Source organism: Microbispora corallina (assembly GCF_016863035.1).
GTDB lineage: Bacteria > Actinomycetota > Actinomycetes > Streptosporangiales > Streptosporangiaceae > Microbispora > Microbispora corallina.
This window is the reverse complement of sequence record NZ_BOOC01000026.1, coordinates 1-56079: the sequence shown is the minus strand read 5'-3', so window position 1 is coordinate 56079 and position 56079 is coordinate 1. Positions and strand designations below refer to the sequence as shown.

The 56079-nt window shown below is 74.1% G+C and carries 51 protein-coding genes and 1 pseudogene (1 of these 52 only partly in view); 35 read left to right on the top strand and 17 right to left on the bottom strand.

From position 1 onward, the window contains the following. A protein-coding gene (locus Mco01_RS24130; protein ID WP_204059181.1) for an MFS transporter crosses the window boundary here: on the top strand, positions 1 to 619 show its 3' portion. It extends 599 nt beyond the left edge of the window; 619 of the gene's 1218 nt are visible here — the last part of the coding sequence; its start codon lies beyond the left edge, outside the window; its stop codon occupies positions 617 to 619. Between the two features lie 4 nt (positions 620 to 623). Here Mco01_RS24130 and Mco01_RS24125 read toward each other — a convergent pair whose 3' ends face one another. From Mco01_RS24125 to Mco01_RS24115, 3 genes are all read right to left on the bottom strand, one after another. Then, positions 624 to 1391 (bottom strand): TSUP family transporter, encoded by a 768-nt coding sequence (locus Mco01_RS24125; protein WP_204059180.1) that lies wholly within the window; start codon positions 1389 to 1391, stop codon positions 624 to 626. Positions 1392 to 1484: 93 nt separating this feature from the next. Then, the gene (locus tag Mco01_RS24120; RefSeq protein ID WP_204059179.1) at positions 1485 to 2360 is read right to left on the bottom strand and encodes a DUF2268 domain-containing putative Zn-dependent protease; all 876 of its coding nucleotides are present in this window, start codon (positions 2358 to 2360) and stop codon (positions 1485 to 1487) included. Positions 2361 to 2394: 34 nt separating this feature from the next. After that, positions 2395 to 2916 carry a MarR family winged helix-turn-helix transcriptional regulator gene (locus Mco01_RS24115; protein ID WP_204059178.1) on the bottom strand — a complete coding sequence of 174 codons (522 nt, stop codon included), beginning with the start codon at positions 2914 to 2916 and terminating at the stop codon, positions 2395 to 2397. 215 nt (positions 2917 to 3131) lie between these two features. Here Mco01_RS24115 and Mco01_RS24110 point away from each other — a divergent pair, with 215 nt between their 5' ends. Next, a complete protein-coding gene (locus Mco01_RS24110) occupies positions 3132 to 4307 on the top strand; it encodes an FUSC family protein (protein WP_239103880.1) in 1176 nt (391 codons plus the stop codon). Then, the gene (locus Mco01_RS24105) at positions 4291 to 5592 is read left to right on the top strand and encodes an alpha-amylase family protein (protein ID WP_204059176.1); all 1302 of its coding nucleotides are present in this window, start codon (positions 4291 to 4293) and stop codon (positions 5590 to 5592) included. Before Mco01_RS24110 ends, Mco01_RS24105 begins: the two co-directional genes overlap by 17 nt. An 8-nt stretch (positions 5593 to 5600) precedes the next feature. Here the strand turns inward: Mco01_RS24105 and Mco01_RS24100 are convergent, their stop codons facing one another. After that, positions 5601 to 6356, bottom strand: a complete 756-nt coding sequence (locus tag Mco01_RS24100; RefSeq protein ID WP_204059175.1) for a hypothetical protein — start codon at positions 6354 to 6356, stop codon at positions 5601 to 5603. 106 nt (positions 6357 to 6462) lie between these two features. Between Mco01_RS24100 and Mco01_RS24095 the strand changes: the two genes are divergently transcribed. The 10 genes from Mco01_RS24095 (at position 6463) to Mco01_RS24050 (ending at position 17009) form a co-directional block, all read left to right on the top strand. After that, entirely contained in the window at positions 6463 to 7515 is a 1053-nt protein-coding gene (locus Mco01_RS24095; RefSeq protein WP_204059174.1) for an AAA family ATPase, read from the top strand. A 54-nt stretch (positions 7516 to 7569) separates the two neighbouring features. Beyond that, entirely contained in the window at positions 7570 to 8496 is a 927-nt protein-coding gene (locus Mco01_RS24090; protein WP_204059173.1) for a DUF58 domain-containing protein, read from the top strand. Continuing rightward, positions 8493 to 9440: a VWA domain-containing protein gene (locus Mco01_RS24085; RefSeq protein WP_036318909.1), complete on the top strand. Its 948-nt coding sequence runs from the start codon at positions 8493 to 8495 to the stop codon at positions 9438 to 9440. Before Mco01_RS24090 ends, Mco01_RS24085 begins: the two co-directional genes overlap by 4 nt. Before the next feature lie 50 nt (positions 9441 to 9490). After that, positions 9491 to 10132 (top strand): class I SAM-dependent methyltransferase, encoded by a 642-nt coding sequence (locus tag Mco01_RS24080; protein ID WP_204059172.1) that lies wholly within the window; start codon positions 9491 to 9493, stop codon positions 10130 to 10132. Positions 10133 to 10139: 7 nt separating this feature from the next. Further along, positions 10140 to 10703, top strand: coding sequence for a TrmH family RNA methyltransferase (locus Mco01_RS24075; RefSeq protein ID WP_204059171.1), 564 nt, complete (start codon positions 10140 to 10142; stop codon positions 10701 to 10703). A 140-nt stretch (positions 10704 to 10843) separates the two neighbouring features. Further along, positions 10844 to 13255 carry a DUF6185 family protein gene (locus tag Mco01_RS24070; protein ID WP_204059170.1) on the top strand — a complete coding sequence of 804 codons (2412 nt, stop codon included), beginning with the start codon at positions 10844 to 10846 and terminating at the stop codon, positions 13253 to 13255. Positions 13256 to 13343: 88 nt separating this feature from the next. Continuing rightward, a complete protein-coding gene (locus Mco01_RS24065) occupies positions 13344 to 14141 on the top strand; it encodes a glycerophosphodiester phosphodiesterase family protein (RefSeq protein WP_204059169.1) in 798 nt (265 codons plus the stop codon). A gap of 13 nt (positions 14142 to 14154) precedes the next feature. Beyond that, positions 14155 to 15504, top strand: coding sequence for an MFS transporter (locus Mco01_RS24060; RefSeq protein ID WP_204059168.1), 1350 nt, complete (start codon positions 14155 to 14157; stop codon positions 15502 to 15504). 124 nt (positions 15505 to 15628) lie between these two features. Next, positions 15629 to 15973 (top strand): RNA polymerase-binding protein RbpA, encoded by a 345-nt coding sequence (locus Mco01_RS24055; protein ID WP_036318896.1) that lies wholly within the window; start codon positions 15629 to 15631, stop codon positions 15971 to 15973. Positions 15974 to 16145: 172 nt separating this feature from the next. Next, on the top strand, positions 16146 to 17009 hold the full coding sequence (locus Mco01_RS24050; RefSeq protein ID WP_204059167.1) for an EamA family transporter: 864 nt from the start codon (positions 16146 to 16148) through the stop codon (positions 17007 to 17009). A gap of 28 nt (positions 17010 to 17037) precedes the next feature. Here Mco01_RS24050 and Mco01_RS24045 read toward each other — a convergent pair whose 3' ends face one another. Next, positions 17038 to 17901 carry a universal stress protein gene (locus Mco01_RS24045; protein WP_204059166.1) on the bottom strand — a complete coding sequence of 288 codons (864 nt, stop codon included), beginning with the start codon at positions 17899 to 17901 and terminating at the stop codon, positions 17038 to 17040. Between the two features lie 149 nt (positions 17902 to 18050). Between Mco01_RS24045 and Mco01_RS24040 the strand changes: the two genes are divergently transcribed. Beyond that, positions 18051 to 18542 carry a DUF1203 domain-containing protein gene (locus Mco01_RS24040; RefSeq protein ID WP_204059165.1) on the top strand — a complete coding sequence of 164 codons (492 nt, stop codon included), beginning with the start codon at positions 18051 to 18053 and terminating at the stop codon, positions 18540 to 18542. Between the two features lie 105 nt (positions 18543 to 18647). Here Mco01_RS24040 and Mco01_RS24035 read toward each other — a convergent pair whose 3' ends face one another. After that, entirely contained in the window at positions 18648 to 19700 is a 1053-nt protein-coding gene (locus tag Mco01_RS24035) for a sensor histidine kinase (RefSeq protein ID WP_204059164.1), read from the bottom strand. 246 nt (positions 19701 to 19946) lie between these two features. On the opposite strand from Mco01_RS24035, the gene Mco01_RS24030 reads away from it, so the two are divergent. Genes Mco01_RS24030 through add form a run of 9 tightly spaced genes read left to right on the top strand, consistent with a single transcriptional unit; the run spans position 19947 to position 29203 of the window. After that, positions 19947 to 20537, top strand: a complete 591-nt coding sequence (locus Mco01_RS24030) for a helix-turn-helix domain-containing protein (RefSeq protein WP_204059163.1) — start codon at positions 19947 to 19949, stop codon at positions 20535 to 20537. Between the two features lie 40 nt (positions 20538 to 20577). Then, positions 20578 to 21858 (top strand): MFS transporter, encoded by a 1281-nt coding sequence (locus Mco01_RS24025; RefSeq protein WP_204059162.1) that lies wholly within the window; start codon positions 20578 to 20580, stop codon positions 21856 to 21858. 19 nt (positions 21859 to 21877) lie between these two features. Further along, complete coding sequence (locus Mco01_RS24020) at positions 21878 to 23224, top strand: FAD-dependent oxidoreductase (protein ID WP_204059161.1); 1347 nt, start codon at positions 21878 to 21880, stop codon at positions 23222 to 23224. Beyond that, a complete protein-coding gene (locus tag Mco01_RS24015; RefSeq protein ID WP_204059160.1) occupies positions 23221 to 24399 on the top strand; it encodes a CaiB/BaiF CoA transferase family protein in 1179 nt (392 codons plus the stop codon). The genes Mco01_RS24020 and Mco01_RS24015 overlap by 4 nt, the downstream gene beginning before the upstream one ends. Further along, positions 24396 to 25175: an enoyl-CoA hydratase-related protein gene (locus tag Mco01_RS24010; protein ID WP_204059159.1), complete on the top strand. Its 780-nt coding sequence runs from the start codon at positions 24396 to 24398 to the stop codon at positions 25173 to 25175. The genes Mco01_RS24015 and Mco01_RS24010 overlap by 4 nt, the downstream gene beginning before the upstream one ends. Beyond that, positions 25175 to 26047 (top strand): dihydrodipicolinate synthase family protein, encoded by an 873-nt coding sequence (locus tag Mco01_RS24005; RefSeq protein WP_204059158.1) that lies wholly within the window; start codon positions 25175 to 25177, stop codon positions 26045 to 26047. Before Mco01_RS24010 ends, Mco01_RS24005 begins: the two co-directional genes overlap by 1 nt. Further along, positions 26047 to 26808 carry an SDR family oxidoreductase gene (locus Mco01_RS24000; protein WP_204059157.1) on the top strand — a complete coding sequence of 254 codons (762 nt, stop codon included), beginning with the start codon at positions 26047 to 26049 and terminating at the stop codon, positions 26806 to 26808. Before Mco01_RS24005 ends, Mco01_RS24000 begins: the two co-directional genes overlap by 1 nt. A 14-nt stretch (positions 26809 to 26822) precedes the next feature. Continuing rightward, positions 26823 to 28220, top strand: coding sequence for an aldehyde dehydrogenase family protein (locus Mco01_RS23995; protein ID WP_204059156.1), 1398 nt, complete (start codon positions 26823 to 26825; stop codon positions 28218 to 28220). Then, positions 28217 to 29203, top strand: a complete 987-nt coding sequence (gene add, locus Mco01_RS23990) for an adenosine deaminase (protein WP_204059155.1) — start codon at positions 28217 to 28219, stop codon at positions 29201 to 29203. Before Mco01_RS23995 ends, add begins: the two co-directional genes overlap by 4 nt. A gap of 108 nt (positions 29204 to 29311) precedes the next feature. Here add and Mco01_RS23985 read toward each other — a convergent pair whose 3' ends face one another. Both Mco01_RS23985 and Mco01_RS23980 read right to left on the bottom strand, forming a co-directional pair. Further along, positions 29312 to 30067: a type 1 glutamine amidotransferase gene (locus Mco01_RS23985; RefSeq protein ID WP_204059154.1), complete on the bottom strand. Its 756-nt coding sequence runs from the start codon at positions 30065 to 30067 to the stop codon at positions 29312 to 29314. 50 nt (positions 30068 to 30117) lie between these two features. Next, a complete protein-coding gene (locus Mco01_RS23980) occupies positions 30118 to 31098 on the bottom strand; it encodes an NADPH:quinone reductase (RefSeq protein ID WP_204059153.1) in 981 nt (326 codons plus the stop codon). An 82-nt stretch (positions 31099 to 31180) separates the two neighbouring features. Between Mco01_RS23980 and Mco01_RS23975 the strand changes: the two genes are divergently transcribed. The 3 genes from Mco01_RS23975 to Mco01_RS23965 all read left to right on the top strand — a co-directional run bounded on the left by Mco01_RS23975 (position 31181) and on the right by Mco01_RS23965 (position 34490). Further along, positions 31181 to 32080: a DNA-3-methyladenine glycosylase family protein gene (locus Mco01_RS23975; RefSeq protein WP_204059152.1), complete on the top strand. Its 900-nt coding sequence runs from the start codon at positions 31181 to 31183 to the stop codon at positions 32078 to 32080. Positions 32081 to 32183: 103 nt separating this feature from the next. After that, complete coding sequence (locus Mco01_RS23970) at positions 32184 to 32810, top strand: TetR/AcrR family transcriptional regulator (RefSeq protein WP_239103875.1); 627 nt, start codon at positions 32184 to 32186, stop codon at positions 32808 to 32810. 135 nt (positions 32811 to 32945) lie between these two features. Then, positions 32946 to 34490, top strand: a complete 1545-nt coding sequence (locus tag Mco01_RS23965; RefSeq protein ID WP_204059151.1) for an FAD-dependent monooxygenase — start codon at positions 32946 to 32948, stop codon at positions 34488 to 34490. A 35-nt stretch (positions 34491 to 34525) separates the two neighbouring features. Here Mco01_RS23965 and Mco01_RS23960 read toward each other — a convergent pair whose 3' ends face one another. The 3 genes from Mco01_RS23960 to Mco01_RS23950 all read right to left on the bottom strand — a co-directional run bounded on the left by Mco01_RS23960 (position 34526) and on the right by Mco01_RS23950 (position 37787). Then, the gene (locus Mco01_RS23960) at positions 34526 to 36310 is read right to left on the bottom strand and encodes a sensor histidine kinase (protein WP_204059150.1); all 1785 of its coding nucleotides are present in this window, start codon (positions 36308 to 36310) and stop codon (positions 34526 to 34528) included. Positions 36311 to 36402: 92 nt separating this feature from the next. Continuing rightward, entirely contained in the window at positions 36403 to 36978 is a 576-nt protein-coding gene (locus Mco01_RS23955; RefSeq protein WP_239103874.1) for a DoxX family protein, read from the bottom strand. 215 nt (positions 36979 to 37193) lie between these two features. Beyond that, positions 37194 to 37787 carry an Rv1733c family protein gene (locus Mco01_RS23950; RefSeq protein WP_204059149.1) on the bottom strand — a complete coding sequence of 198 codons (594 nt, stop codon included), beginning with the start codon at positions 37785 to 37787 and terminating at the stop codon, positions 37194 to 37196. A 286-nt stretch (positions 37788 to 38073) separates the two neighbouring features. Between Mco01_RS23950 and Mco01_RS23945 the strand changes: the two genes are divergently transcribed. Both Mco01_RS23945 and Mco01_RS39865 read left to right on the top strand, forming a co-directional pair. Beyond that, complete coding sequence (locus tag Mco01_RS23945) at positions 38074 to 40677, top strand: bifunctional acetate--CoA ligase family protein/GNAT family N-acetyltransferase (protein WP_204059148.1); 2604 nt, start codon at positions 38074 to 38076, stop codon at positions 40675 to 40677. A gap of 106 nt (positions 40678 to 40783) precedes the next feature. Next, positions 40784 to 40906, top strand: a complete 123-nt coding sequence (locus Mco01_RS39865) for a hypothetical protein (RefSeq protein ID WP_275410557.1) — start codon at positions 40784 to 40786, stop codon at positions 40904 to 40906. Between the two features lie 21 nt (positions 40907 to 40927). Here the strand turns inward: Mco01_RS39865 and Mco01_RS23940 are convergent, their stop codons facing one another. Both Mco01_RS23940 and Mco01_RS23935 read right to left on the bottom strand, forming a co-directional pair. Then, a complete protein-coding gene (locus tag Mco01_RS23940) occupies positions 40928 to 41923 on the bottom strand; it encodes an Acg family FMN-binding oxidoreductase (protein ID WP_204059147.1) in 996 nt (331 codons plus the stop codon). Positions 41924 to 42023: 100 nt separating this feature from the next. Then, on the bottom strand, positions 42024 to 42683 hold the full coding sequence (locus tag Mco01_RS23935) for a CBS domain-containing protein (RefSeq protein WP_204059146.1): 660 nt from the start codon (positions 42681 to 42683) through the stop codon (positions 42024 to 42026). Positions 42684 to 42852: 169 nt separating this feature from the next. On the opposite strand from Mco01_RS23935, the gene Mco01_RS23930 reads away from it, so the two are divergent. Next, complete coding sequence (locus Mco01_RS23930; RefSeq protein ID WP_204059145.1) at positions 42853 to 43551, top strand: CBS domain-containing protein; 699 nt, start codon at positions 42853 to 42855, stop codon at positions 43549 to 43551. Between the two features lie 151 nt (positions 43552 to 43702). On the opposite strand, the gene Mco01_RS23925 is transcribed toward Mco01_RS23930, so the two are convergent. The 4 genes from Mco01_RS23925 to Mco01_RS23910 all read right to left on the bottom strand — a co-directional run bounded on the left by Mco01_RS23925 (position 43703) and on the right by Mco01_RS23910 (position 49698). Beyond that, positions 43703 to 44287 (bottom strand): FxsA family protein, encoded by a 585-nt coding sequence (locus Mco01_RS23925; RefSeq protein ID WP_239103873.1) that lies wholly within the window; start codon positions 44285 to 44287, stop codon positions 43703 to 43705. Positions 44288 to 44369: 82 nt separating this feature from the next. Continuing rightward, positions 44370 to 45113: a polyprenol monophosphomannose synthase gene (locus Mco01_RS23920; RefSeq protein ID WP_204059144.1), complete on the bottom strand. Its 744-nt coding sequence runs from the start codon at positions 45111 to 45113 to the stop codon at positions 44370 to 44372. After that, positions 45113 to 46669, bottom strand: a complete 1557-nt coding sequence (lnt, locus tag Mco01_RS23915) for an apolipoprotein N-acyltransferase (protein WP_239103872.1) — start codon at positions 46667 to 46669, stop codon at positions 45113 to 45115. The genes Mco01_RS23920 and lnt overlap by 1 nt, the downstream gene beginning before the upstream one ends. Before the next feature lie 758 nt (positions 46670 to 47427). After that, positions 47428 to 49698, bottom strand: a complete 2271-nt coding sequence (locus tag Mco01_RS23910) for a HelD family protein (protein WP_204059143.1) — start codon at positions 49696 to 49698, stop codon at positions 47428 to 47430. A gap of 293 nt (positions 49699 to 49991) precedes the next feature. On the opposite strand from Mco01_RS23910, the gene Mco01_RS23905 reads away from it, so the two are divergent. The 6 genes and pseudogenes from Mco01_RS23905 to Mco01_RS23880 form a co-directional block, all read left to right on the top strand. Beyond that, positions 49992 to 51269 (top strand): ROK family transcriptional regulator, encoded by a 1278-nt coding sequence (locus Mco01_RS23905; protein ID WP_204059142.1) that lies wholly within the window; start codon positions 49992 to 49994, stop codon positions 51267 to 51269. Positions 51270 to 51298: 29 nt separating this feature from the next. Beyond that, positions 51299 to 52624 (top strand): extracellular solute-binding protein, encoded by a 1326-nt coding sequence (locus tag Mco01_RS23900; protein WP_204059141.1) that lies wholly within the window; start codon positions 51299 to 51301, stop codon positions 52622 to 52624. 3 nt (positions 52625 to 52627) lie between these two features. Continuing rightward, the gene (locus Mco01_RS23895; protein WP_051457574.1) at positions 52628 to 53596 is read left to right on the top strand and encodes a carbohydrate ABC transporter permease; all 969 of its coding nucleotides are present in this window, start codon (positions 52628 to 52630) and stop codon (positions 53594 to 53596) included. Further along, positions 53593 to 54474, top strand: coding sequence for a carbohydrate ABC transporter permease (locus tag Mco01_RS23890; RefSeq protein ID WP_204059140.1), 882 nt, complete (start codon positions 53593 to 53595; stop codon positions 54472 to 54474). The genes Mco01_RS23895 and Mco01_RS23890 overlap by 4 nt, the downstream gene beginning before the upstream one ends. Before the next feature lie 94 nt (positions 54475 to 54568). Further along, entirely contained in the window at positions 54569 to 55831 is a 1263-nt protein-coding gene (locus Mco01_RS23885) for a 6-phospho-beta-glucosidase (RefSeq protein WP_204059139.1), read from the top strand. Beyond that, positions 55828 to 56079 (top strand): annotated as a pseudogene (locus Mco01_RS23880) (hypothetical protein); the annotation flags it as partial. The gene Mco01_RS23885 and the pseudogene Mco01_RS23880, both read left to right, overlap by 4 nt.

The following is a 56079-nucleotide window of genomic DNA, read 5'->3' as shown; positions in this document are numbered from 1 at the left end:
GGACGGCGAGCGGCCGGGACGGCGCAGGCTCGGCGGCGGCGTGCTGTTCCTCGGGGTCCTCGCGTTCTGCTGCCTGGTGGGCGAGGGCGCCTCGGCCGACTGGAGCTCCGTCTACCTGCGGGAGGACCTGGGCTCCTCCCCCGCCTTCGCCGCGGCCGCCTACGCCGCGTTCTCCATCATGATGACCGCGGGACGCTTCGCCGGCGACCGGCTCGCGGCCCGGCTGGGCCGGGTGGCGCTGGTCCGCTGGTGCGGCGGGCTGGCCGGCGCCGGGCTCGCGGTGTCGCTGCTGGCCGGCCACCCGGTGGCGGGTGTGGTGGGGTTCGGCCTGTTCGGGGCCGGGCTGTCATGCATCATCCCGCAGGTCTTCTCCGCCGCCGGGCACCGCGACCAGGCCCAGTCGGGGCGGGCGCTGGCCGCCGTGGCGAGCCTCGGGTACACCGGGCTCCTCGCCGGGCCCGTCATCATCGGCGGCCTCGCCGAGCTGGTGACGCTCCCCCGCGCGTTGTTCGTGCCCGCCGTGCTCGCGCTGTTCGTGGCCCTGGCCGCGCCGGCGCTCCGCTCGCCCTCCCCCGACCCCGCCGCCCAGGAGGCGCCGGTCTCCGAAGGCGCGGCGTAGAGCGTCACCCCGCGAAGAACTGGTCGTAGGCGAGCTTGACGACCAGGGCGACCACCACGCACAGCAGGACGACCCGGACGAAGCCCGCGCCTCGCCGGATCGCCATCCGGGCCCCGATCTGGGCTCCGGCGATGTTGCACACCGCCATGCCCAGCCCGAGCGCCCACATCACATGGCCCTGGAGGGCGAAGACGATCAGCGCGCCGAGGTTGGTGCCGGTGTTGATGACCTTGGCGGTCGCCGACGCGTGGACGAAGTCCATCCCGAGGATCGAGGTGAACGCGATCAGCAGGAACGTCCCGGTCCCGGGGCCGAGGATCCCGTCGTAGAAGGCGATGCCGACACCCGCGACCCCGACCGCCGACAGCACCCGCGCCCCGGTCCGCAGGTGGGGCCGGGGGATCCGGCCGAAGGCCGGCCGCAGCGTCACGAACGCCGCCACCCCCAGCAGCACGACCATGACCAGCGGCTTCAGCACCGCCGCGTCCAGCAGGGCCGCCGACGCCGCTCCCACGCCGGCGAAGACCACGGCCAGCGCGCCCGCCGGCACCGCCACCGCCCGGTCGAACTTCGTCCTCCTGGCGTACGTCACCGCGGCGGAGGCCGTCCCGAAGATGGCCGCGGACTTGTTGGTCGCCAGGGCCTGGACCGGGCTCAGCCCGGCCAGGATCAGCGCAGGCAACTGGAGCAGACCTCCGCCGCCGACGACCGCGTCCACCCAGCCGGCGGCCAGGGCCGCGAGAAGCAGGAGCGTGATCTGACCGGCCTGCATGCGGCACGACCCCCCGATTGCTGACAATTGTGCTGAAAACGCGCACCGAGCCTACCGGGGCCTCATGGCTCCCGACCTGGCGGCCACCACGGCTCACAGCCCGGCGTTGGCCAGGATCTCCTCCCGCGACAGCGCGATGCTCCGGGCCGCGGTCAGGCCGGAGGCGGCGAGGTGCGCGTCGACGATCCGCAGCCCGACCGGGTACCCCGCGTTGTCGGGCAGGCCGACCGGCGTCTGCCCCATCAGCTCGGCCGTGCCGTCCCCGAGCACGTACGCCGTGAAGTTGTGCATCCCGGTCACGCCGAGCGCCTTCACGATCGTGGCGTAGGCCGCCTCCAGCGCCTCGCCCTGGACGGCCGTCACCCAGTGGCCCAGCGCCTCCGGGCCGTACATCTCCCGGACGAAGGCGTCGGCGAGCCCCTCGGAGACGACGTGCTCGCCGAGCGTGACCGTGGCCGGGTCCCAGACGACGTTGTGGTAGCGGATGTTGTGGTTGAGCTCGTGGACGGCGCAGTGGCCCAGGCGGCCCAGGTTCTCCTCCGTGGGCCAGATGAGCAGGTAGAGGACGCCGGGGACGCCGCCCATGCCGAAGTAGCCCCGGTTCCGCCGCACCAGGTGGTCGTTGTCGGGGTCGCCGAGCATGATGTACACGTTCAACGTGCCGGCCGCCCTGATGCCGGGGACCGCCTCCCGCTGGTACGCCCAGGCCTCGGCGAGGCGTCCGGCGACCTGCTCCCACAGGCCCGCCTCCCGCATCCGGCGCAGCGCCGCGGCGTAGCGGTCGTCGTCCCGGTCGACGCGCATCCCGCCGCCCCGGTGGTGCAGGTCGACGAGGTCGGCCCCCTCCGTCCACCGCCCCGGCCCCCACATCGGGCCGAGAAGCTCCTTCAGCGCGCCGGGCCGCCGTTCGAGCGGCTCCGCGAGCAGGCGATCGAGGGCCGCGGCGGTGTCGTGCACGATGATGTCCATGGCGGCGACCCTAAAAGCTCACGCAGGGTGAGGCTCAACCGGTTTTCCCCGGTACGGCCCGGGCGCTCGCTCGCTCGTCGTCGTGGTCGTCGCGCGGACGGCCGGAAGCCTCCCCGGCGGGACGGGCCTCGTCGAGGACGCGGTCGAGCAGGTCGGCGGCGATGCGCAGCATGCGGCACTCGGCCGGGGTGAGCGTGCGGGCCATCTCCCGGGCCAGCCAGTCGTCCACCTCACGGACGTGATCGCCGAGGGCCCGGGCGCCGGTCTCGGTGATGCCGATGTGGTGGCGCCGCCGGTCGTCCCGAGGGCGCGACCGGACGATGAGCCCCCCGCTCTCCAGCGCCGCCAGCGCCCGGGTCAGCGACTGCGGCTGCAGCCGCTCCGCCTCGGCGAGGTCCCCCGCCGTCATCGGCCCTCGGCGGTACAGGTGCCCGAGCAGCGAGATCCCGAGGCCGCTCACGGCGTGAACGGGCCGCTCCGCCCGCAGCCGCCTGGCCAGGCGGGTGGACGCCCTGCGCAGTCCCGCCGCCGTCGCGTTCAGCTCGTCGTCCGTCATGTTCCTACGCTATCGCTTACCGTTATTCGAGGGCGAGCGCGTGCTTCCCGACCTTCCTCGTGTTGATATCGTACGCAATGCTTAGCGTTGAGCGGTGGAGGGAGGTGGACGGGATGCGGAGGCGGAACACCCGCGGAACGACGGCGGCACGCGGGCGGGCCGTCCGGGTGGCCGTCAGGCGCGCGCTCACGCGATCCCGTCCCTCTGTGATCCGGATGATCGCCGCCGGGGCGGGCATGGGCGGTCCCGTGCTGTGCGGGATCCTGACCGGCCACCTGGAGGCGGGGACGCTGGCCGCCGTCGGCGCGATGGCCGTCTCCGCGCCCCCGATCGCGAACGCGTCCCCGATCGCGAACGCGTCCCGAGCCGGGGCGGCCGAACGGGACGCGAGACCGGCTGGGGAGGCGACCGACGTCGCCGCTTCGAGGGAGGACGCGGGGGCCGGGCGCGCGGCCCTGCGGGCGGGGACCGTGGCGGTCGCGGGGCTCCTCGGGACCGCCGTCGCCGGGCGGGGATGGGTCACCGCCGGAGCCGTCGTCGTCGCGGCCCTCGTGGCGTCCGTCCTCGGACGGTTCAGCAGGGCCGCCACGAAGACGGCCATCCGGTTCGTCACGTACATGGTGATCTCCACCGGCATGGAGGCGGTCGCCCACCCGCTCGGCGTGGCGGTGCTCCTCGCCGCGGGAGCCGCCTGGGCACTGACGGTCACGGCCGCCGCGGGCCGGATCTGGCACGCCCGGAGGCCGCGTACACCCCACGCCCGGCCAACCCGGCGGCCCTTCGGCGCCCGGGTCCGGCGCTGGTGGAGGTCGCTGCGCCGCCCGGAGTCGTGGCGGTACCCGGTGCGGATCACCGCGGCCCTGGCCGCGGCCGAGGCCGTCGCCGTCCTGTGGGACCGGCCCAGGGCGTCCTGGGTGGCGGTCACGGTCGTCATCGTCGTGCGGCCGCGGAGCGGCGCCGTGCGCCGGGCGGCCGAACGGGCGGCCGGGACGGCGGCGGGGGCGCTGGCCACCGCGTTCCTGCTGCTGCGGGCCCTGCCGCCCTGGTCGTTCATCGCCGCGGTGTCGGCGCTGGCCGCGGCGCGGCCGCTGCTGCGGGACCGGCGGCCCGCGCTGTACGCGGCCGTGATGACCCCGCTGGTCGTGCTCATGCTCGAGGCCGGGCGCGCGGCGCCGCCGTCCACCCTCGCCGTACGGCTGGGCGCGACGGTGGCGGGTGGCGTGATCGCGGTCGGCGCGGGGGCGCTGCCGTGGCCACCCCGGCGGGCAGAGGACACGGCGTCTCCGGCACGGCGGACAGCCCCGCGAGCGCCGGGGACCACGCCGTCCACGCAGGGCACGGCGCCGGGACAACGGTCGACGAGGGGAGCGCGCGATGGGGACGTGGCATGACCACGCGATCTGGTGGCAGGTGTACCCGCTGGGCTTCACCGGAGCGCCGGCCGTCGCGCCTCCCCCGGGCGAGCCGGTCCGGCACCGGCTGCGCCACCTGGACGCCTGGCTGGACTACGCGGTCGGCCTCGGCTGCTCGGGCCTGCTCCTCGGCCCGATCTTCGCCTCGGAGACCCACGGGTACGACACGGTCGACCACTTCCGGATCGACCCCCGGCTCGGCGACGACGGCGACTTCGACCACCTCGTGGCGCAGGCCCGGCGCCGGGGCCTGCGGCTGCTGCTCGACGGGGTGTTCAACCACGTGGGCCGCGGCTTCCCGGCCTTCGCCCGGGCCGCCGCCGACGGGCCCGGCTCGCCCGCGGCCCGCTGGTTCCGGCCCGGGACGGGGACCGGGGGCTTCGCCACGTTCGAGGGGCACGACCACCTGGTCGCGCTCGATCACGGCGAACCGGCCGTCCTCGATCACGTCGTCTCCGTGATGGACCACTGGCTGGGCAGGGGCGCGTCCGGCTGGCGGCTCGACGCGGCGTACGCGGTGCCGCTCCCCTTCTGGCGCGAGGCGCTGACCCGCGTGCGGCGGGCGCACCCGGACGCCTGGTTCACCGGCGAGGTGATCCACGGCGACTACACGGCCTACGTCACGGAGGGCGGGCTCGACTCCGTCACCCAGTACGAGCTGTGGAAGGCGATCTGGAGCTCCCTCAACGACGGCAACTTCTTCGAGCTGGCCTGGGCGCTCGACCGGCACAACGGATTCCTGGAGACGTTCGCCCCGATGACCTTCACGGGCAACCACGACGTGACCCGCCTGGCGAGCCGGCTCGGCGACCCCCGCCACCTGGGCCACGCCCTCGCCGTACTGATGACGGTGGGCGGCGTCCCGAGCGTGTACTACGGCGACGAGCAGGCGTTCCGGGGGGTGAAGGAGGAACGGGCGGGCGGCGACGACGCGATCCGGCCGGCGTTCCCCGCCGCCCCCGGGGACCTCGCGCCGCACGGGTGGCCGGCCTACCGCCTCCACCAGCGCCTCATCGGGCTGCGGCGCCGGAACCCGTGGCTGGTCCGGGCCTGTACGGAGGCCGTCCACGTCGCCGGCCGGGCCCTCGCCCTCCGGTCGGCCGGCGACGGCGCGGCCGAGGTCCTCACGCTGCTCAACGTCCACGACACGCCCTACCGGTTCCCCGTCGGCGTCTCCCACCTGACGGTCGCCGAAGGACCGGCCTCGGCCGACCCGGCCCTGGTCCCGCCGCACTCCTGGACCGTGCTCGTCCGCAAACGCTGACCGGAGGGTCAGATGGGCTCGCCCGAGTCCTCCTGGTCCTCGGGGGCGGGGGTCTGGCTGCCGGTGCCGCCCTGAGACGGCGTCGGGGACGGCTGCTGGGGCTCGGGCGTCGTGGGCACGGGCGGCGGCGTGGGCACGAAGTTCGTCGCGGGCAGCGGCCGCGGCGGCGACTGGTCCTCGTCCCCCCGGAACAGCATCAGCCACAGCATCACCAGCAGCACCGCCACCAGCGTGGCCAGCAGGGTCGAGGCGAGCACGACCGAGCGCCGGGTCGCGACCGGCGGCGGGGCGGGGGCGGGCGGCGCCGGCAGCGCCGGGTTGCGGTCGCCCAGCCAGTGGGGCACGAAGTCGGGGCCGTGGCGCTGCCCGATCAGCGTGCCCGAGACCATCACCGGGTCGAGGAACCGCTCGGCCCCCGGCCCGCCCGGCACGTACGGCACCGCCACCCAGGGGGCTTCCCCGTCCTGCATGGCGAGGACCGGCGGGCGCTCCACCGGCGCGCGGCCGCGGACCCGGTCGACGATCGACGCCCCCCAGGCCCACACGCCCGAGCGGCTCTGCTGGGCCTCCCTGATCGCGGTGACGAAGCGGTCGCGGGCAGCCGCGTCGAGCGCGGCCCCGCTGGTCAGGACCGCCACCGACACCACCCGGCCGTCGGGACCCTGCCCCAGGTAGACGAGCCCGGCCGGGGCCGTGAGCAGGCGCGCCTGCAGCACGAACGGCCCCAGGTGGGGCGGGTCGCCGTACTGCAGCGGAGTGGCCATCACCCCACATGAAAACACACGACGGCGCGCGGGGTGTGGCACGCGGCCGGGCGGGCAAATGGTTGAGAAATGGATTCTCCAGCCGAGTCACGATTGAATAACGCTCATGACCGTTGCCGATGAACGCAGTGACCCGGAGCCCGGCAAGGGCGTGGCGACGAACGAGAAGACCGGCGAGGACGGCCTGGAGCTCGAGACGCTCCAGGAGGCGCTGGGCGAGGTCCGGCGTGTGATCGTCGGCCAGGACCACATGGTGGAGCGGCTGCTGGTGGCGCTGCTGGCGCGCGGGCACTGCCTCCTCGAAGGGGTTCCCGGCGTGGCCAAGACGCTCGCCGCCTCGACCCTCGCCACGGTCGTGGGCGGCACGTTCGCCCGCGTCCAGTTCACCCCCGACCTGGTGCCCAGCGACATCGTCGGCACCCGGGTCTACCACCCGAGCAGCGAACAGTTCGACATCGAGCTGGGGCCGGTGTTCGTCAACTTCCTGCTCGCCGACGAGATCAACCGGGCCCCGGCCAAGGTGCAGTCGGCGCTGCTCGAGGTGATGGCCGAGCGGCAGGTCACGCTCGCGGGCCGCACCCACCCGCTGCCGCGGCCGTTCATCGTGCTGGCCACACAGAACCCGATCGAGTCCGAGGGGGTCTACCCGCTGCCCGAGGTGCAGCGCGACCGCTTCCTGTTCAAGGTGCGGGTGGAGCACCCCACGGCCCACGAGGAGCTGGAGATCCTCCACCGCATGAGCGTCCGGCCGCCGGTGCCCAAGCCCGTGCTCGACCCGGCGCGGCTGCTGCGACTGCAGGACATGGCCGAGGAGGTGTCGGTCCACCAGCTCGTCGCCGACTACGTCGTACGGCTGGTCATGGCCACCCGCAACCCCCGCGAGTACGGCCTGCGGGACCTGGAGGAGACCATCGAGATCGGCGTGAGCCCGCGCGCCACCCTTGGCCTGATCTCGGCCGGGCGGGCCCTCGCCCTGCTGCGGGGGCGCGACTACCTGCTGCCCGAGGACGTCCGCGACGTCGCGACGGACGTGATGTCGCACCGCCTGATGCTGACCTTCGACGCGCTCGCCGACGACGTGGACGCCGGCGAGGTCGTGCGCCAGATCCTCCAGGCCGTGCCGCCGCCGCTGGTCGTGTGGAACCAGGGCCAGCGGTGACGGCGCGACGGTCCGGGACGGCGGACCGGGACGGGGAGACGAGGTGAGGGACCGGTGAGCGGCGCGACCCCCGAGCAGGCGCTGCGGCGCCTGGAGCTGACCGTGGTCCGGCGGCTCGACGGGCTGCTCCAGGGCCGCCACCAGGGCCTGATCCCCGGCCCGGGCAGCGAGCTGGGCGACACCCGCCTGTACGTCCCCGGGGAGGACGACGTCCGGCGGATGGACTGGGCGGTGACGGCCCGTACGACCGTCCCCCACGTGCGGGACCTCATCGCCGACAGGGAGCTGGAGACGTGGGCGCTGGCCGACCTGACGGCCAGCATGGACTTCGGCACCGCCGACATGGCCAAGCGCGACCTGGTGATCTCGGCGGTCGGCGCGATCGGCTTCCTGACCAGCCGCGTCGGCGACCGGTTCGGGGCGTACATCCTGCACGGCGACGACGTGCACCGCTACCCCGCGCGGCCGGGCCGGCCCGCGCTGTTCGCGCTGCTCCAGTCGCTGCTCGGCGCCCCTCCGGCTCCGCAGGGCTCGGCCGAGCTCGGCCCGGCCCTGGAGATGATGAGCTCCGCCCACCGCAAGCGCGGGCTGCGGGTCGTCGTGTCCGACTTCCTCGACGACCCCGGCACCTGGGAGCGCCCCCTGCGCCGCATGGCCTCCCGGCACCAGGTGCTCGCGATCGAGGTGATCGACCCCCGCGAGCTCGAACTCCCCGACGTCGGCCTCGTCACGCTCGCCGACCCCGAGAGCGGCCGCTCCCGCGACGTCTACCTGTCCCCCCGGCTCCGCACCCGGTACGCCGAGGCCGCCGCCGCCCAGCGGGAGGCCAACCAGCTCGCCCTGCGCCGCGCCGGCGCGGCCCACCTGGTCCTGCGCACCGACCGGGACTGGGTCGTCGACATCGCCCAGTTCGTCCTCCGGCAGCGGCGCGCCTCCCACCTCATGCGCCGCATGGCCGCCACCAGAGGGGCGGGATCGTGACCTTTCTGTCTCCCGGCTGGCTGTGGCTGTTCGTCCTCGTCGCCGCCCTGACCGCGGCGTACGTGGCGATGCAGTTCACCCGGCGCCGCTACACCGTCCGCTTCACCAACCTGGCGCTGCTGTCGCTGGTCGCGCCCGAGCGGCCGGCGTGGCGGCGGCACGTCCCGGCCGTGCTGTTCCTGCTGATGATGTCCCTGCTGGTCCTCGGCGCGGCCCGGCCTGCGGACGCGGTCCGGGTGCCCCGGGATCGCGCCACCATCATGATCGCCGTGGACGTCTCGCTGTCGATGGAGTCGGGCGACGTCACGCCGACCCGGCTGATCGCGGCCAAGCAGGCGGCCCAGCAGTTCGTCAACGACCTGCCCGAGCGGTTCAACGTCGGCGTGGTGGCCTTCGCCCGGTCGGCGGCCGTGGTCATCTCCCCCACGACCGACCACGCGGCCGTCGTCACCTCGATCTCCAACCTGACCACCCGGCCCGGCACGGCCATCGGGGAGGCGGTGTTCAACTCGCTCGACTCGATCAGGTCGTTCGACCAGCGGGCCGTCACCGACCCGCCGCCCTCCGCGATCGTGCTGCTGTCCGACGGCGACAACACCTCGGGCCGCTCGGTGAACGAGGCCATCGAGGCGTCCGTCGGCGCCAAGGTGCCCGTCTCCACCATCGCGTACGGCACCCCGGACGGCACCGTGACCATCGACAACCGCTCGGTCCAGGTGCCGGTCAACAAGGCGACGCTGAAGTCGCTGTCCGACGGGACCGGCGGCCGGGCGTACACGGCGGAGTCGGGCAGCGAGCTGCGCGACGTCTACGCGCAGATCGGCACCTCGCTCGGCTACAAGGTCGTGCACGAGGAGATCACCCAGCGGTTCATCATCGCGGCGGTCGTGGCGGGCCTGCTGCTGGCGGGGGCCGCCATGCTGCTCGGCTCTCGTATCCCCTGACGCCCGCCGCCCGGCGATCACAGGGCCACGTCGTTGGTACGTTTGGGCACGTGGCCCATTACTTCGAGGAGCGTCCCCAGGCGGCCAGCCGGCCGGGTGTGGTCAGCCTGGTCCTCCCGGATCTGCACCTGCGGCTGGAGACCGACCGGGGCGTGTTCTCCCCCGAGCGGGTCGACCCGGGCACGCGGGTGCTGCTGGAGACGGTCCCGGCGCCCCCGGCGGAGGGCGACCTGCTCGACCTGGGCTGCGGCTACGGGCCGATCGCGCTGACCATGGCGACGAGGGCGCCCGGCGCGACCGTCTGGGCCGTCGACGTCAACCGCCGTTCGCTGGAGCTGTGCGGGCGGAACGCCGCGAGCGCCGGCCTTGACAAAGTAAGGCCGGTTCACGTGGACGAGGTGCCCGACGGGGTGCGGTTCCGCGCCATCTGGTCGAACCCGGCCATCCGGATCGGCAAGACGGCCCTGCACGAGATGCTGAGCCTCTGGCTGGGCAGGCTCGCCCCCGGCGGCTCCGCCTACCTGGTGGTGCAGAAGCACCTCGGCTCCGACTCGCTCCAGCGCTGGCTCGGCGACCAGGGCCACCCCACCTCCCGGGTCGCCTCACGCGCCGCCTACCGGGTCCTGCGCGTCGACGCCCCGCCCGGGGACGGCATCCACGACGGCATTCCCGAGCGCGACGGAGAACGGTGAGCGAGCGATGACCACCCCGAACCCCCGCAGGCAGCTGCGGCCGACCGACGTCAAGCGGCTCAACCGCACCTGGCGCCGCGCCACCGAGGGCCGCCTCGGGCTGATCCTGGAGTCGGTGACGGGCCCGTTCAACATCGGGTCGATCTTCCGCACGGCGGCCGCGTTCGGCGCCGACACGATCTGGCTGGCCGGCAACGCCACCCCGCCGACCAACCCCAAGGCGCAGAAGATCGCGCTCGGCACCGACCGGCTGGTCGAGTGGCACGAGCCGGTCCCGGTCGCCGAGGCGGTGCGGGCAGCGCGGGAGGACGGCTTCCGGGTGGTGGCGGTCGAGCTCACCGGCGACGCCGCGCCGCTGCACGAGGCGAAGCTGGACGGCGACGTGTGCCTGCTGCTGGGGAGCGAGGACCACGGCTGCTCCCCCGCCTCGCTGGAGGCGGCCGACGCGGTCGCGTACATCCCGCAGGTCGGCCGGGTCGGGTCGGTGAACGTGGCGGTCGCCGCCGCGATCGCGATGGCCGAGGCGCGGCGCCGGGAGTGGACGTCCCTGCCGGAGCCGCGGGAGGGGTGACGCCCGCGCCACCGGACGGCTCTCCTGACTCGTTGTAACCAAAAGCCACTTTCGCCCGACTCATCCTTGGGGACCGTTCGACTCCGGGGAGGTCGGTTGTGCGGCGGCTTGCGGCTGTTGCGGGGACTGTTGCGGGAATCGTGCTCGTCGTCCTGGCGTTCCGGCTCCCTCCGGCGGCCGCGGACGGCTCCGGGTGCGCCCAGCCGCCTCCCCGCTACGCCTGGGTGGAGACGTCGGCGGCCGTGTCCGAGCGCGGGTACGACAGCACGCGGCTGAGGAGCACCACCCGGATCGGCGTCCCGCGCGACTGGCCGGGCGCGGCCGGTCTGCTCGCCGACGCGTCAGGCGACGACGCCTTCGGCTGCCTGTTCACCGGCGGCCGCCCGGCGTCGGCCGCGGTCACCATCTCGGGCGACGGCGCGGAGGTCGTCGTGCAGAGCACCGAGGAGACGGCCCTGGACGTGTCCGACTCCCTCTGGGGCGCCGAGGCGGCGGGCCTGTGGGGCAGCCGGGTGTCGGGCTGGACCCGGTTCGTCGCGCTGCTGCCCTCGGCGGGGGACCCGCCGCCCGCGCTGGCCCACGCGACCTGGCGGGCGGTGACCTTCCGGGCGCCCGAGTTCCCCGTACGGCGGGTCGCGCCCCTGCCGTCGGCGGCGCTGCCCGGTCAGACCTACGTCTGGCGGGACGCCGCCACGCCTCCGCGGGTCGAGATCGCCCTGCGGATGTCGGACAGGTCGGCGTTCCAGCGCTGGGTGCGGCTCCAGGGCCCGTCGGCGGGCGCGATCGCGACGTACCTGGCCTTCGCACTGCCGTACCTGCTGCCGGCGGGGCTCCTCGCGAGGCTCTACCGGCGGTCGCGGGACACCCGCGAGCGCCGGCTGATCAGGATCACCCTGGGGGCGCTCGGCCTGATCCTCGCGACGGCCACCATCCTGCTGGCGGGCGTGCTCACCGGCACGTTCTTCCTGGCCGGCGTCCTCGGCGTGCTCGACCTGGCGGCCCAGCTCACCGTCGCGGCGGCGCTGTGCCTGGCCGCCTGGCCGCTGTCGCGGACCCGCCCGCGCCGCGCCGGCCTCGTGCTGGCCGCCGTCGCCGGCCTGGCGCTGGCGTGGCCGACGCGGGGCGACGCCGCGCCGGACGCCGTACGGCTGGCGCCCGCCCTCTCCGCGGCGCTGCTGGCGACCGGGGCGGCCTGGGCGATCGCGGTCCGCGCCGCCAGAGTCGGCGGCGGGGTCGGCGGCGGGGTCGGCGGCGGGGTCGGCGGCGGGGTCGGCGGCGGGAGGACACCGGACGCCGTCCGTGCCCTCCTGCGCTGGGCCGTCCCCGGCCTCGCGCTGATGTCGGCCGGCCTCGTCGTCCACACCGCCGTCGCCACCCGGTCCGCCACGGGGGTGCTCCCCCAGGAGGCCGTGTCGCCGTTCTTCACGCTGAACACCCTGGCGTACCTGCTCTGGCCCCTGATCGTGCTCCTGCTGTTGCTGCTGCTGCGCCTGCACGGGCGCCGCTCCGACAGCCTGGAGCCGCCGGTGTGGTGGCTCATCGTGTTCCTCTTCGTGGTCGGCACGATCAGGTGGCCCAACACGTACGCCGGCCTCCCGCTGCCGCTCGCGGCGCTCGCCGGTCTCGCCGCGCTGCCGCTGCTGTCGCGCCTGACCGTGCGTCGCGAGGTCGCGGTGCCGGCCGTCTCGCGGCGCCGGCTGGCCGTGGTCGTGGAGGAGTACCGGGACCTGGAGTCGCGGGAGAGGCGGCTCCGGCAGCGGTGGGCCTCCGGGGACCTCGACGACGACGCCTACGGGCGCGAGAACGACCCCGTCGTGAAGCGGATCCGCCGCCTGCGCGGCGAGATCGGCCTCGACCCCGACCGCGAGGACGGCCTGAGCCCGCTGGACGTCGCGCTGGCGCGCGGCCCGGGCGCCTCCTGGTGGGTCAACGCCCGCCTCGCCGCCCGGTACGCCGCCTACGTCGGGGCGCCGGCCGCCGCCTTCATCATCTGGGCCACCTGGAGCACCGACAGCCGGGGGCACGACGGGTGGCTGGACCGGCTCCGCGACCCCGGCGGGTTCGCCGGCCTCGCCGGAGACCTCGTGGGCGGCCTGCTGATCTGGCCGGTCGCGGGGTTCGTCCTCGGCGCGCTGTGGCGGCGCCTGCCGGGGAGGCGGGGGTACCTCAAGGGCGTCGTCCCCGTCCTCGCGTACGCCGCGGCGACGGGGGCCCACGCCGTGCTGAACAACCTGCTGGGCCAGGCCCCGGTCCGCGGCTCCCTCGTCCGCGTCCTGCTGCTCTTCCTGGTCCTCACCGTCGTCGCCGTGCTCATGGACGCGCGCACGCTCCAGACGCGCCCGGGCGGCCTCGCCTCCCGGCTCACGCCCGTGGCCGTGGTCTACCGCCTCGGGACGGCGGGCAGCGGCGTGGCGCTCATCGTCGCCCAGGCTGCCGCCGTCCTCGGGCTGTGGACCCAGCTCAGGAACGGCATCGACATCACGTCCCAGGTCGACACCGCCACGCAGTCCGCCCTCGGCGGGGACACCCAGTTGCTGCAGGGGCAGAGATGAGACCGGGGGCGCAAATGGGAGGTCCGTGACTGAAATGTTCACCTCCCCGCGCTGACGGCCCGGTCCGGCACCCGGCATACTCCTGCTCGTGCACCGCCGTTTCGCGTTCCTCGACCATCCCGGGCCGCTCGCCTTCGCGCACCGCGGCGGAGCGGCCGAGGGCCGCGAGAACACCATGGCCGCCTTCTCCAGGGCCGTCGAGCTCGGCTACTCCTACCTGGAGACCGACGCGCACGCGACCGCCGACGGCGTCCTGCTGGCCTTCCACGACCACACGCTCGACCGGGTGACCGACCGCTCCGGCCGCATCGCGGACCTGCCCTACCGGGAGGTCGCCAAGGCGCGGATCGGCGGTCGCGACGAGATCCCGCTGATCGAGGATCTCCTCGGCACCTGGCCGGACGTCCGGTTCAACATCGACGTCAAGGAGGCCGCGGCGATCCTGCCGCTGGCCCGGGCCATCCGCCGCACCGGCGCCCACGACCGGGTGTGCCTCACGTCGTTCTCCGACCTGCGCCTCGCGCAGGCGCGCCGGGCCGTGGGCCGCGAGGTGTGCTCCTCGCTCGGCCCGCGCGGCATCGCCGCCCTGCGGACCGCCGCCGCGAGCGGCGGGTACGGCCGCCTCCTCGCCGGCCTGGCCCGGGCCGGCGTGCCGTGCGCCCAGGTGCCGATCGGCTTCCGCGGGATGCGGGTGACCACCCGCTCGCTCGTCCGCACGGCCCACGCGATCGGCATGCAGGTGCACGTGTGGACCGTGGACGACCCCGTCACCATGGCGTACCTGCTCGACCTCGGCGTCGACGGGATCATGACCGACAACATCAGCGGCCTGCGCGACGTGCTGGAGTCGCGCGGCCAGTGGCACCCCCGCACGACCGCCCCGTAGGCGAGGAGAGAGCATGACCGTCCCCCAGGTCGTCGACGAGGCCGCGCCCGCCGCCCGGCGGCGCGAGCAGCGCGGCTGGTACTGGTACGACTGGGCCGACTCGGCCTTCCAGACGACGGTCCTGACCGTCTTCCTGGGGCCGTACCTGACCTCGGTCGCGACCACGGCCGCCGGCGGCGAGGACGGCTTCGTGTCGTTCCTCGGGCTCGACCTGCGGCCGAAGGCGTACTTCACGGCCCTCGTGACGATCTCGGTGCTGCTGCAGATCGTGATCATGCCGGTCGTCGGCGCGCTGGCCGACCACACGGGCCGCAAGAAGCAGATCCTGGCGTTCCTCGCCTACCTGGGCGCGGCGGCGACGCTCGGGTTCTACTTCGTCTCCGGGGGCGGCTACGCGCTCGGCGGCGCGCTGTTCCTGCTCGCCAACGTCGTGTACGGCTCGGCCCGCGTGGTGTACGACTCGTTCCTCCCCCAGATCTCCGGGGTGGAGGAGCGCGACGCGATCTCCAGCAGGGGCTGGGGCTTCGGCTACCTCGGCGGCGGTCTCCTGCTCGCGCTGAACCTCGTGCTGTACCTGTCCGGGGCCGTCGAGACGGGCCTGGCCGTGCGGGTCAGCCTGGCCTCGGCCGGCATGTGGTGGGCCGCCTTCACGGTCATCCCGATGCTGCGGCTGCGCAACCGGCCGGTGGCCACCCACGACGCGACCGCGGGCCGGGCCGTCACCGGCAGCTTCCGCCAGCTCGGGCGGACCATCGCCGACCTGCGCCGCTACCCCCGCACGCTGCTGTTCCTCGCCGCGTACCTGATCTACAACGACGGCGTCCAGACGGTGATCGGCTTCTCCGCGACGTACGCCGACCAGGAACTGGGGCTGGGCAAGACCACCCAGATCAGCTCGATCCTCATGGTGCAGTTCGTGGCGTTCGGCGGCGCGCTCGCCCTCGGACGCCTCGCCGTGGTCATCGGGATGAAGCGGACGGTGCTCGCCAGCCTCGTCGTGTGGACGGCCGTGGTCGCCGTCGCGTACTTCCTGCAGGAGGGCGCGGCCGTCCAGTTCTACGCCATCGCGTTCCTCATCGCGATCGTGCTGGGCGGCACCCAGGCGCTGTCGCGGGCGCTGTACTCGCTGGTCATCCCGCCGGGCCGGGAGGCGGAGTACTTCAGCCTCTACCAGATCAGCGACAAGGGCTCGGCGTTCCTGGGCTCCCTCACGCTCACCCTGGCGCTCCAGATCACCGACAGCTACCGCAGCGCGATCGTCTCGCTGATCGTGTTCTTCGTGGTCGGCTTCGCGCTGCTCATGACCGTGAATCTTCCGCGGGCCGTTCGCGAGGCGGGGAACGAGGTGCCGCAGCACATCTGAGACCACAGGGACGGAAAAAGCGCGATTGGATCAGGTCTCGGCTGGGAATCCACACACGGTATCAGGCGTTGTACGCGGTGGCGAACGAACCCCTCTAAGGCGGGGACCTCAGGAGGCTTGAAACATGGGCGAGCGTGCACTTCGCGGTACCCGGCTCGGCGCGACCAGCTACGAGAACGACCGCAACACCGACCTGGCGCCGCGCCAGGAGGTGTCCTACACGTGCCCGAAGGGCCATCTCACCACCGTGCCCCTCGCCGTCGAGGCCGAGATCCCCACGACGTGGGAATGCCGCAGCTGCGGCAGCCCGGCCCTGCGGGTGGACGCGGAGCAGCCGCAGCAGAAGAAGGCGAAGCCCCCGCGGACGCACTGGGACATGCTCCTGGAGCGGCGCTCCATCGAGGATCTCGAGGAGGTCCTCAACGAGCGCCTCGCCATCCTGCGGGAGCAGCGGCGCAAGAGCGCGTAGGACGCCCGGCGACAGCCGGATCGGCGCCCCCGGCGGCATGCCCGCCGGGGGCGCCGTCCTGTCTCCGGCCGCCCGCCCCTCACTGACCGGTGGGACCAAGGGGATGTGGGAGACTGGCGGGACGAAGGGGACGAGCGGGTGACACCCGTCTCCAGACAGCAGCGGGAGCGCCATGGCCGGGGTCGCGTCGTCGGCCGCCGTTCCCATCGTGGTGCTGGCCGCGGCCGTGCTGCACGCCGCCTGGAACGGGCTGGCCCACGAGGTGCCCGACAAGCTGGCCGGCTTCGCGCTGATCAGCCTCGCCCAGGCCGGCTGCGCCGCCGTCCTGGTGTGCCTCACCCCGCTGCCGGCTCCGGCGGCGTGGCCGTTCATCGCGGTCTCGGCCGCGCTTGAGACGGCCTACCAGTTCCTGCTGCTGCGGGCCTACCAGCTGGGCGACTTCGGGCAGATGTACCCGATCGCGCGCGGCACGTCGCCGCTGCTGGTGGCCCTGGCGTCGACGACCGTGCTCGGCCGGTCGCTGCCTCCCGAGGACGTCGCGGGCATCGTGGTGATCTCGTGCGGCCTGGCCGGCCTGGCCCTGGCGGACGGCCTGCCCGGACGGGCCCAGCTGCCGGCGCTCGCGGCCGCCGCCGGAACCGGGGTGCTCATCGCGGCCTACACGATCGTCGACGGCACCGGCGTGCGGCAGTCGGGAACCGTCGTCGGGTACGTCGCCTGGCTCTTCGCCCTCCAGGGGCCGGTCCTCCCGCTCGTCGCGTGGGCGCGGCACGGCCGCTCCCTCGTCCGCCGGCTGCGCCCCGCGGCCGGACGCGGCCTGACCGGAGGCGTGCTGTCCCTGCTGGCGTACGGGCTGGTGGTGTGGGCCCAGGCGCACGGCGACCTGGCCACGGTCGCGGCCCTGCGTGAGACGAGCATCGTCATCGCGGCCGTGATCGGCGCGCTGGTGCTCCGCGAGCCGTTCGGCGGCCGGCGGGTCGCGGCGGGCGTCACCGTCGTCGCCGGCATCGCGGTCCTGGAGCTCGTCCACCCCTGAGCGGCCGCCGCCCGAGGGTACGGCGACGCTAGCGGTCCTCGGCCTCGGGAGTGTCCGGGGCAGCCGGGCGCACGACGGCCAGGGGGCAGGTCGCGTGGTGCAGGAGCGGCTGGGTGACCGCGCCGAGGACCAGCCCGGCGAAGGCCCCGTGCCCCCGCGAGCCGACGACGAGCAGGTCGGCGCCCTCGGACGCCCGCAGCAGCGCGTCCACGGGGTGCCCGCGGACGACCTCCTCGGTCACCGCCACGTCCGGATGCCGGGCCCGCGGCCCCTCCAGCGCCTCCCGCAACAGCCGCGCCTCCCCCTCCTCGTCGCGGGGCCCGCCCGGCAGCGGCCCCTCGAACGGGTTCCACGCGTGGACGGCCCGCAGGGGCGCGTGCCGAAGGGCCGCCTCCGCGAAGGCGAACTCCAGCGACCTCCCGCCGGCGGGTGATCCGTCGACCCCGGCCACGACCTCCCCGCCCGGCTCGCCGGGCGCCGTCCTGACGACCACGACGTCGCAGGGCGCGTGGCCCGCCACGCCGTGCGCGACGGAGCCGACCAGCAGGCCGCGGAAGCCGCCGAGCCCGTGGTTGCCGACCACCAGCAGCGCGGCCCCGGCGGCCTCGGCGATCAGCGCGGAGCGGGGGTCGCCGGGCAGGATCGCCGTGGCCGTCTCCACGTGCGGCGCCTCGGCCTCCGCCCGCTCGGCCGCGCCCGCGAGCACCTGCTCTGCCCCCGACCGCATCCACTCCGCCACCTCGGCGTACGGGCCCTTCCCCGCCGTCCGGCACGCCCAGTCCGGTATGGCGTGCACGATCCGGAGCGGCGCGTGCCGCAGCGCCGCCTCCCGTGCGGCCCACGCGGCGGCCTCCACTCCGGCGCGCGAGCCGTCGACCCCGACCACGATCATGGCGTCCCCCTTCGCCCCCTGCCCCTCCCATCCCCCGTCCGCCGTACGGCTGACCGCCTCTGTCCTGCTCGCCCTCCCCGGCGGCTGAGCGGAACGCCCCGGCCGATTCCCGCCAGCCCGCCGGGCGCGGGGCGAGCAGGATGACGGGCATGGAGTTCGAGATCAGGGCCGTCGAGCCCGCCGTACTGGACCAGCTGAGGAAGACGGACGACGCCGGGCGCGAGCCCCGGGTGATCGTGGACGAGGAGGGCGGCGCACCGTTGCGGTGCTGCCTGCGCCGCTCGGCTCCCGGAGAGACGATCATGCTGGTGTCGTACGCGCCGCTGCGGCGCTGGGCGGCCGAGACCGGCGCCGATCCCGGCCCGTACGAGGAGCTGGGACCGGTGTTCGTGCACGCCGAGCCGTGCGACGGGCCCGAGCCCGGATACCCGGAGGCGATGGGCGGCCCCCGCCGCGTGATGCGCGCCTACCGCCCGGACGGCTCGATCCTGGACGGGCACCTGCTCGACGACGGCCGCTCGGCCGACGCGTCCGCCGCGTCCGCGCTGCTCGGCGAACTGTTCGACGACCCGGGCGTGGCGGTGGTGCACATGCGGGCCGTCGAGTTCGGCTGCTTCATGTTCGAGGCGCGCCGCGCCTGACCCCGGGCGCGGCCCCCGGCCCACCGCCACACACCCGCGGCCCACCCCGACGCCCGGCCCACGGCCGCCGCCCGCCGCGCCCCCGCGGCGCGCGGAAAGCGGCGGTCAGGAGGCCGCGGGCAGGCGCAGCACGAAGCGGGCACCTCCCCCGGGCCGGTCCTCCGCGCGGACGTCGCCGTGATGGGCCTCGGCGATGGCCCGGGTGATGCCGAGCCCGAGCCCGGCCCCCATCCCGTCGCGGCGGCGGCTGTCCTCCAGCCGGATGAAGCGGTCGAAGATCCGCTGCCGGTCGGCCTCGGGCACGCCCTCGCCGTCGTCGTCGACGACGAGCAGCGCCGTGCGGCCCCGCCGGGCCACCTCGACCTCCACGTGGGCGCGCGCGTGCCGCTCGGCGTTGTCGAGCAGGTTGGTCATCGCCTGGCGCACCTGCTCGGGAACCGCCCGCACCACCACCTGGCCGGCGACCCGGATGGTGACCGGATGGAGACGCTCCCGCCCGTCGACCTCGCTCTTGACCAGGTCGCCGAGGTCGACGCGGACGCGTTCCCTGTCGGTGCACGCCTGGAGGCGGGCCAGCATGAGCATGCTCGCGACCACGGCGTCGGCCCGGTCGATGCTGGGCAGCGTGCGCTTGACCAGCTGCCGGACGTCGGTGTCCTCGTGGTTCAGGGCCGCCTCCTCCAGCTCGGCCCGCAGGGCGGTGAGCGGGGTGCGGATCTCGTGGGACAGGTCGGAGGCGAACCATCCCAGCCGCCGGCACAGCTCGATGGTGGCGTTGATGCTCTCCACCAGCCGGGCGGTGTCGGGGCCGAGCGGCCCCGGCGGCACCGGCGTGGGAAGCTGCCCCTCGGCGGTCGCCGCCAGGTGCCTGCTGATCGCGGCCATCTCCTGCCGGGTCCGCCGTTCGCGGACCGTGCCGCCGATCGCGTACCCGACCAGCGCCTGCATCGCGGGGACGCAGGCCGCCAGGACGAGCCGCACGGCGAACGCCCGCCCCGTGCCTCTCCCTCTCCTCGTCGACGTCTCCGCTCCGGTCTCCGCGCCCTCACCCGCTCTTCCGGCGACGGCGCCGCCCGTCATGTGGCGGCCCGGGAACGCCCGGCGCCGCCCCACCCCTCTCCGGCGCACACGCTCCCGCGCACGATCGTCACGGCTCATGGCCACGTCCCCCACGCCTCATCCGCATCAGGCCGTCCGTGCTTGTGGCCGGCAGCCCGCCGCGAATGCCCCCGTTGCCTGTCGTGTTCCCTCTTCCTTATACGTACGGCGGTCGCATGGGGTTGCCGGTGCCGGGACTTTGCCCCCCGCACAGGTGCGGCCCGGGCCTCGCCGAGAGCGTCTTCATCATATTGAAAATCTTCATCATGCTATTGACGGTGAAGACGGTTTCATTAGGATGAACGCATGACGAGCGACAGCACACCGGAGTCCCTGGCGACGATGCTCGGTGCTGTCGGAACCCGCGTCCGCTCCCTGCGCAAGGAGCGGGGGCTCACCCTCGACCGGCTCGCGGAGCTGTCGGGGCTGAGCACGGGCATCATCAGTCAGGTGGAGCGAGGGCTGGCCAACCCGTCGTTCTCCACATTGGTCCAACTGGCGCACGGGCTCGGCATTCCGGTGGGAATGCTGTTCCAGGTGCATGAGGAGCATCGCTCACCGCTGGTCCGCAGATCGGAACGGCGGCGGCTCGACGGCCACGGCATGGACAAGACGGCGGTCTACGAGCTGCTCACTCCTGACCTCAACGGCGCGCTGGAGGTCACCTGGCTGGAGACCCAGCCCGGCCACGACACCAGCGCCGCCCCGTTCACGCACAACGGGGAGGAGGTCGGCATCGTCCTGTCCGGACACAAGGATGTGTACCTGGACGGGGTGAAGTACGAGCTCGGCCCAGGCGACTCCATTCGCTACTCATCCACCATCCCGCACTGGTACGCCAACACCGGTGACGAGGTCTGCACAGCGATCTGGGTGATCACACCACCCACCTGGTGACCTCTCGGGCGGGAAACACCCCCATGAAAGGCGGATCGCCATGTCCGCGACCGTTACCTCGACCTCCCCTGCCCAAAATCCGGCCACCACCCGTACCGCGATGCTCGGCCTCGGCCTCGGCAACACGCTCGAGTGGTACGACTGGATGCTCTTCGGTCTCGTCTCGGCCTACATCGGCCCCCATTTCTTCCCCTCCCACGATCCCGTGGCCTCCACGCTCAGCGCGCTGGCCGTGTTCGCGATGGGCTTCGCCGTACGGCCGCTCGGCGGGGTGCTGCTCGGCGCCGTCGCCGACCGAGTCGGCCGCCGGCAGATCATGATCCTCTCCGTCGCGCTGATGGCGCTCACCACGCTGGTGATCGCTGTTGCGCCCACCTACCAGCAGATAGGCGTGTGGTCCGGGGTGATCCTGCTGGTCTGCCGCCTGGTCCAGGGCGTGTCGACCGGCATCGAGGCGCCCCTGTCGACGGCGTACGCCGTGGAGGTGTCGCCGCCGGGACGCGAGGCGCGGGCGGCCGGCTACATCAGCCTGTTCGTCAACCTCGGCATCGTGCTGGCCTCGCTGGTCAGCTTCTTCACCAGCCTCGTCCTCGGCGCGGCCGCCATGCAGGACTGGGGCTGGCGCGTCCCGTTCGTCATAGGCGCCGTGATCGGCCTGCTCGTGCTCTACCTGCGGCGCGCCCTGCCCGAGACGCTGCACGAGAGCGAGCGCGGCGAGACGTCGGTCTGGCGGGGTGTGGGCAGGCACTGGCTCGGCCTCGTCGCGATGATCTTCGTGGTGGGCGCCGCGCAGGCCTACAACTACGCCTGGACCGTCGGGCTGCCCAACCTCGCGCGCAGCACCTTCAAGGAGGACCCGACCCCGGTCTTCGCCGCCTCCACCGCGCTCGGCCTGGTCCTGCTCGCCGGGTCGCCGCTCGTGGGATGGCTGGCCGACAGGTTCAAGCTGTCGCGGACGTTCACCGTGACCAGGCTGCTGGCCGTGCCGGCCGTGTTCCTGATGCTGCTCTACAGCCGGCCCGGCCTGGGCGGCCTGTTCGGCGTCGTCCTCGGCGGGTCGATCGTGCTGGTGCTCAACATGACCCTCTACAACCTCGTGGCCACCTCGCTGATGCCCAAGTACTGCCGCGCCACCGGCGTGGCGCTCGGGTACGGCGTCGCGGTCGCGGTCTTCGGCGGCACGGCGTCGTACCTCCTGATCTGGCTCCAGAGCAACGCGCTGGTCTGGATCTTCCCGGTGTATGTGGCCGCTCTGTCCCTGATCAGCGTCGTGCTCTACCTGGCCGCCCGCAGGACGAGCGGAGCCTTCGCGGGCGAGTGAGCGAGTGAGGAATCGCGTGATGCAACTGTCAGATCTCAAGGTCTCGTCCGACGAGCTGAGGGCCCCCGTGGTCCGCACCAGCGACGTCGTCGTCGTGGGCGGCGGCCCGGCGGGCGTCAGCGCCGCCGTCGCCGCGGCCCGCGCCGGGGCGAGCGTCACCCTGCTGGAGAGGTACGCCGCGCTGGGCGGCCTCGCGTCCGGCGGCATGGTGCTGGTGCTCGACGACATGGTGAACGGCCGGGAGATCAGCGTGACCGGCCTGGTCTCGGAGTACGTGGAGCGGCTGGCCAAGCTGGGCCTGGCCGTCTACCCGCCCGAGCAGGAGCGGATCGCCTCGGTGGAGATGTGGAACAAGTGGGGCCGCTGGGGCACCTTCGACTTCCACTCCCACACCAGTCCCAAGCCGATCTGCTACGCCGTCGCCTTCGACCCCGACGGGTGGAAACGGGTCTCCAACGACCTCGTCCGCGAGGCCGGGGTGCATCTGCGCCTCCACTCATGGTTCTCCCAGCCGATCGTGGACGACGGCCGGCTGCGTGGGGTGGTGGCCGAGACCAAGGCCGGCCCGCAGGCGATCCTGGCCGACGTGGTCGTGGACACGACAGGCGACATCGACGTCGCCGCCCGGGCCGGGGCGGACTACGCGCACGACAGCTACCTCACCACACTGGTGTTCCGGCTCGGCGGCGTCGACACCGCCGCCGCCGAGCGGTTCGAGCAGGAGAACCCGCGCGAGGCCAGGGCCGTCAACCGCAAGATCAAACGGCTGCTCGGCGGCGCCTGGGAGCTGTGGTGGCTCAAGACCCCGGTTCCCGGCGTCGTGTGGTGCAATTGTCCGCATATGTCGGGCTATGACGGGGCGGATCCGGAGTCGCTCACCCATGCGGAGTTCGACGCGCGAGAGCGGATCGCCGCCGCCGTGGACGAGGTCAGGCAGAGCCTGCCGGGCTTCGAGAACTGCTACCTGCTGGACGTGGCCGAGCAGATGGGCGTACGGCAGACGCGCCTCCTGCGCGGCGAGTACGTCGTGACCAAGGACGACATCGTCAACCGCCGGCACTTCGCCGACTCCGTCGCCCGCGGCCGCGACTACTACACGCCCTACCGCGCGCTCCTGCCCCGCCAGGTCGACCAGCTCCTGGTGGCCGGCCGCCACTACTCGGCCACGCCGGACGCCCAGCGCATCTCCCGCGAGATCCCGCCGTGCATGGCGATGGGCCAGGCGGCCGGCGTGGCCGCGGCCCTCGCCGCGGACGGCGGCGTGACCGTGCGGCAGGTCGACCCCGCGGCGGTCCAGCGGGGGATGCGCGCGCAGGGAGCCGACCCCGGAGACGTCCCAGCCCCCAACGCGGAGGTCGTGGCATGAAGCCGCTCGAAGGAATCACCGTCCTCGATTTCACCCAGGTGTACATGGGGCCGAGCTGCACGCAGCTGCTCGGCGACTACGGCGCCGACGTGATCAAGATCGAGCGGCCCGGCTCGGGAGACCTGTCCAGAAGCTCCATCCCCGACCGGGACGGCCCGGACAACCCGATCTTCCTGTCCATCAACCGCAACAAGCGGAGCGTCAGCGTCGACACCCGCTCCGAGGAGGGCAAGGAGGTCGTCTACCGCCTGGCCCGCGACGCCGACGTGGTCGTGAGCAACTTCCGCTCCGGGGTGATGGAGCGGCTGGGCTTCGGTTACGAGCGGCTGCGCGAGATCAACCCCCGCGTCATCTGGGCGTCGGGCACCGGGTTCGGCACCGAGGGCCCGTACAGCCACAAGGGCGGCCAGGACGTGATCGCCCAGGCGTTCTCGGGGGTGATGTGGCGCCGCGAGTCGCCCGGCCTGCCGCTGTCGGTCTACCCGACGACGCTCGCCGACTACACCACCGGCATGCACCTCATGCAAGGCATCCTGCTCGCCCTGCGCACCCGCGACCTGACCGGCGAGGGCCAGAAGGTCGAGGTCACGATGTACGACTCGATGCTCCACATGCAGATGCAGGAAGCCTGTATGCAGCTCAACCGCGGCTACGAGATCAACTGGGCCGCCATGCCGCTCAGCGGCGTCTTCGCGACCGCCGACGGCGCCGTGTGCATGGTCGGGGCCTTCAAGGAGAACCCGCTGCGCGACGTCTGCGTGGCGCTCGAACTCGACGAGGACCTGTCGCTGCGGCCCGAGTTCGCCACCCAGGAGGCGCAGTTCGCCCGCCGGCCCGAACTGCAGGCCATCTTCCGAGAGCGCTTCGCCGCCGACACCACCGAGTACTGGCTCAAGCGGCTGGAGGGGCAGGACATCCTGTGCGCCCCCGTCCGCACCCTGGAGCAGGCCCTGGCCGACGAGCAGACGGCCGTCAACCGCATGATCCTGGAGATGGACCACCCGGTGGCCGGGCGGGTCAGAGCGCTGTCCGCGCCGATCCGGCTGTCCGCCTCACCGATGGAGGTGCGGCACGCCCCGCCGCGCCTCGGCGAGCACAACGCCGAGGTGCTGGCCGAGCACGGCTTCACCGTGGAGCAGATCGAGGCGCTCGTGCGGGCGGGGGTCCTGCGATGACGGTGCACGTCGAGGTCGTGGAGCACGTCGCGCGGGTCACCATCGACCGCCCCGAGGTGCTCAACGCCGTGGACGAGAAAACCCACCGCGCGCTCGTCGAGATTTGGGAGCGGATCGAGGCCGACCGCGACGTACGGGTGGTCGTGGTGACCGGAGCGGGAGACAGGGCCTTCTGCGTCGGCGCCGACATGTCGGCCGGCGGGATCGGCAAGACCGGCCTGGAGTACTGGGCCGCGCTCGACCCCGACGGCTTCGGCGGCCTGTCCCTGCGCACCACCCTGGACGTCCCGGTGATCGCGAGAGTCAACGGCTACGCGCTCGGCGGCGGCATGGAGATGGTCCTCGGCTGCGACATCGTCGTGGCGGCGGAACACGCCCAGTTCGGGCTGACCGAGCCACGGGTGGGCCGCATCGCCCTCGACGGAGGGGTGACGCAGCTCGTCCGGCGGGTGCCGTACAACCAGGCGATGGGGCTGCTGCTCACCGGGAGGCGCGCCCGCGCGGCCGAGATGGAGCGGATGGGCCTGGTGAACGAGGTGGTCCCGGCCACGGAGCTGGACGCCGCCGTGGATCGGTGGGTGGCCGACGTCCTGGCCTGCTCGCCCACGTCGCTTCGGGCGGTCAAGCAGATGGTGCAGCGCACCGCGCACCTGAGCGCCCGCGAGGCCCGCGCCGTACGCCTCCCGGCCCTGATGGAGGCGCTGGACAGCGAGGACGCCACGGAGGGCGTGCTGGCCTTCCAGGAGAAGCGCAAGCCCGTGTGGAAGGGAAAGTGATGCTGCAGCCGGGTGTCTGGGGCGTCGTAGCGACGCCGTTCACCGGATCCACCTTCGACGTCGACGAGCAGAGCCTGGCCAGGCTCGTCGAGCACTACGAACGGGCGGGGGTGACCGGGCTCACCGTGCTCGGCGTCTTCGGGGAGGCGGCGCAGCTGTCCTCCGAGGAGAGGCGCACGGTCCTGGAGACGGTGGCCGACGCGACCCGGCTGCCGCTGGTGGTGGGCGCCACGTCGCTGGGCACCGCACCCGTGGTGGAGGAGGTGCGGCTGGCCCAGGAGGTCGCGGGCGACCGGCTCGCGGGCGCGATGGTGCAGGTCAACTCGGCCAACCCGCACGTGCTGGCCGGGCATCTGCGCGCGGTGCACGAGGCCACCGGCGCCGGCCTCGTCGTGCAGGACTACCCGCTCGTCAGCGGCGTCGCCATCGGCGCCGACGCGCTGGCGGCCGCGTTGCGCGGCCTGGAGTTCGTGGTCGCGGTCAAGGCGGAGGCGCCGCCGACCCCGGTCGCCGTGGCGACGCTGACGGCCGCGTTGGACGTGCCGGTCTTCGGCGGGCTGGGCGGGCTCGGCCTGCTGGACGAACTGGCCTGCGGCGCCGCGGGCGCGATGACCGGCTTCTCGTTCCCCGAAGGGCTCATCGCCTGCGTCGGCGCCTGGCGGGAGGGCGGGTACGACGCGGCGCGGGAGGCGTGGCTGCCGTACCTGCCGCTGGTCAACTTCGAGCAGCAGGCCAGGGTGGCGCTCGCCATCCGCAAGGAGTGCCTGCGGCAGCGCGGCCTCTTCCTGGAGTCGGGCGTGCGACCGCCGGCGGCCTCGCTGCCGGAGTCGCTGCACGAACAGCTCAAGCGGCACCTGACGGCGGTGCGGTGATGGACCTCGGACTGACCGGCAGGACGGCGCTCGTCTGCGCCTCCACGGGCGGCCTCGGCGAGGCGACGGCCCGGGCCCTGGCGGCCGAGGGGGCCCGCGTCGTCGTGACGGGCCGCAGAGGGGACCAGGCCCGGGCGATCGCCGCGGAACTGCCCGGCGCGACCGCCGTCGAAGCCGACCTGCTGGCCCCGGACGGCGTCGAGCGCCTGCTGTCGGCCGCCGGCGAGGCCGACGTCCTCGTGCTCAACGGCCCGGGCCCCCGGCCGGGATCAGCCGCGGAGATGAGCGGCGGCGATGTGGCCGCAGCCGTGGACGCGCTGGTCACGCCGCACGTCCGGCTCGTCTCCCGGCTCCTGCCCGGCATGCGCGCACGCGGCTGGGGCCGCATCCTCGCCATCGGGTCCAGCGGGGTCGCCGCCCCGCTGCCGAACCTCGCCCTGTCCAACCTGGGCAGGGCCGCGCTCGCCGGATATCTCAAGACGCTGGCCGCCGAGGTGGCCGCCGACGGCGTCACCGTCAACCTGCTGCTGCCCGGCCGCATCGCCACCGACCGTGTCGCGCGGCTCGACGCGGCCGCCGCCGAACGCGAGGGGCGGTCCGCGGCCGAGGTCGAGGCGGCCTCGCGCGCGACGATCCCCGCGGGCCGGTACGGCAGGCCGGACGAGTTCGGCCGCGTCGCCGCCTTCCTCTGCGGCGAGCCCGCCTCCTACATCACCGGCACCGCGCTGCGCTGCGACGGCGGGCTCGTCCGGACCCTCTGATTGGAGTCAATCCTGTGACCGACGTCCTCAACTTGATCGGCGGCGCGCGCGTGGGCGAGCCCGAGATCGCCCGCCGCAACCCGGCCGACCCCGGCGAGGTCGTGGCCGTGACCCCCTCCTCCGACGCCTCGGCCGTGGACGCGGCGCTCACGGCGGCCGTCGAGGCCCAGGCCGCCTGGGCGGCCATGCCCGCACCCGCGCGCGGCGCGATCCTGCTCGACGCCGCCGACCTGCTCCGCTCCCGGCAGGCCCAGGTGGCCGCCGACCTCAGCCGCGAGGAGGGCAAGACCCTCGCCGAGGCGACGGGCGAGGTCCGCCGCGCCGTCGACGTGCTGCGCTTCTTCGGCTCGCTCGGCTGGCGCACCTCCGGCGAGGTGCTGCCGAGCGCGCTCCCCGGCACCACGATCTTCACCAGGCACGAGCCGCTCGGCGTCGCCGCGCTGATCACGCCGTGGAACTTCCCCATCGCCATCCCCGCGTGGAAGCTCGCCCCCGCGCTGATCAGCGGCAACGCCGTGGTCGTCAAGCCCGCCGAGCTCACCCCGCTGTCGGTCGCGCACCTCGGCGACGCCCTCGTGGAGGCCGGGCTGCCCGCGGGCGTGCTGAACGTGGTGCACGGCCCGGGCTCGGTCGTCGGCGACGCGCTGGCCAGGGACCACCGGGTGGCCGCGCTCTCCTTCACCGGCTCCACCCGGGTCGGCCTGGGCCTGCACCGGATCCTCAGCGAACGCCGGGCGCGGGTGCAGCTGGAGATGGGCGGCAAGAACGCCTACCTGATCCTGGACGACGCCGACGCGCACGCCGCCGCCAGGGTCGTCGCCGCGAGCGCCTTCGGCCTCACCGGGCAGGCCTGCACCGCGACCTCCCGGGTGTACTGCACGCCGGGTGTTCGGGAGGCGTTCCTCGGCGCGCTGGCCAAGGAGGCCGAGTCGGTCACCATGGGCCCGGTGGTGAGCGAGCAGCAGCTGGCCGCGGACGTGGCGGCGATCGACACGGCCAGGGCCGAGGGCGCCGAGTTCGTCGCGGGCGGCCGGCCCCCGGTGGGCCAGTTCCTGCCCCCCACGGTCCTCACGGGCCTGGGCCACGACTCCTCCGTGGTGCGCGAGGAGATCTTCGGTCCCGTGGTGGCCGTGCTCGGCGTCGAGTCGTACGAGGAGGGTCTCGACCGCGTGAACGACTCGCGCTACGGGCTGACCGCGGGCATCTGCACGCAGAACCTGGCCGCCGCCCACCACTTCGCCGCGCACGCCCAGGTCGGCGTGGTGAAGGTCAACCGGCCCACCACCGGCCTGGACCTCAACGTGCCGTTCGGCGGGGTGAAGGACTCCTCGTCCAACACCTTCAGGGAGCAGGGGACCGCCGCACTCGACTTCTACACCTGGAGCAAGACCGTCTACATGGGGCACGAGTGAACCTGGTCGCGCTGCCCAAGGCGGAGCTGCACCTCCACCTCGAAGGCGCGATCCGGCGGGACACCGCGGCCGAGTTCGCCGACGCGTACGGCCTGCCGCTCCCGCCGCGCGGGCCGTACGACGGGCTGGGCGCCTTTGTCGGCGCCTACGAACGTGCCCGCGACCTCGTCGGCACGCTCGACGACCTGCGCCGGATCGCCCGTGAGCTGGTCGAGGACGCGGCCGCCCAGGGCGTGGTCTGGACCGAGGTGCACGTGATCCCGCCGACGTACGCGGGCAGGCTCGGTCCCGCGGAGGGCGTGCTGGAGGCCGTGCTCGACGGCCTGCGGGCGGGCTCGTCGCCCGCGAGCGGCGCGGGAGTCATCGTGGGAGTGAACCGGGGGCTGCCCATGGCCGACGCCGAGCGCTCGCTCGGCCTGGCCCTCGCTTACCGCGACCAGGGGGTGGTCGCCCTCGGGCTGGCCGGCGACGAGGCGCGCTTCCCCGCCGAGGCGTTCTCGGACGTCTTCGCGCGCGCCCGCGATGCCGGGCTCGCCGCAGTCCCCCACGGCGGCGAGGGCGCGGGCGCCTCCAGCGTGCGCGCGTGCGTCGAGGTGCTCGGCGCGCGCCGGGTGGAGCACGGAGTCGCGGCCGCCGAGGATCCGTCCCTGCTCGCGCTGCTGGCCGAACGGGGTGTCTGCCTGGACGTGTGCCCCACCTCCAACCTCGCTCTGCGGGTCAGCCCGTCGCTGGACGCGCACCCCCTCCCACGGCTCCTCGCGGCGGGCGTGCCGGTCACCCTCAACAGCGACTGCCCGCTGTTCTGCGAGACCAGCCTGGTCGGCGAGTACGACCTGGCCTGGCGCCGGCTGGGCCTGTCCCCCTCGGACCTGGCCGCGATCGCGGAGAACTCCCTGCGGTTCAGCGCCTGCCCGCCCGGCAGACTGGACAGGGCGCTGGCCGGCATCGGCCGCTGGATCGGCTCCCAGCTAGGGACCTCCTGATCCACGGCCTCACCCCGGAAGAGGCGTGCGTCCGCGGCCGGCGTCGCCGCGTCTACGAGACATGACAGTCGGGGACGCGACCAGCGTGCCGCTCCAGGCGGGGACGCGTCAGGCGGTGGCGCGGGCGCCGCGGACGACCTCCGCGAAGCGGGTGGCCACCGTGCGCCAGACGGGCGCGGAGACCCGGTCGTCGGCCACCGCCGCCCCGTACAGCACGTCCGGATCGAAGCCCTGCCGCCTGAGCGTGCTCGCGTCCCACCCGCGGATCCGCTCCGGCCCGACCTCGGGGTGGAACTGCACGCCCCAGGCCCGGCGGCCCACCCGGAACGCCTGATAGGGGCACCGCTCCGTCTCCGCCAGCCACACCGCGCCCGGGGGCAGCTCGGTGATCGCGTCGACGTGGTGCTCGATCGCCGGGACGACGCCCGGCAGGTCGTGGAAGAGGGGGTCGCCCGCCGCCTCGGCTCTGATGGTCACGGGGGTGCTGCCCTGTTCCGGAGCCCCGGCGTCGCCCCGCACCCTCCCCCCGGCCACCGCGGCGAGCATCTGGCCGCCCAGGCAGATTCCGAACAGCGGCACCTCCGCCTCCAGCGCCCGTGCGACGAGGGCGCGGGTGGCGGGCAGCCACGGCGCCCGATGATCGTCGTCGGGCAGGTAGCCGCCGCCCAGCACGAGCAGCGCGTCATAGCCGGGCAGCGCGTCACGGCCGACCAATGCGTCGTGGCCGAGCGGCGACGCCGGCGGCTCGTCGAAGCCCGCGACCGTCTCGACGACCAGCCCGGCCTCGGCCAGCCACGCGCCGAACCTGGCGGGCCCGCTCTCGTGTCCGCTCTGCACGGCCAGGACACGCGGCTTTCCAGACATGGCTCATCACCGTACCGAACCGTGCGGGACCGGCTCAGGGCGCGGGTGCGTCACGCTCGGGGCAGCAAAATGAGGCGCTTTCCGTGGAGCTCGCCGTTCTCCATGCGGCGGTGGGCGGTGGCGGCCTCGCTCAGGGGGAGGGTCTCGGTGGAACGCGGGCGCAGCCGGCCGGCGGCCAGCAGGCGGTTGAGGGCGGCGGCCGCCTCGGCCAGCTCTGCCGAGGTGGCGTGCGAGATGACGAACCCGCGAATCGAGCCGTCCTTCATGTAGAGCGGCCCGGCCGGGAGCACCGGGCGGGACGCCGCCCCGGCCAGCAGGACGATCCGGCCGCGCGGGGCCAGCAGGTCCACCGCGGTGGTCAGGTCGTTGGCGCCGGAGGTGTCCAGCCACAGGTCCACGCCGCCCGGCGCGGCCTGCCGGAGGCGCTCGGCCTGCCCCGGGTCGCGGTAGTCGACGACCTCGGCGGCGCCCAGGGCCCGGCAGTGGCCGGTGTCGCGGGCGGCGGCCGTCGCCAGCACCCGGGCGCCGGCCTCGGCCGCCATGACGATCAGCGCGCTCCCGACGTTTCCCGCCCCGCCCCCGACCAGCACCGTCTCGCCGGGCCGCAGGCCGCCGTGCGTGAACAGGGCCAGGTACGCGGTGGCGCCGGGGTGCACCACGGCGACGGCGTCGACGGGCGGCACGCCCGCGGGGAGGTGGTAGAGCCGGTCGGCGGCCACCACGGCCTGTTCGGCCGCGGCCCCCTGGCGTCCCCCGTGGCCCAGGCTGTTGCTCCAGACCGGGTCTCCGACGGCGAACCCGGGGGCGCCCGGCCCGGCGGCGGCCACCGTCCCGACCAGGTCGCGGCCGATCACGAAGGGGAACTCCATCGGGGTGCGGAAGACGCCGGAGCGGACGAACGTGTCGACCGGGTTCACGACGGTGGCCAGCACGTCGACCAGGACGTCGGTGGGGCCGGGGACCGGAGGGGGAAGTTCTCCGTACCGGATGACGTCCGGCGGACCGAGCCGGTCGACGAAGGCTGCGCGCATAGTCAGGATTCTGGCGCGGGCCGTCCGCTCGCGGTCGTACGGGGCGGGTTCCGCCCGTCGCCCGGCCTCCTACCATACGCGCATGACCACGCACGGATTCACGCTCACCGCCGAGGGCCCGTTCGACTTCGGCGCCGCGTTGCGCTTCGTCGAGGACTGGCCGGCCACCGGTGGGCTGCCCTCCGACGGGCGGGCGCTGCGCTTCGCCTACTGCGCGGAGTCCGACTGGCTGCCGATCGGCGTGACCGTGACGGCCGCTCCCGGTGGAGTCGCCGTGGCCACGACCCGGGCGGCCGGGCCCCGGGTCAGGGACGAGGTGGCGCGGATCCTCTCCCTCGACGTGGACGGCACCGGCTTCGCCGAGATCGCCGAGGCCGACCCCGTGCTCGGCGACCTCCGGCTGCGCAGCCCCGGCCTGCGGCCGGTGTGCTTCTGGAGTCCGTGGGAGGCGGCCTGCTGGGCGGTGATCGTCCAGCGCTCGTCGATGGTCGTCGCCGCCCGGCTCAAGCAGCGCATCGCGGAGCGGTACGGCGCGAGGGTCACCCTCGACGGGCGGACGTACTGGGCCTTCCCTCCTCCCGTGACTCTCGTGGAGGCCGGCGGCCTGGGCCTGCCCGCGCAGAAGGAGGAGTGGCTGCGCGGGCTGGCCCGCGCCGCGCTCGACGGCGTGCTGACCGCCGAGCACCTGCGTGCGCTCGCTCCGGAGGAGGCCCTGGCCGAGCTGCGCGCGCTGCCCGGTGTCGGGCCGTTCTCCGCGGGCCTGATCCTGATCCGCGGCGCGGGCGCGCCCGACGCGTTCCCCGGCGACGAGCCCCGCCTGTTCGCGATCCTGCGCGAGGCGTACGGCCTGCCTGAGGACGCCCCGCCGGCCGCGTACCGGAAGCTGGCCGACGGGTGGCGGCCGTACCGGTCCTGGGCGTCCTTCCTGTTCCGGGCGACCGCCTACGGGGTCGTGGACCAGCGGAACCCAGCCCGCGACTAACTGGAGCGAGCAGGCGGGGGACCTATCGAAGAAAAGTGCGCGCCAAGCAAATTTGCGCGTCACGCATCTTTGCGGGACACGCACGAATTGGTACGGTGGTCTCGTGAACGTGGAGGACGGCGGCCGGGCGGGACTGCGCGAGCGCAAGAAGCAGGAGACCCGCATCGCGCTGAGCTGGGCGGCCGTCCAGCTCGTGGTGGAGCGGGGGCTGGAGAACGTACGGGTGGAGGACATCGCGGCGGCCGCCGGGGTGGCTCCGCGGACGTTCAACAACTACTTCTCCAGCAAGGCCGAGGCGATCGCGGCCCGCCACCTCGACCGGGCCCGGCTGATCGCCGCCGAGCTGCGCCGCCGGCCGCCGTCCGAACCGCTGTGGGAAGCCCTCCGGCACGCGGTGGCCGCGCGGATGGCGCTCGGGGTGCCCCCGCCCACGGGCGCGCCCGACCAGCAGTGGGTGGACGGCGTCCGGCTGATGATGTCGGAGCCCTCGCTGATGGGCGAGTTCATCAAGGCCGAGGCGACGGCGGAGGCGGAGCTGGCCGCCGCCGTCGCCGACCGCACCGGCATCGACCTCACCCGCGACCTCTACCCCACCCTGGTCGCGGGGGCCGTCGGCGTCGCCGTCAGGACCGCCATGCAGCACTGGCTGCGCGCCGATCCACCCGTCCCCTTCATGCCGCTGGTCGAGTACGCCCTCGACCAGCTCGCGAGGGGTCTGCCCCTCCCCTGATCCCGGCGCGTTCCCGAACGCGCCTCTCCGACGCACATCCGGCCGGGTAAGCGCCCCCGGTCCATGCCGTCGTGCCCTCTTTCACCGGCTCCTGCAGAGCCGGACGTGTTCATCGACCCCAGAAGGAGTACCGCCATGCCCGTGGACGTGGTGATCGCCGGAGCCGGACCGAACGGCCTCATGCTGGCGTGCGAGCTGAGCCTCGCCGGCGTGCGGCCCGTGGTGCTGGAACGCCTGATCGGCCAGGAGGAGGAGAACCGGGCCAACGGCCTGGTCGGCCAGGTGGTGCGCGCGCTCGACCGCCGCGGCCTGTACGAGCGGATCACCGGCGACGCGCAGGCGCCCGCCCCCGCGCCGCGTTACATGTTCGGCGCGCTGCCGCTCGACCTGTCCGTGCTGGACGACAACCCGCTCTACATGCTGCCGGTGCCGCAGCGGCGGCTGGAGAGAGTGCTGGAGGCGCGCGCGCGGGAGCTCGGGGCGGACATCCGCCGGGGCCACGAGCTGACCGGGCTCTCCCAGGACGACGACGCGGTGACCGTCGAGGTCGCCGGGCCGGACGGGCCCTACCGGATCGAGGCCCGCTACCTCGTCGGGGCCGACGGCGGCCGGAGCCTGACGCGCAAGCTGTCCGGCATCGGATTCCCCGGTCTCACGCGGGACGACGGGATCTCCCTCGCCGCGCACGTCTCGGTCCCCGCCGAGCTGGTCGATCCGGCCACCGGCGCGCTGAACGTGCCGGGCTACGGCCCCGTGCCGGCGTTCCTCCACCACCGCACCGAGCGCGGGCTGTTCGTGTTCGCCGCGTTCCCGGGGCGGTCGCCCATGATCAGTACGCTCGAATGGGGGCGGGCCGAGGGGGACGCGCCGCCCACGCTCGACGACCTGCGCGACAGCATCCGCCGGGTGCTCGGGGCCGACCTGCCGTTCGGGCCGCCCGAGGGCGACGGCCCGCACCTGCTGCGCCGGCTGACCGGGGGCAACACCCGGCTGGCCGAGCGGTACCGCGACCGGCGCGTGCTCCTCGCGGGCGACGCCGCCCACGTGCACAGCGCGCTCGGCGGCCCCGGGCTCAACCTGGGGCTGCAGGACACGGTCAACCTGGGCTGGAAGCTGGCCGCCGAGATCCACGGCTGGGCCCCGCCCGGACTGCTGGACACCTACGACGCCGAGCGGCGGCCGGCCGCCATGCGGGTCGTCATGCACACCCAGGCGCAGTCGGCCCTGATCGCGCCCGGCCCCGAGGTCACCGCCCTGCGCGAGCTGTTCGCCGAACTGCTGGGCGAACCCGCCACCGTGCGGCACATCGCCGGCCTGCTGTCCGGCGCCGACATCCGGTACGACGACGGGGGCCCGGGAGCGCACCCCCTGACCGGCCGCGCGGCGCCCGACCTGCTCCTGGAGACCGACGCCGGAGCCGTACGGCTGGCCGAGCTGACCAGGACGGCGCGGCCGCTGCTGCTGGACCTCACCGAGGGCGCGTCGCTCGTCGGCGACCTGGCGGGGTGGCGCGAGCGGGTCGACGTGGTGGCCGCCCGCGCCCGGGACGCCGCGCCGGCCGCCCTGCTGCTGCGGCCGGACTGCTACGTCGCCTGGGCCTGCGGCTCGGTCCGCCCCGACGAGGGGGAGCGCGAGGCGCTGCGCTCGGCGGCCGCCCGCTGGTTCGGCCCGCCCGCCTGAGGCGGGCCGGCCTGACCTCCTCGCCGGACGGGCACTCAGACGTCGAGGGGGACGCTCCACTCGAGGCGGGTGCCGCCGCCTTCGGGCGCGGTGACCTCGAAGGCGCCGCCGAGCCCCTCGGCGCGGTCCGCCAGGTTGCGCAGGCCGCTGCGCCGCCCGGTCTCGGGGACGCCCACGCCGTCGTCCCGCACGACGAGGGTGAGCCGGCCGTCGCCGGCCCGGACGGTCACGTCGGCGCGGGACGCCTTGGCGTGCCGGACCAGGTTCGACAGGGCCTCCCGCAGGACGGCCAGCAGGTGCTCGGCGACGGGCTCGGGCACCTCGCTGTCGAGGCGGCCCTCCAGGCTCAGCCCCGGCATGAAGCCGAGGTGGCCGCGGGCGTTCTCGACGAGGTCCACGATCTGGCTGCGCAGGCTCGGGGCGCCCTCTTCGCGCGGGGTCTGCAGGGCGAAGATGGTCGAGCGGATCTGCCGGATGGTGGTGTCCAGCTCGTCGATCGCCGTCTGCAGCCGCGAGGACGCCTCGGGCCGCTCCACCAGGCGGACCGCGCTCATCAGCGTCATGGCCACCGCGAACAGCCGCTGGATCACGACGTCGTGCAGGTCCTTGGCGATGCGGTCGCGGTCCTCCAGCAGGCCGAGCCGCTCGGCGTCCTTGCGGGCCTCGGCCAGCTCCAGGGCGACGGCCGCCTGCCCGGAGAACGCGTGCAGCATCCGCAGCTCTGAGGTGCTGAACGGCATCCGTCCTGGCCGCTTGACGAGCGACAGGACGCCGCGGACGGCCCCGGGCGCGCCCAGGGGCACCGCGGCGACCGGGCCGAGGGAGAGCCCCTCGCCGAACGCGAGCAGCAGGTCGCTGCCGGCCGGGTCGTCGACCATGAGCGGCTCGCCGCGCAGGAAGGCCCGGCCGGCGAGGGAGCCCTCCACCGGCACCGTCCGGGCGGCCCGCTCGGCCCCCGACCCCGTGCCGGTCGCGCCGGCCCCCAACCCCGTCCCGGCCTCCGCGCCGCCGGTTGTGCCGGCCTCGGCGGGGACGCGGAGGGACTCGCCGTCCTCCAGGACGGGCTGGAGGGTGTCGTGCGGGCCGGGAAGCAGGATCGCCGCCGCGTCGGCGTCGGCCATCTCCCGGGCCCGGTGCGCGATCAGCCGCAGGACCTCCTGCGGGTCGGCGCCGGACAACAGCCGGGTGGTGATCTCCGAGGAGGCCTGGAGCCAGGTCTCGCGGCGCCGTGACGCCTCGTACAGGCGGGCGTTCTCGACCGCCACGCCCGCGGCGGTGGCCAGGGCGACGACGATGGCCTCGTCCTCCTCGTCGAACTCGCCGCCCCCGCGCTTCTCGGTCAGGTACAGGTTGCCGAAGACCTCGTCCCTGACCCGTACGGGAACGCCGAGGAAGCTGCCCATCGGCGGGTGGCCGGGCGGGAAGCCGTACGACTCGGGGTGCTGCGAGATGTGGGACAGCCGCAGCGTCCGCGGCTCCTTGATGAGCAGTCCGAGCAGGCCGAGACCGTGGGGCCAGTGCTCGATCCTCGCGATCTCCTCCTCGCTCAGGCCGACCGGGACGAACTGGACAAGCGTGTTCTCCTCGCCGATCACGCCCATGGCGCCGTAACTGGCGTCCACCAGGGTCGTCGCGGTCTCCACGATGCGGCGCAGCACGGTCTCCAGGTCGAGGTCGCTGCCGATCGAGACGACGGCCTCCAGCAGCGCGTGCACACGGTCACGGGTGGCCAGCACGGCCTCCAGCCGTGTCTGCAGCTCCGACAGCAGTTCGTCCAGCCGCATGTGCGGCACCAGAACCCGGGGTTCGTGGTCCGTCATAGCGGAAGTGTCCCACCCGCACGACGAAGGCGCCCACCCCCCGGGTGGGGGCGGGCACCTGTGGCGTCCTCGGCCTGGAGGCCGCGTCACGGCTACTTGAGGACGGGGTGGCGGCGGACCAGGGCGGTCTCGCCCCACCAGCGGCCGAGCCCGAGGGTCCGGCCGGCGCCGGCGACGGCCAGGCCGATGATCACGATCGCGTAGACGATGTGCTCGTCCAGGAAGGGGTTGGTGGTCAGGGGCAGCTCCGCGGCCCACATGAGCGCCAGCAGCAGGGTGCCGGTCCCGGCGGCGATCCGGAGGCCGACGCCGAGCACGAGGGCGGCGCCGATGCCGAGCAGGCCGAGCATGAACAGCCAGTCGACCCAGCCGTGCCCCGCCAGGTCGGCGAACACACCGCCGAACGTCTTGTCCGCGGTGCCCTTGAGGAAGCCGGTCGTGGGGCTGCCGCCGTGAATCCATGCCTTGTTCGCGGGGGTGGCGAACCCCCAGCCGAACATCTTGTCCAGGAAGGCCCACAGGAAGATCCAGCCGATGGCGATCCTGGCGACCGCCCAGACGTACTCGGCCGGGGTCGTCCGGACGGGAGCGGCGGCTTCGGTGACCGTGGTGCGGGGGGTGACGCCGTCGAGGTGGTCCCTCTCGTGGCGTCCTTCGATGGTGGCCATTGCCGGCCCCTTTCACTGCTGTCCGTTCTTCTGTCGCACCTCAATCACACCGTTCCTGGCGTTCGCGGAGCAGTGCCATAGGGCTCGGCCGGACGCCCCCGAGGTCCCCCTCCGCCGGGACCTTCGTCCTTCGCGCGGGCTCGCCGGGAATGCGGAAGGCCGCCGGCGGGGCGCGTCCTCCGGCACGCCCCGCCGGCGGCCCTCTGGTCCCGCGGTCAGATCCTCGGCCGCCGCCACCTGCGGTCCGCGGCCGCCCAGGCGTCGTCCCAGTCCCGGTACCGGCCGCGGTCCAGCACGGCCCGGCCCACGGCGAACACGCACAGCGCGAGCGCCGCCCCGGCGGCCAGCACGCCGAACCCGGCCGCCCCCGCCCGCGCCACGGTCTCCGTACGGTCCTGAGGAGGCGTGGTGGGCCGGCCCGCCGGATCCACCCACACGGCGACGTGCGAGCCCGTCCGGACCAGCAGCGCGGTGGGCACCCGTCCCGTGCGGACCTCCCCCGAGGGCAGCGTCCACCGCACCGTCGCCTCCCCGAGCAGCGCGCGGCTCTCGGCGAGCGTCTGCGGCGGCCACGCCGCCACGACCGCCGGCACCCGCTGCCGGACGGACGGCCCGACCCGCTCGGCCGCCGATCCGGCGTCGTACACGACGCGGCCGACCGCCAGCGCGGGCCACAGGGCCAGCAGGACGGCGGCGAGCGCCACGGCGGCCAGCGCGGCCTCGATCCGGTCGGAGCGCCGCCGCAGCGGGTTGCGGTCGGGGCGGTAGCGCCGCACCCGCGTCATCGTCCATCCGGCCAGCGATCTCATGGCGCACCTCCGTGAACGGTCCCATGGCCACCGTCGGCCGGACCAGAGGGGTTCGGCAGGGCTGGACGGCACGCGGGAACGGGACGTATGTCCTGTGCGACCGGCCGGGCGTCCACTTCCCCGGACGCGGCCGTCCACACCCGGACCGGAGCGCCCGATCCGCGTGCCGCCGCCGGTCACGGGGTATGCGACCCGTGACGGCGCCGGCCGGATCCGGGACCTCAGTCCCGGACCCGGGGGCACGACGCCCCTGGGACACGCGGCGGCGCCGGGCGAGGCTGCCACCATGACCCGTCCCGTGACCTGTTCCGCGACCGGACGCCCGGACCCGGACGGCGGCGGATGCGACGTGCTGCTGCGCGACGGCGGCATCGCCCGGATCCGCCCCTTGCTCCCGTCCGACCGGGAGGCGCTGCACGCGCTGGTCGACAGGTCCTCCGAGCGCTCGGCCTACCTGCGGTTCTTCACCGGCGGCAGGGCCACCGCCCATGGGTACATGGACCGGATCACCGGTCCCCGCCACCCCGGCCGCGCGCTGGTCGCGCTTATGCGGGACCGGCTGGTGGGGGTGGCCGAGTACCTCCCCGACCCCGAGCGCCCCGAGGCGGAGGTCGGGATCCTGCTGGACGACGAGGTGCACGGGCACGGCCTCGGCACCCTGCTGCTGGAGCATCTCGCGCTGGACGCGGCCGAGCGCGGCGTGGAGGAGCTCGTCGCGGTCGTGCTGCCCGGCAACGGCCCGATGCTGCGGGTCCTCGCCGACCTCGGGCTGCCGGCGACCCGGCGGCACGAGCCGGGCGAGATCGAGGTGCGGATCGCCCCGCTGCGCGACGGCCGCCTCCTGGAGGAGGTGGAGCGCCGCACGCACGAGGCCGAGCGCAACTCCCTCGCCCACGTCCTGACGCCCGCCTCGGTGGCCGTGGTCGGCGCGAGCCGCGACCCCGCCCGTGCCGGCCACCGGATCCTGCGCGCCCTCGTCGACGGCGGCTTCCCGGGGCCGATCCACCCCGTCAACCCGTACGCGGCCGAGGTGGCGGGGCTGCCGGCCTACCCCGGGCTGGGCGCGGTTCCCGGGCCGGTGGACCTCGCCGTGGTCGCCGTCCCGCCCGCCGCGGTGCTGGAGGTCGCCCAGGACTGCGCCCGCCACGGCGTCCGGGCGCTCGTCGTCGTGAGCTCCGGGTCGCCGGTCCCGGGCCCGCTCGCCGAGGCCGGGAACGGGGACTCCGCACGGGAGCTGCTGCGGACCTGCCGGGAGGCGGGGATGCGCCTGGTCGGCCCCGGCTCCCTCGGCGTGGTGAACACCGCGGCGTCGCTCCACGCGGCGGCCCTGCCCGGACGGCCGCCCGCGGGCCACCTGGGCCTGATGTCGCAGCCGGGCGCGTCCGGGATCGCCCTCGTCGAACGGGCCCGCCTGCTCGGGCTCGGCATCTCCTCGTTCGTGTCGGTCGGCGGCAAGGCCGACGTCAGCGGGAACGACCTGCTCGAATGGTGGGAGGACGACCCGGAGACCAGGGTGGTCGCCCTCTGCCTGGAGTCGTTCGGCAACCCCCGCAGGTTCGCCCGGATCGCCCGCAGGATCTCCGCGAAGAAGCCGGTCATCGTGGTCGCGAGCCCGGACGCCCTGGACCCCGCCACGCCCCCGCACAACGCGGGCGCCGCGGCACCCGACCCCGTCGCGTGCTCGGACGCGGCGGCTGTCGGCGCGCTCCCGCCGGCGGAGCCGGCCGCGCGTCCGGGCGTCGGGGCCGCCGCCGAGACGCCGGACGTGGCCCTCGACGCGCTGTTGCGGGGGGCGGGGGTCATCCGCGAGGACGACGCGCGGGACCTGCTCGACACCGCCCGCCTGCTGGCGCTTCAACCGCCGCCCGCCGGGCACCGGGTGGCGATCGTGGGCAACTCCGGCGACGCGCAGGCGACGATCGCCGGCGCGTGCGCGCGGCGCGGCCTGCTCGTCCCCGAGCTGTCCCCCGCCACCCAGCGGGCCCTGCGCGCGCGGCTGCGCCCGGCGGCGGCCGTCGCCAACCCCGTCGACCTCACGGCCGGGGGCGACGCCGGGGAGTACCGGGCCGCTCTGGAGGCCGTCCTCGCCGACCCGTGCGTCGACGCGGTGCTCGCGGTCTACACGCCGCCGTTCGGGTCGGGCCTCGACGCGACGCGCGACGCCGTCGCCGCGGCCGCCTCCGGCTCCCCGCTGACCGTGCTGGCCTGCGTGATGGGCCACGACGGGCTCATCGGCGACCGCGTGCCCGCGTACGCGTTCCCCGAGCAGGCCGTCCACGCCCTGTCCCGGGCCGTCGAGTACGCCTCCCGGAGGGCCGGGCCGCCGATGTGCGACGCCGCCCCTCCCGAGGTGGACGCGCGGGCGGCCCGGGAGATCGTCGACCGCGACCTGACGGCCCACCCGGACGGCCGGTGGCTGGACGAGCCGCTCGCCGCGGCGCTGCTGTCCTGCTACGGCGTCCACGTGACCCCCTCGGTCGCGGCCGGGGTCCAGGACGCCGCCGCCGAGGCCGTCGAGATGATCGTGGGCGGCGTGGCCCACGACGCCTTCGGACCGCTGATCACGATCGGGCCGGCCGGTTCGGGGGGCGTCACCGACCACGCGTTCCGGGTGCCGCCCATCGACCGGGCCGAGGCCGTCCGGATGATCGGCGAGCTGCGGTGCACCGCCCTGCTGTTCGGCCGGTCCGGACGGCCGCGAGTGTGCGTCGAGGCGCTGGAGGATCAGATCGTCCAGGTGGGCCGCCTGATGGACGACCTCCCGGAGATCGCCGAGCTCGCCCTCGACCCCGTCGTCGTCACGCCGGCGGGCGCGGTCGCGACCGGAGCCCGGGTACGCCTCGCTCCGGCCGCCCCGCCTCCCTCGCCGTACCGCAGGCGCCTGCGCTGACGCGCCGGGCGATTCCCCCGGCGTGGGGATTCGCCCGGGCCTCGTCCTCTAGCCCCCGGGCGGCGGTGGCCCGGCGTCCGTCTGGGACCTGGAGACGGGCGTCCAGGTGTCGCGGTTCACCCTGGAGAAGGGGTACGGCGTGTCCGTCGTCCTCAGCGGCGACGAGCGCCGGGCCGCGATCGCGGAACCCGCGCGCAACCGGCTGTCCGTCAGCGCTCTGGCGGAATGACCCGATGCCCGGAGGCGACGCTCACGCCCCCTCGACGACCTCGTCCGGGGCACGCCGGACGCTGCCGGCCTCGTGGACCGTGAAGCCCAGCCGCATGATCATTTGCGGGTGCTCGCCGGAGCACAGCCGTGTCCGGACGAACTCCCGCAGCTCGGGCATCTCCAGCGCCTGTGCGTGGAACGCCGCGCTCAGGCCGTACGCGGAGGCGTGCAGCAGCAGCCGCTGCAGCGCCTCCCCCGCGGCCAGCCAGTCGGCGGGCGCGTCCCCGGGCGTCGTGAGGAGGGCCACCAGGCCGGTGGAGGCGTGCAGCCCCTGGTCGTCGTCGCTTCCCCACTGCTGGCCGCGGGCGTAGTCGCGCTGCGCGAAGTGCTGCGGCTGCACGCGACGGGGCGCGGTCGGGTAGCCCGTCGAGGGCACGCCGTCCCGGCAGCCGCTGCCCGGCGGCCGCGCCCACCGCATCACCTCCAGGCCGTACAGGCGGTCCTGCGACTGCACCTCCTGGGCCGCGGCGGTGAGTGCCGCCAGCACGCGCGCGGTCGGCTCCGACTGGACGGCGAGCAGATGCGCCCCCTGCGCGGCCGCCTCCGACACGAGCGCCTTCACGAGCGGCTCCGGCACGTCGAGGGCGGTGAAGCCCGCGCGGTGGGTGCGGCGGCGCTCGATCTCGGCGTGCAGCAGCCGGGTGTGCTCGCCGGGCGGCTCCCCGGGGCGGACCCGGACGGTCGCCAGCAGCAGCGGCCGCTGCGGCTCGGGCAGCACCCGCACGTGCGGTGTGAACCCGAGCGCGCGCAGCGTGATCCGCACGGTGAACAGGGCCGCGCCGCAGCTGATCAGCATCTGGCGCCCATCTGGGTCGGCCACGCGCAGCTTCCTGTCGGGGTCGGCCCGCAGGGCGATCTCGTCGCCGGACACGGTGAACGACCAGGGCTGCGTGTTGTGGAGCGACGGCGCCCACAGGGCCGTCTCGACCGCCTCCCGGGCGGCGGCGGCGATCTCACCGGTTGTCCGCGTGTTCATGATCTCTCCCTCCGCGCCGGCGCCGGGCCCGCTCCTCGGCGGGCGGTCGCGTCGCGCCCCGAGAAGACGGCTCGCGAGACGCACGCCGGACACCGCCTGCCTAGAGGAGCGGCGGGGCCACGAGCAGGTCGTCGACCACGAAGCCCAGGTCCGCGTCCACCTCGATGACGCCCTCCACCCGCCGTACGGCGTGCAGGAACGGCCGGATCTGCGAACGGTTGCGCACGAACCCCTTGAACGCGACGACCCCGGCGTCGACCGTCGTGGTCAGGCCGGTCAGGTCGACGTCCAGCCGACGCGCGATCTCCTCGATGTCGGCCCGGATCTCCCCGGCGGGCCGGTCGAACACCCGCAGCAGGTCGCTCTGGTGGACTGTTCCCAGGATACGGCCGGTCACCGGATCGATCACCGGCAGTTGCTTCACCCGGTTGCGGTGCATGAGCCGGGCGGCGTCGCGCACCCCGGTCCCGCCGGTGACCGTGATGGCCGGGCGCGTCATGATCTCGCCGGCCGTGGCGCCCGCCGCCTTGCGGTGCTCGTCCCGCCGGCGCGGGCCGTCGAACATGCCGTGGCCGGTGTCGATCTCCTTGAGGAGGATGTCGTCCTCGGAGACCACGCCCACCGGGCGCCTGTCGGCGTCGATCACGGTGACCGCCCCGACCTTGAACCGCCGCATCGTCTGGACCAGGTCGGCGAACGACGCGTCCATCCGCACCGCTACCGCCACCCTGCCCATGACGTCCTTCACCTGCGTCGCCATGACCCGCCTCCCTGTCTCAGTGCCAGCCTGCCCGGATCCGCCGTTCCCGGTCAGCGGTGAAGGTCCCGGCCCGGAGGGACTTTCGGCCGTGAATCCGCAGGTCGCCGGGTGGACAGGCCGGTGGGGCGGGAACGACATGGGTGACCGGGGGTGAGCCGAGGGGGCCGGCATGCACATGAAGGTGCGGGACGTCATGACGCGGGAGGCGGCGTCCGTGAACGGCAGCACGCCGTTCCGCGACGTGGCGGAGGTGCTGATCGCCCACGGCGTCAGCGCGGTGCCGGTGGTGGACGGCGAGGGCCACGTCATCGGGGTGGTGTCGGAGACGGACCTGCTGTGCAAGGAGGAGTTCCGCGACCAGTTCTACCGGGAGGGCTACCGGCCGCCGTTGCGGGCGCGGCTGCGCGAACAGGCCTCGCGGCGGGGCGGCAGGCGCGAGGACCGGGCCCACGGCGAGACGGCGGCCGAGCTGATGTCGGCGCCCCCGGTCACCGTACGGCCGTACACGAGCGTGGTGAGCGCGGCCCGCCTGATGGCCGAGCACGGCGTCAAGCGGCTGCCCGTGGTCGACGACGAGGGGCGCCTGGAGGGGATCGTCAGCCGGCACGACCTGCTCAAGGTGTTCGCCAGGAGCGACGACGACATCGTCCGCGAGGTGCGGGAGGACCTGCTGGAGGGTCCGCTGTGGGCCGACACGTCAGAGGTGTCGGTCTCGGCCTCCGAGGGTGTGGTGACGTTGGCCGGGCACATGCGCCGCCGCGGCGACGCCCGGATCCTCGTCCGGATGGCCGAGCGGATCAACGGCGTGCTCGCCGTGGTCGACCGCCTGCACTGGGACGTCGACGACGCCCCGGGTCCGCACGGGTGAGGCCCGTCAAGCCCCGCTCATCCGGCGCACCCGTGAGGCGCGGCATCGGTCCGGTCGCCGCACCCGCGAGACGGGTCAGAAGGCACCTGGCACGCCGAGGTCACTCGGCACGCAGGGGTCACCCGGCACGGTCGAAGGCCGCGGGGCGCGGTCAGAGGTCGCGGGGGCGGGGGTCGTCCGCCTCGTCGCCGACGACCTCGCCGGTCACGACGCGGCCTCGCCGGCCGTCTCCCGAGGCGCCGTCACCGGCCCGCGTCCCGCCGAAGCCGCCGAAAGCCCCACCGGACCCGCCGTCAGACCCCCGCCCGGACCCGCGCGGGAAGCCGCCCCGGCCGAAGAGCGGCGCGTACGGCGAGCTGTCGGCCAGCACCCGCACCCGGCGGCCGAGGAACCACGACAGCCAGCGGCGGGCGAGCGGACGGGTGAACGGCAGGATCAGGAAGAACCCGAAGACGTCGGTCAGGAAGCCGGGGGTCAGCAGCAGGGCGCCACCCGCCACGATCATGGCGCCGTCGGCGAGCTCGCGGTCCGGCATGCGGCCGGACTGGATGGCGCTGCGCAGCGCCGCCCAAGCCCGCCTGCCCTCCCGGCGCACGAGCCAGGCGCCGAAGAGGCTGTCGGCGATCAGCAGGGCGACCGTCTGCCATCCGCCGATCACCGACCCGACCTGGATCAGGAACCAGATCTCCAGGACGGGAACGACCAGGAACGCGAGGAAAAGCCCGATCCGCAGCATCACATGCCTCATTCACACGGCAGCCGTACTACGTGGTCAACGTCCCCGGGCCTGGCCTGGTTCCTCCGGGGAGGCCCGAGAGCTATCGCCTCTGGCGAAACCGGTCGCGCAGACCGGCGAACCCCCAGACCGTCACCCGCCAGTAGGCCTCCAGGATGATGTCCCGGCTCATCTTGCTCGCACCCACGGTGCGCTCGACGAACGTGATCGGCACCTCCGCGGCCCGCAGGCCCTGCCGCACGGTCCGCAGCGTGAGGTCGACCTGGAAGCAGTAGCCCTGGGACTCGACGTCGTCGAGGCCGATCTTCTCCAGCGTGGAGGCGCGGTAGGCGCGGAAGCCGGCGGTCGCGTCGCGGACGGGGATGCCGAGCATGGTCCGCACGTAGACGTTCGCGCCGCGGGACAGCAGCTCGCGCCGGAACGGCCAGTTGACGACCTTGCCCCCCGGCACCCAGCGGGAGCCGATGGCGAGGTCGGCGCCGTCGGCCACGGCGTCGAGCAGCTTGTGCAGCTCCTCCGGCTGGTGGGAGCCGTCGGCGTCCATCTCCACGAGCACGTCGTAGCCCTCGTCGAGGCCCCAGCGGAACCCGGCGATGTAGGCCGCGCCGAGGCCCTGCTTCCTCGGCCGGTGCAGGACGTGGACGTGGTCGTCCTGCTCGGCCAGCTCGTCGGCGATCCGGCCCGTGCCGTCCGGGCTGTCGTCGTCGGCGATCAGGAGGTGCACGTCAGGGAGGGCGGCCCGCAGCCGCCGCGCGATCACGGGCAGGTTCTCCCGCTCGTTGTACGTGGGGACGATCACGAGAACGCGCCCGGGAGTCCGCTCCATCAGCTTTTCCTCCGCCAAGAGATCGCCGCCGCCGCCGCTCCGGCTCCCATCAGTATCAAAGTCCACTCGGGTAGCGCACCTACCTCGCTGGCCAGCGTGTTCTTCGTCCTGATCGGGACGGTGACGACGGTCATCCCCGGAACCAGCTCCGGGGTCCGCCACTCGACCCTTCCCGCGGGGTCGACGTACGCCGAGATGCCGGTGGTCGCGGCCGTGATCACGGCCCGGTTGTGCTCGACCGCCCGAAGCTGGGACATCGCGAGCTGCTGCGGCGGGAGGTTCGTGAGGGCGTACGTGGCGTTGTTCGTCTGCACGACCAGCGGGGTGCCGCCCGCCTCGACCGTGTCGCGGACCACGCCGTCGAACGCCACCTCGTAGCACTCCACGGTGCCGACCGTGACCGGGCCCATCCGCAGCGCCCCGGGCCGGTCGCCGGGCAGCGACTGCCTGCCGACCAGGGCGGCCCGCTTCGACAGCGCGAGCATCACGTCCTTGAACGGCGTGTACTCCCCGAAGGGGACGAGCTGCCGCTTGTCGTAATAGGCCCCCGGTCCGGTCACCGGATCCCAGACGAGGCCCCGGGTCACCCGGTGGTCGGCCCCGATGTTCACGACGGCGCCGACGAGGATCGGGACCCCCACGTCCTTGGCGGCCGAGTCGATGACCTCGCGGGCGAACTCGCTCTGGTAGGGGTCGATGTCGGTGGAGTTCTCCGGCCACACCACGATGTCCGGCCGGGGCAGCTTCCCGGCCCGCACCGCCTCCGCCAGGCGGTGCGTCTCGTCGGCGTGGTTGCGCAGCACGACCGCGGGCTCGTCGCCGAGGAAGTCCATCCCCCGACCGGGCACGTTGCCCTGGATGACACCGATCCGCACAGTCCTGCCCTCGTCGCCCGGCAGGGGCACCGCGAGCCCCAGTACTGGTACGGCTATCGCGCCGAGGACCGTTCCGGCAACGACCCGGTCCGCCCGAGGGCGCGGGACCAGGCGGATGACCAGGTACGCGAGCAGGGCGCCGGTCAGGGCGACCGTGAAACTTACAAGCGGCGCGCCGCCGAGGGCGGCGAAGCCGGTGTAGGGCGACCGCCCCTGGCTGAAGGCCAGCCGGGCCCACGGGAACCCGCCCACGGGGAAGCGCCCCCGCGCCCACTCCTGCAGGACCCACAGGCAGGCCACCCAGAGCGGCCACAGGCGCAGCCGCATCACCAGGACGGCCGCGCACGCCAGGCCCGCCCAAAAGAGGCTCTCGATGCCCACCAGGGCCAGCCAGGCGTCGTCGCCGATCGGGCGGACCCAGGCCAGCGTGGGCAGCAGGAAGGCGAACCCCCCGGCGTACCCCAGCCAGGCCGCCCGGCGCACCCGGACGCCGTGCAGCGCGAGGGCGAGCAGCGCCACCCCGACCGGCGCGCAGAACCACCAGCCGATGGGAGGGAAGGCGAGGAACAGGACCAGCCCGCCCGCGACGGACCCGGCGAGCCGGACGAGGGCGTGCGGCACCCGGGCCGCGCGCGCCGCGGGGGCGGACGACGGCGACTCGCCGGCGATCTTCAGTGCCACGGAACGGTCTTCTCCTCGCGTGTGGTTCTGCCCGCTCGGCGCGAGCGCACGCGGCGCGGCCCGCGATCGGCCGCCGGCCTGCTCGCGGGCCGGGTGAAGCGCGCCCGGCCGGACTTCCGTCACTCTACGGCCGGTGGACGCCGGGGCGTGCGCGGGGAGGCGCACCTGTGGAGGGACGAGGCCGGGGCCGCTCACAGCGCCCACGGAGCTTCGCGCCCCTCGCGCGAGCCGCTCACGGCCTCCGAGAGCCCGCCCGGCCGACAAGGGAGGGTCCGCGCCTCACACGGGCGCCATCCCGCAAGGAGCCGCCGCGCGAGGGCGGCCCCGGCTCAGGGGGCGGAAGGAGGCCCGGACAGCCCTTCGGACCGGTTCCGTCCCGTCGGCGGCGGGCGCGGAGCTCCGTTGTCTACTGGGCGTCCGGGCCCCTCCTGGGTCCAACCCCCCGGCCGGCTGGGGTGCCCCGGCCCGGCGGACCACCGGCCTGCGCCTGGCTGTGCAGACGGAGTCACGCTCCGTCACGGACGCAGAATCCGGTGACGCCAAAGACGGCCAACCGGTCAGTCCCGTGCTGGACTCCGCAGCAAACTACCGACCTCAGCGCAGATGTCAACCAGCTCCCGATCAGCGGAAACACCAAGTTTTCGCAGGTAGGACAGGCTACGCGAGCGGCACCGATGGGGGCCGTTCGGTTCATGTCCGGGCACCTGCGCCGAGCCCCGGCGATGTCCGGATCAGTGCCCTCGATTCAGTGCCCTCATTCAGTGCCCTCGATCCGCCAGCCCCGACAGGACGTCGGGCAGCGAACCGGTGTGGATCACGCCGAGCCGGGACGTGGCCCGGGTCAGCGCGACATACAGGTCGCTCGGGCCGCGCGGCGACTCCCGGAGGATGCGGCCGGGCTCCACGACGACGACCGAGTCGAACTCCAGTCCCTTGGCGTCCGCCACGGTCAGGACGGCGACCGGCGCGTCGAGGGTCGCCGGGCCCGGCCCCACCGCGGCGTCCGGCACCGCCGCCGTGACCGCCCGCGCCACGGCGTCCGTCACCGTCTCCCCGGAGGGGGACGACGGCTCCGGCGCGGGGACGATCACGACGAGGCGGCCGCCCTCGACGATCTCGTCGCGGATCACCGGGCCGATCTCCCCGAGGTCGTCCACCCGCAGCGCCCACGGCCGCCGCCCCGTCTCCCGTACGGACTCGGGGGCCTTGAGATCGGGGCCGACGAGGTCGAGGACGCGGGCCGCGACCTCCATGAGCTCGGCCGGGGTCCGGTAGTTGACGGTGAGGCCCTCCTCCCGCCAGCGGCCCCGCACGTACGGGTCGAGGACGCGGCCCCAGCTCGCGGCGCCCGCCGCGGAGCCGGTCTGGGCGATGTCGCCCACGATGGTCATCGACCGGCTCGGGCAGCGCCGCATGACGGTCCGCCAGGCCATCTCCGACAGCTCCTGGGCCTCGTCGACGATGACGTGGCCGAACGCCCAGGTGCGGTCGCGGGCCGCGCGCTCGGCGGTGGTCAGGTAGACCTCGTCGGCCTGCTGCCGCTCGGCGAAGCGCTCGGCGTCCATGACGTCGGCCAGGCCGGTGAGCTCGAGCACCTCCCGGGCGTACGCGATGCGCTCCTCGCGCTCCTCCTCGGCCCTGCGGGCCGCGCGCAGCACGCCCTCGTCGATGTCGCCGAGCAGCTCGGCGGCCTCGTCGAGCAGCGGGACGTCGGCCTCGCTCCACCAGTCCTCGCCGGGCCGGGGAGGCTCGCGCAGCAGGGCCGCGGCCTCGGCGGCCGACAGCCCGGCCTTGGTCATCCGCTCCCGCGAGGTGAGCAGGCCGATCAGCAGCTGCTGTGGGGTGAGGTAGGGCCAGAGGCGGTTGAGCGCCACCCGCACCGGCTCCTCGGTGCGCAGGTCCTCGCGCAGGTCGGCGAAGTCGTCCTCGTCGAGCACGCCGCGCCCGAGGTGGCGCGCCGCCTGACGGGTGAGCGCGGTCAGCAGGTGGCGGACGAACACCGCCCTCGCCTGGTTGTGCGGCCGCCGCGAGCGCACGGCCTTCGACCGGGCGGCGTCCAGCGTCTGCCGGTCGAGCGTGAGAGTGAACTTGTCCAGCCGGATTTCGACCGGTTTGCGCGGCATCCGCTGCCGGTCGCGCACCGCGGCCGCGACGACGTCGGCCATGCGGATCGCGCCCTTGGTCGCGGCGGCCTCGGGGGTCTCGCGCCGGCGGGCGGACAGCCCGGGGAAGAGCTCGCCGACGGTCGACAGCAGCACGTCCGTCTCGCCCAGGGAGGGAAGCACCTGGTCGATGTAGCGCGTGAAGGTGGGGTTCGGCCCGAGGATCAGCACGCCCCGCCGTTCCAGGCGCTCCCGGTAGGTGTAGAGGAGGTAGGCGGCGCGGTGCAGGGCGACGACGGTCTTGCCGGTCCCGGGACCGCCCTGGACGACCAGCACGCCGTTCAGGTCGCCGCGGATGATCCTGTCCTGTTCGCCCTGGATCGTCGCCACGATGTCGCGCATGCGGCCGGTGCGCCTCTCCCCGAGGGCGGCCAGCAGGGCGGCCTCGCCGTTGAGCGTGGCGCGGTCGGCGTCGGCGAGGCGGTCGAGATCGAGCAGGTCGTCGTCGATGCCGGTGACGGCACGGCCCCGCGTGTAGAGGTGGCGGCGGCGGGTGACGCCCATCGGGGCCGCCGGCGTCGCCCGGTAGAACGGCTGGGCCACGGGGGCCCGCCAGTCGATCAGCAGCCGGTGCTGGTCGTCGTCGGACAGCCCGATCCTGCCGATGTACAGCCGGCTCTCGTCGGCGTGGTCGAGCCGGCCGAAGCACAGCCCGCTCTCGACGGCCCACAGCCGGGCCAGCCGCTGGGCGTACATCCCGGCGAACGAGTCGCGCTCGGAGCGGTTCTGGTGCGTGCCCGACGCCCCCTGGGCGAGCACCTCGTCGAGCTGTCCGCGGGTGCGTACACGCAGCACGTCGAGGCGCGCGTACAGCGCCGCGACGTACTCCTGCTCGCGGGCCAGCTCGCCCGCTGAAGACTTCGGCATAGGCCGCCAGATTCTACGTCGGCCGGGCGGCGCGGCCCGCATCGCCGTCCCGCCGGACCGGTCGCGAAGCCGGTCGGCAACAGGTTGGGGCTACCTCGGTCACAGCTCGGTTTCGAGCGTGTTCGAGCACTTGACGGGCCGGATGGCTGTCCTTACCTTCCTCTCAAGTTAGGAAACTTTCCTAACTCGTCTTCTGGAGGACGAGCCGTGATGACGCGGATCGACACATCACCGGGGCCCCTGCGGCGCCGCCGCCCGGCCACTGACGGGACGGCGCGGCCCGGAGGCCCGCGATGAGCCGCCCGACCCCGGGGACGCCGAGCCTGCTGCGCGCGATCAACGACCGCGCGGCCCTGATGGTCCTCCTCGAACGCGGGCCGCTCACCCGGCCCGAGCTGGGCGCGCTGACCGGGCTGTCCAAGCCGACCGCCTCCCAGTTGCTCGCCCGCCTCCAGGACGCCGGGCTCGTGGTCCTGGACGGCATCCGCGAGGGCCTGCCCGGCCGTACGGCGGAGCTGTACCGGATCAACCCCCGCGCGGCGCACGTCGCGGCGCTGGACGTGACCCCGACGCGGATCGCGGCGGAGGTCGCCGACATCACGGGGACCGTGGTCTCCCGCCACCGGCTCCCCACGCCCGGACGGGCCGGAGGCGACGTCGTGGAGCGCGTGCGGGGCGCGCTGGCGGGGGTCTGCGAGCCGGCGGGGGTGGACCCGGGCGCGCTCAGCCGTGTGGTGATCGGCATCGGCGGCGCGATCGACCCGTCGACCGGCCGGCTCGGCTACGCGGCCCACATCCCCGGCTGGCACATCCCCGACCTCGTCGGAACGCTCCGCGACGGCATCGGCGTCCCTGTGGACGTCGAGAACGACGTGAACCTGGTGGCCCAGGCCGAGCAGTCACGGGGGATCGCCCGGGGCCACCAGGACTACGTGCTGCTGTGGGCCGACGAGGGCCTCGGCTCCGCGCTCGTGCTCGGTGGCCGCCTGCACCGAGGGGCCACCGGAGGCGCGGGCGAGGTCGGCTACATGCCGGTGATCGGCGCGCCGACGGCCCGGGAGGTCGGCAAGCGCGCCAAGCACGGCTTCCAGGCCCTCTCGGGCGGCCCGGCCGTGCTCAGCACCCTGCGCTCCCACGGCGTGCGGGGCTCGACCCCGGCCGGGGCCGTGCAGAACGCCGTACGGGCCATCGCGCGCGGCGGCCAGCGGGCCGACATCGCCCGCGAGGCCCTGCGGGACGTGGCCCGGCGTCTCGCCCTCGGCCTGGCGTCGATCACCGCGGTGGTCGACCCCGAGATCGTCGTCCTGTCCGGCGGGGTGCTGCTCGCCGGCGGGGAGATCCTGCGCGAACTGGTCGAGCAGGAGTTGCACGCACTCACCATCCCGCGGCCACGGCTGCGGCTGTCCACCGTCGAGGGCAACCCCGTCCTCGCCGGAGCCCTGGACCTGGCCCTCGACACGGCCCGCGACGAGCTGTTCGGCGCGGTCAACCGGCGCGAGGCCGCCCCGGGGCGCGGCGCGCACGACCGCGGCGAACGCGACGCCGGGCGCACCTCGTCCATCCCCTCCTGAACCACCTCACGCACCAGGGAGGCACCCCCGTGAAACGACTGCTGGCCATCTCCGCCGCGGCCGGCCTGGCCCTTCTCACCGCCTGCACGGCAGGGACGGAGAACAGCGCCCCGAGCATCGCCCCCAGCGCGACCAGCCACGATCCGGTGACGATCGAGTTCTGGCACGGCTTCAGCGCCGACAACGAACTCAAGGCGTTCGACGACACACTCGCGGGGTTCAAGCAGAAGTTCCCCTGGATCACGGTCAAGGCCACCAAGGCGGTCCAGGACGACCAGATCCTGCAGTCCGTCCGCGGCGGCAACCCGCCGGACGTCGCGCTGTCGTTCACCACCGACAGCGTCGCCCAGTTCTGCAAGGCCGGGATCTTCCAGGACCTCAACCCGTACCTCAAGGCGAGCAACATCGACCCGGCGGCGCTGTTCCCCAAGGTGATCGCCGAGTACACCCAGTACCAGGGCAAGCGGTGCGTGATGCCCATGCTCGCCGACGCGTACGGCCTCTACTACAACAAGAAGCTCATGAAGGGCAACGAGCCGCCGAAGACGCTGAGCGAGCTGGCCGACCTCACCAAGAAGCTGACGGTCAAGGACGCCCAGGGGAACATCAAGGTGGCCGGCTTCGTCCCCACCAGCCAGATGTACGAGAACGCCCCGATCCACACCGGCGTGATGGTCGGCGCGAAGTGGACCAACCCGGACGGCACCTCCGCCATCGGCTCCGACCCGCAGTGGAAGACGCTGATGACGTGGCAGAAGGACCTGGTCGACTGGTTCGGCTACGACAAGCTGGAGAAGTTCCGCAAGAGCTTCGGTGACGAGTGGTCGGCCGATAACCCGTTCAACAAGGGCAAGGTCGCGATGGCGATCGACGGCGAGTGGCGCAACGCCATGCTCGCCTCCGACGCCCCCGACGTCGACTACGGCACCGCGCCCATGCCCGTCGCCGACGACCAGGCGCAGCGGTACGGCGCCGGGTTCATCACCGGCACGATCATCGGCATCCCCCGCGGCGCCAAGCACCCCGAGGCGGCCTGGGAACTGGTCAAGTACCTGACCACGGACACCGGCGCGCTCGTCGGCCTGGCCAACGCGATCCGCAACGTGCCGAGCACGCTGCCCGCGCTCCAGTCGCCCGACCTGAAGAAGGACGCGAACTTCCAGACGTTCCTCGACATCTTCGCCAACCCCAACAGCACCACGCAGCCGGCGCACATCAACGCCGTCTTCAACCAGCAGACGCTGCAGGAGGCCCAGATCCAGTGGGAGTCCGGCCGCGCCAAGGACCTGGACGCGCTGCTGGCCGACGTCGACAAGAAGATCAACGACAAGCTCAAGCTGACGGCGGGCGGCTGACCCATGGCATCGACGGCGCTCGGGCGCCGCAGGCACGAGGTGCCGTCCGCCCTCAGGGGCGGGCGGCGCCGCGCCAACCTCCGCGCCCTTCTCTACCTGTCCCCGTGGCTCGTCGGGTTCTCCGTCTTCTTCCTCTACCCGCTGCTGTCCACGGTGTACTTCTCCTTCCAGCGGTACGACCTGTTCACGCTCGAGCCCGTCGGGCTGCTGAACTACCGGTACTTCCTGCGCGACGAGGCCGCCTGGACCGCCATCAGGAACACCCTGTGGCTGGTCGTGGTGATGGTCCCGCTGCGGGTGCTGTTCGGCCTCGGGGTCGCCCAGCTCATCACCAAGATCAAGGCGGGCGCCGGGGTGTTCCGCACGATCTTCTACCTGCCGTCCCTGGTGCCGCTCGTCGCCGGGACGCTGGGGTTCGTCTACCTGCTGAACCCGGGCACCGGCCCGGTGCAGGCCATCCTGGGCGCCGTCGGCATCGACTCCCCCGACTGGTTCGGCGACCCCGCCTGGTCGAAGTGGGGGCTCACGATGCTCGGCCTGTGGTCGGTCGGCGACCTCATGGTGATCTTCATGGCCGCCCTGCTCGACGTCCCCAAGCAGCTGTACGAGGCCGCCGCCCTCGACGGCGCCAACGCCTGGCGCCAGTTCGTCCACATCACGCTGCCGGTCATCCGCCCGGTGCTGATGTTCGCGACCGTCACGGGCGTCATCCAGACCCTGCAGTACTTCACGCAGGCGATGGTCGCGGCCCGCGTCGCCTCCGGCGCCACCGACTCGGCCGGGTCGGTCTTCGTCCCCGGCTACCCCGACCAGTCCACCCTGACCTTCCCCGAGTGGCTGTTCCACCAGGGGTTCCGCGACTTCGCCATGGGCTACGCCTGCGTGCTGGCGCTGGTGCTGTTCGCGGTGTCGATGGTGTTCACGCTCATCCTGCTGCGGCAGTTCCGCGGCTTCGCCGAGGAGGAGGCATGACGACGACCCTCGCGCGCCCACCGCAGGTGGCCGCCCGTCCGGCCGCGCGCGCCCCCAGGGGGAGGGCCACGCTCTTCTGGATCGCCAAGCACGCGGTGGCGATCGCGCTGTCCGTCATGTTCCTCGGCCCGCTGGTCTTCATCGCGCTGACCGCCCTGATGGACGACCACCAGGCCCTCACCTCGCAGCTGTGGCCGCACACGTGGAACTGGGGCAACTTCGCCGACATCTTCGAGAAGGCGCCGCTGCTCACCTGGATCCGCAACACGCTGCTGTACTCGGTGCTGGCCACCGTGTTCATGCTGGTGTCGTCCATCCCCGTGGCGTACGCGCTGGCGAAGTTCCGCTTCCCGGGGAGGAAGCTGGCCTTCCTGCTGGTGATCACCACGATGATGCTGCCGCCGCAGGTGGTGGCCGTGCCGATCTACCTGATCTGGGCCCGGTTCCACCTGACCGGCACGCTGTGGCCGCTGATCCTGCCGATGCTCCTCGGCGACGCGTTCTCGATCTTCCTGCTGCGGCAGTTCCTCGTGACGATCCCGCGCGAGTACTCGGACGCGGCCCGGGTGGACGGCTGCGGCGAGTTCCGCACGCTCATCCGGGTCATCCTGCCGATGGCCCGGCCGGCCATCGCGGCCGTCGCCCTGTTCCAGTTCTTCTACTGCTGGAACGACTACTACGGACCCCTGCTGTACGCGGGGACCGACCTGGACAACTGGACGCTGTCCCTGGGCCTGGCCGCCTTCCGGTCGGTGCACCGCGTCCAGTGGAACCTCACCATGGCGGCGACCATCCTCGCCATGGCGCCGGTGATCGTCGTGTTCTTCTTCGCCCAGAAGGTCTTCATCGAGGGCGTGAAGCTCACCGGCGTCAAGTGACCGGCCGGCCGCAGAACCAGGCATCACACGAGAAGACGAAGGGAGGATGGCGCCCCGCCCGGGGATCGTCCGCGGACGAGGCGCCATACACCACATGAAACTGGCCGTTGTCGGGGGCGGTTCCACGTACACGCCGGAGCTGATCGACGGCTTCGCGCGCCTGCGCGACGAACTCCCACTGTCCGAGATCGCCCTCGTCGACCCCGACGAGCGCCGGCTGGGGCTCCTCGCGGGCATGGCCACGCGGATGCTCGCCCGGGCCGGCCATCCGGCCCGGGTGACCACCGCCACCCGGGCCGAGGAGGGCGTCGAGGGCGCCGGGGCCGTGCTCCTCCAGCTCCGCGTCGGCGGCCAGGCGGCGCGCGACGTCGACGAGACGCTGCCGCTGGAGTGCGGGTGCGTCGGCCAGGAGACGACGGGGGCGGGCGGGCTGGCCAAGGCCCTGCGCACGGTCCCCCTCGTGCTCGACATCGCCGAGACCGTGCGCCGGCTCGCCCCGGACGCCTGGATCGTCGACTTCACCAACCCCGTCGGGATCGTCACGAAGGCGCTGCTCGACGCGGGCCACCGCGCCATCGGCCTGTGCAACGTCGCCATCGGCTTCCAGCGCCGCTTCGCGGCCGCCCTCGGCGTCGCCCCCGAGCGCGTCTCGCTCGGGCACGTCGGCCTCAACCACCTGACCTGGGAGCGGGCCGTCTACCTCGACGGCGAGGACGTCCTGCCGGGCGTGCTCGCCGACCACGCGGAGGAGATCGCCGCCGACCTCAGCATGCCGGGCTGGCTGCTGCGCCGCCTCGGCTCCGTGCCGTCGTACTACCTGCGGTACTTCTACCTGCACGACGCCGTCGTGGAGGAGCAGCGGACCAAGCCGTCCCGTGCCGCCGAGGTGGCCGCCATGGAGTCGGCGCTGCTGGAGATGTACGGTGACCCCTCGGTGGACACCAAGCCGGAGCTCCTGGAGAAGCGCGGCGGCGCGTTCTACTCCGAGGCCGCCGTCGCGCTGGTCGCCTCCCTCGTCGGCGACCGCGGCGACGTGCAGGTGGTCAACGCCCGCAACGGCGGCACGCTGCCGTTCCTGGACGACGACGCGGTCATCGAGGTCCCGGCCCGGGTGGACGCTCGCGGCGCCACCCCCCTGCCCGTGGACCCGGTCGAGCCGCTCTACCGCGGACTGATCGCACACGTGTCCGCGTACGAGAGCCTCGCCCTCGACGCGGCCATCCAGGGGGGCGAGGAGCGGGTCAGGGACGCCCTGCTGGCCCATCCCCTGATCGGCCAGGCCGGCCCCGCCGACGAGCTGGCCCGGCGGCTCGTCGACGCCAACCGCTCGTTCCTGCCGTGGGCGGTGTCCCGGTGACCGCTCCCGCACCGGCCGACGGCCGCCCGCTCCGCACGGTGCTGGCGGTCGACGGGGGCAACAGCAAGACCGACGTGGCCCTGGTCCGCGAGGACGGCGTCGTCCTGGCCTCCGCGCGGGGCCCGGCGTTCATGCCGCAGAGCGCCGGGGTAGCGGCGGCGATCGACGTCATCGGCGACACGGTGCTGCGGGCCCTGACCGGGCCGGCCGGCGGGCCGCCGTCCGACGGCGCGGGCCCGCCGGTCCCG

Bases quoted from the DNA above. Each gene is read 5' to 3' on its own strand.
- Mco01_RS24050 (WP_204059167.1), top strand. From the start codon at position 16,146: ATGGCCGGGGTCGCGTCGTCGGCCGCCGTTCCCATCGTGGTGCTGGCC.
- Mco01_RS24010 (WP_204059159.1), top strand. From the start codon at position 24,396: ATGACGGTGCACGTCGAGGTCGTGGAGCACGTCGCGCGGGTCACCATC.
- Mco01_RS24115 (WP_204059178.1), bottom strand. From the start codon at position 2,916: ATGACGGACGACGAGCTGAACGCGACGGCGGCGGGACTGCGCAGGGCG.
- Mco01_RS24030 (WP_204059163.1), top strand. From the start codon at position 19,947: ATGACGAGCGACAGCACACCGGAGTCCCTGGCGACGATGCTCGGTGCT.
- Mco01_RS23920 (WP_204059144.1), bottom strand. From the start codon at position 45,113: ATGGAGCGGACTCCCGGGCGCGTTCTCGTGATCGTCCCCACGTACAAC.
- Mco01_RS24005 (WP_204059158.1), top strand. From the start codon at position 25,175: ATGCTGCAGCCGGGTGTCTGGGGCGTCGTAGCGACGCCGTTCACCGGA.
- Mco01_RS23985 (WP_204059154.1), bottom strand. From the start codon at position 30,067: ATGTCTGGAAAGCCGCGTGTCCTGGCCGTGCAGAGCGGACACGAGAGC.
- Mco01_RS24000 (WP_204059157.1), top strand. From the start codon at position 26,047: ATGGACCTCGGACTGACCGGCAGGACGGCGCTCGTCTGCGCCTCCACG.
- Mco01_RS24035 (WP_204059164.1), bottom strand. From the start codon at position 19,700: ATGAGCCGTGACGATCGTGCGCGGGAGCGTGTGCGCCGGAGAGGGGTG.
- Mco01_RS24060 (WP_204059168.1), top strand. From the start codon at position 14,155: ATGACCGTCCCCCAGGTCGTCGACGAGGCCGCGCCCGCCGCCCGGCGG.
- Mco01_RS24075 (WP_204059171.1), top strand. From the start codon at position 10,140: ATGACCACCCCGAACCCCCGCAGGCAGCTGCGGCCGACCGACGTCAAG.
- Mco01_RS23965 (WP_204059151.1), top strand. From the start codon at position 32,946: ATGCCCGTGGACGTGGTGATCGCCGGAGCCGGACCGAACGGCCTCATG.
- Mco01_RS23910 (WP_204059143.1), bottom strand. From the start codon at position 49,698: ATGCCGAAGTCTTCAGCGGGCGAGCTGGCCCGCGAGCAGGAGTACGTC.
- Mco01_RS24100 (WP_204059175.1), bottom strand. From the start codon at position 6,356: ATGGCCACTCCGCTGCAGTACGGCGACCCGCCCCACCTGGGGCCGTTC.
- Mco01_RS23885 (WP_204059139.1), top strand. From the start codon at position 54,569: ATGAAACTGGCCGTTGTCGGGGGCGGTTCCACGTACACGCCGGAGCTG.
- Mco01_RS23940 (WP_204059147.1), bottom strand. From the start codon at position 41,923: ATGAACACGCGGACAACCGGTGAGATCGCCGCCGCCGCCCGGGAGGCG.
- Mco01_RS23980 (WP_204059153.1), bottom strand. From the start codon at position 31,098: ATGCGCGCAGCCTTCGTCGACCGGCTCGGTCCGCCGGACGTCATCCGG.
- Mco01_RS24110 (WP_239103880.1), top strand. From the start codon at position 3,132: ATGATCGCCGCCGGGGCGGGCATGGGCGGTCCCGTGCTGTGCGGGATC.
- Mco01_RS23925 (WP_239103873.1), bottom strand. From the start codon at position 44,287: ATGCTGCGGATCGGGCTTTTCCTCGCGTTCCTGGTCGTTCCCGTCCTG.
- Mco01_RS24020 (WP_204059161.1), top strand. From the start codon at position 21,878: ATGCAACTGTCAGATCTCAAGGTCTCGTCCGACGAGCTGAGGGCCCCC.
- Mco01_RS23945 (WP_204059148.1), top strand. From the start codon at position 38,074: ATGACCCGTCCCGTGACCTGTTCCGCGACCGGACGCCCGGACCCGGAC.
- Mco01_RS23975 (WP_204059152.1), top strand. From the start codon at position 31,181: ATGACCACGCACGGATTCACGCTCACCGCCGAGGGCCCGTTCGACTTC.
- Mco01_RS23935 (WP_204059146.1), bottom strand. From the start codon at position 42,683: ATGGCGACGCAGGTGAAGGACGTCATGGGCAGGGTGGCGGTAGCGGTG.
- Mco01_RS24025 (WP_204059162.1), top strand. From the start codon at position 20,578: ATGTCCGCGACCGTTACCTCGACCTCCCCTGCCCAAAATCCGGCCACC.
- Mco01_RS23890 (WP_204059140.1), top strand. From the start codon at position 53,593: ATGACGACGACCCTCGCGCGCCCACCGCAGGTGGCCGCCCGTCCGGCC.
- Mco01_RS24045 (WP_204059166.1), bottom strand. From the start codon at position 17,901: ATGATCGTGGTCGGGGTCGACGGCTCGCGCGCCGGAGTGGAGGCCGCC.
- Mco01_RS24015 (WP_204059160.1), top strand. From the start codon at position 23,221: ATGAAGCCGCTCGAAGGAATCACCGTCCTCGATTTCACCCAGGTGTAC.
- Mco01_RS23960 (WP_204059150.1), bottom strand. From the start codon at position 36,310: ATGACGGACCACGAACCCCGGGTTCTGGTGCCGCACATGCGGCTGGAC.
- Mco01_RS23905 (WP_204059142.1), top strand. From the start codon at position 49,992: ATGAGCCGCCCGACCCCGGGGACGCCGAGCCTGCTGCGCGCGATCAAC.
- Mco01_RS24105 (WP_204059176.1), top strand. From the start codon at position 4,291: ATGGGGACGTGGCATGACCACGCGATCTGGTGGCAGGTGTACCCGCTG.
- Mco01_RS23930 (WP_204059145.1), top strand. From the start codon at position 42,853: ATGCACATGAAGGTGCGGGACGTCATGACGCGGGAGGCGGCGTCCGTG.
- Mco01_RS23950 (WP_204059149.1), bottom strand. From the start codon at position 37,787: ATGAGATCGCTGGCCGGATGGACGATGACGCGGGTGCGGCGCTACCGC.
- Mco01_RS24125 (WP_204059180.1), bottom strand. From the start codon at position 1,391: ATGCAGGCCGGTCAGATCACGCTCCTGCTTCTCGCGGCCCTGGCCGCC.
- Mco01_RS24120 (WP_204059179.1), bottom strand. From the start codon at position 2,360: ATGGACATCATCGTGCACGACACCGCCGCGGCCCTCGATCGCCTGCTC.
- Mco01_RS23955 (WP_239103874.1), bottom strand. From the start codon at position 36,978: ATGGCCACCATCGAAGGACGCCACGAGAGGGACCACCTCGACGGCGTC.
- Mco01_RS23895 (WP_051457574.1), top strand. From the start codon at position 52,628: ATGGCATCGACGGCGCTCGGGCGCCGCAGGCACGAGGTGCCGTCCGCC.
- Mco01_RS24040 (WP_204059165.1), top strand. From the start codon at position 18,051: ATGGAGTTCGAGATCAGGGCCGTCGAGCCCGCCGTACTGGACCAGCTG.
- Mco01_RS24095 (WP_204059174.1), top strand. From the start codon at position 6,463: ATGACCGTTGCCGATGAACGCAGTGACCCGGAGCCCGGCAAGGGCGTG.
- Mco01_RS24055 (WP_036318896.1), top strand. From the start codon at position 15,629: ATGGGCGAGCGTGCACTTCGCGGTACCCGGCTCGGCGCGACCAGCTAC.